At 68.3% G+C, this 57,182-nt stretch carries 49 protein-coding genes (2 of these 49 only partly in view); 31 read left to right on the forward strand and 18 right to left on the reverse strand.

Annotated features, from left to right (window positions below; genetic code table 11):
- The 11 genes from gspH to PSPA7_RS06785 all read right to left on the reverse strand — a co-directional run.
- Window positions 1-476: the 5' portion of a type II secretion system minor pseudopilin GspH gene (gene gspH / locus PSPA7_RS06735; protein WP_012074640.1), read on the reverse strand. 31 nt of this gene lie to the left of the window's left edge; only the first 476 of its 507 coding nucleotides appear in the window; its start codon is at window positions 474-476; its stop codon lies beyond the left edge, outside the window.
- Window position 477: 1 nt separating this feature from the next.
- Window positions 478-912, reverse strand: a complete 435-nt coding sequence (gspG, locus tag PSPA7_RS06740) for a type II secretion system major pseudopilin GspG (RefSeq protein WP_012074641.1) — start codon at window positions 910-912, stop codon at window positions 478-480.
- A 15-nt stretch (window positions 913-927) separates the two neighbouring features.
- Window positions 928-2,145, reverse strand: coding sequence for a type II secretion system inner membrane protein GspF (gspF, locus tag PSPA7_RS06745; protein ID WP_012074642.1), 1,218 nt, complete (start codon window positions 2,143-2,145; stop codon window positions 928-930).
- Window positions 2,146-2,150: 5 nt separating this feature from the next.
- The gene (gene gspE / locus PSPA7_RS06750) at window positions 2,151-3,623 is read right to left on the reverse strand and encodes a type II secretion system ATPase GspE (protein WP_012074643.1); all 1,473 of its coding nucleotides are present in this window, start codon (window positions 3,621-3,623) and stop codon (window positions 2,151-2,153) included.
- Window positions 3,620-5,524, reverse strand: a complete 1,905-nt coding sequence (gene gspD, locus PSPA7_RS06755; protein WP_012074644.1) for a type II secretion system secretin GspD — start codon at window positions 5,522-5,524, stop codon at window positions 3,620-3,622. Before gspD ends, gspE begins: the two co-directional genes overlap by 4 nt.
- Complete coding sequence (locus tag PSPA7_RS06760) at window positions 5,521-6,033, reverse strand: type II secretion system protein N (RefSeq protein WP_012074645.1); 513 nt, start codon at window positions 6,031-6,033, stop codon at window positions 5,521-5,523. Before PSPA7_RS06760 ends, gspD begins: the two co-directional genes overlap by 4 nt.
- Before the next feature lie 8 nt (window positions 6,034-6,041).
- Window positions 6,042-6,557, reverse strand: coding sequence for a cytochrome b (locus PSPA7_RS06765; protein WP_012074646.1), 516 nt, complete (start codon window positions 6,555-6,557; stop codon window positions 6,042-6,044).
- A 66-nt stretch (window positions 6,558-6,623) separates the two neighbouring features.
- Complete coding sequence (gene gbpA / locus PSPA7_RS06770; protein ID WP_012074647.1) at window positions 6,624-8,117, reverse strand: N-acetylglucosamine-binding protein GbpA; 1,494 nt, start codon at window positions 8,115-8,117, stop codon at window positions 6,624-6,626.
- Between the two features lie 180 nt (window positions 8,118-8,297).
- A complete protein-coding gene (gene ttsS, locus PSPA7_RS06775; protein WP_012074648.1) occupies window positions 8,298-11,897 on the reverse strand; it encodes a two-component system sensor histidine kinase TtsS in 3,600 nt (1,199 codons plus the stop codon).
- Complete coding sequence (gene ttsR / locus PSPA7_RS06780; protein ID WP_012074649.1) at window positions 11,894-12,535, reverse strand: two-component system response regulator TtsR; 642 nt, start codon at window positions 12,533-12,535, stop codon at window positions 11,894-11,896. The genes ttsS and ttsR overlap by 4 nt, the downstream gene beginning before the upstream one ends.
- Window positions 12,536-12,863: 328 nt before the next feature.
- A complete protein-coding gene (locus tag PSPA7_RS06785) occupies window positions 12,864-14,726 on the reverse strand; it encodes a flavin monoamine oxidase family protein (RefSeq protein WP_012074650.1) in 1,863 nt (620 codons plus the stop codon).
- Window positions 14,727-15,049: 323 nt separating this feature from the next.
- Between PSPA7_RS06785 and PSPA7_RS06790 the strand changes: the two genes are divergently transcribed.
- Window positions 15,050-15,745 carry a tellurite resistance TerB family protein gene (locus PSPA7_RS06790; protein WP_003156504.1) on the forward strand — a complete coding sequence of 232 codons (696 nt, stop codon included), beginning with the start codon at window positions 15,050-15,052 and terminating at the stop codon, window positions 15,743-15,745.
- 47 nt (window positions 15,746-15,792) lie between these two features.
- On the opposite strand, the gene PSPA7_RS06795 is transcribed toward PSPA7_RS06790, so the two are convergent.
- Window positions 15,793-16,698 carry a LysR family transcriptional regulator gene (locus PSPA7_RS06795; protein ID WP_012074652.1) on the reverse strand — a complete coding sequence of 302 codons (906 nt, stop codon included), beginning with the start codon at window positions 16,696-16,698 and terminating at the stop codon, window positions 15,793-15,795.
- Window positions 16,699-16,869: 171 nt separating this feature from the next.
- On the opposite strand from PSPA7_RS06795, the gene PSPA7_RS06800 reads away from it, so the two are divergent.
- The 18 genes from PSPA7_RS06800 (at window position 16,870) to PSPA7_RS06885 (ending at window position 37,385) form a co-directional block, all read left to right on the forward strand.
- Entirely contained in the window at window positions 16,870-18,543 is a 1,674-nt protein-coding gene (locus PSPA7_RS06800; RefSeq protein WP_012074653.1) for a GMC family oxidoreductase, read from the forward strand.
- 108 nt (window positions 18,544-18,651) lie between these two features.
- The gene (locus PSPA7_RS06805; protein WP_012074654.1) at window positions 18,652-20,271 is read left to right on the forward strand and encodes an MFS transporter; all 1,620 of its coding nucleotides are present in this window, start codon (window positions 18,652-18,654) and stop codon (window positions 20,269-20,271) included.
- Window positions 20,272-20,533: 262 nt separating this feature from the next.
- Window positions 20,534-22,162, forward strand: coding sequence for a Wsp signal transduction system chemoreceptor WspA (wspA, locus tag PSPA7_RS06810; RefSeq protein WP_003156495.1), 1,629 nt, complete (start codon window positions 20,534-20,536; stop codon window positions 22,160-22,162).
- A 4-nt stretch (window positions 22,163-22,166) separates the two neighbouring features.
- A complete protein-coding gene (locus PSPA7_RS06815; protein WP_012074656.1) occupies window positions 22,167-22,682 on the forward strand; it encodes a chemotaxis protein CheW in 516 nt (171 codons plus the stop codon).
- Complete coding sequence (locus PSPA7_RS06820) at window positions 22,679-23,944, forward strand: CheR family methyltransferase (protein WP_012074657.1); 1,266 nt, start codon at window positions 22,679-22,681, stop codon at window positions 23,942-23,944. The genes PSPA7_RS06815 and PSPA7_RS06820 overlap by 4 nt, the downstream gene beginning before the upstream one ends.
- A complete protein-coding gene (locus PSPA7_RS06825; RefSeq protein WP_012074658.1) occupies window positions 23,937-24,626 on the forward strand; it encodes a chemotaxis protein CheW in 690 nt (229 codons plus the stop codon). The genes PSPA7_RS06820 and PSPA7_RS06825 overlap by 8 nt, the downstream gene beginning before the upstream one ends.
- Window positions 24,623-26,917 (forward strand): Wsp signal transduction system sensor histidine kinase WspE, encoded by a 2,295-nt coding sequence (wspE, locus tag PSPA7_RS06830; protein ID WP_012074659.1) that lies wholly within the window; start codon window positions 24,623-24,625, stop codon window positions 26,915-26,917. The genes PSPA7_RS06825 and wspE overlap by 4 nt, the downstream gene beginning before the upstream one ends.
- Entirely contained in the window at window positions 26,914-27,921 is a 1,008-nt protein-coding gene (gene wspF, locus PSPA7_RS06835) for a Wsp signal transduction system protein-glutamate methylesterase WspF (protein ID WP_003152284.1), read from the forward strand. Before wspE ends, wspF begins: the two co-directional genes overlap by 4 nt.
- A gap of 107 nt (window positions 27,922-28,028) precedes the next feature.
- A complete protein-coding gene (gene wspR / locus PSPA7_RS06840) occupies window positions 28,029-29,069 on the forward strand; it encodes a Wsp signal transduction system regulator diguanylate cyclase WspR (protein WP_041025299.1) in 1,041 nt (346 codons plus the stop codon).
- A 115-nt stretch (window positions 29,070-29,184) separates the two neighbouring features.
- Window positions 29,185-30,280 (forward strand): peptide chain release factor 2 gene (gene prfB, locus PSPA7_RS06845; RefSeq protein WP_116803135.1). Its coding sequence is split into 2 segments (ribosomal slippage): window positions 29,185-29,256 and window positions 29,258-30,280, totalling 1,095 coding nucleotides; the frame shifts between segments, so codons are not numbered across the junction.
- A gap of 167 nt (window positions 30,281-30,447) precedes the next feature.
- Window positions 30,448-31,953 carry a lysine--tRNA ligase gene (gene lysS / locus PSPA7_RS06850; protein WP_012074663.1) on the forward strand — a complete coding sequence of 502 codons (1,506 nt, stop codon included), beginning with the start codon at window positions 30,448-30,450 and terminating at the stop codon, window positions 31,951-31,953.
- A gap of 209 nt (window positions 31,954-32,162) precedes the next feature.
- Window positions 32,163-32,876, forward strand: coding sequence for a TetR/AcrR family transcriptional regulator (locus tag PSPA7_RS06855; protein WP_012074664.1), 714 nt, complete (start codon window positions 32,163-32,165; stop codon window positions 32,874-32,876).
- A gap of 97 nt (window positions 32,877-32,973) precedes the next feature.
- Complete coding sequence (locus PSPA7_RS06860; protein ID WP_003154121.1) at window positions 32,974-33,525, forward strand: hypothetical protein; 552 nt, start codon at window positions 32,974-32,976, stop codon at window positions 33,523-33,525.
- 8 nt (window positions 33,526-33,533) lie between these two features.
- Complete coding sequence (locus tag PSPA7_RS06865) at window positions 33,534-34,829, forward strand: flavohemoglobin expression-modulating QEGLA motif protein (protein WP_003154120.1); 1,296 nt, start codon at window positions 33,534-33,536, stop codon at window positions 34,827-34,829.
- 69 nt (window positions 34,830-34,898) lie between these two features.
- The gene (locus PSPA7_RS06870; protein WP_003154118.1) at window positions 34,899-35,645 is read left to right on the forward strand and encodes a TIGR00266 family protein; all 747 of its coding nucleotides are present in this window, start codon (window positions 34,899-34,901) and stop codon (window positions 35,643-35,645) included.
- Window positions 35,642-36,547, forward strand: coding sequence for an alpha/beta hydrolase (locus PSPA7_RS06875; protein ID WP_012074665.1), 906 nt, complete (start codon window positions 35,642-35,644; stop codon window positions 36,545-36,547). Before PSPA7_RS06870 ends, PSPA7_RS06875 begins: the two co-directional genes overlap by 4 nt.
- Window positions 36,544-36,867, forward strand: a complete 324-nt coding sequence (locus PSPA7_RS06880; RefSeq protein ID WP_003154115.1) for a PA3694 family proteiin — start codon at window positions 36,544-36,546, stop codon at window positions 36,865-36,867. The genes PSPA7_RS06875 and PSPA7_RS06880 overlap by 4 nt, the downstream gene beginning before the upstream one ends.
- Window positions 36,864-37,385: an O-acetyl-ADP-ribose deacetylase gene (locus tag PSPA7_RS06885; RefSeq protein WP_003154114.1), complete on the forward strand. Its 522-nt coding sequence runs from the start codon at window positions 36,864-36,866 to the stop codon at window positions 37,383-37,385. The genes PSPA7_RS06880 and PSPA7_RS06885 overlap by 4 nt, the downstream gene beginning before the upstream one ends.
- 67 nt (window positions 37,386-37,452) lie before the next feature.
- Here PSPA7_RS06885 and lptF read toward each other — a convergent pair whose 3' ends face one another.
- The 3 genes from lptF to PSPA7_RS06900 form a co-directional block, all read right to left on the reverse strand.
- The gene (gene lptF / locus PSPA7_RS06890; protein ID WP_003154112.1) at window positions 37,453-38,238 is read right to left on the reverse strand and encodes a lipotoxin F family OmpA-related lipoprotein LptF; all 786 of its coding nucleotides are present in this window, start codon (window positions 38,236-38,238) and stop codon (window positions 37,453-37,455) included.
- Between the two features lie 48 nt (window positions 38,239-38,286).
- Window positions 38,287-38,691, reverse strand: coding sequence for a DUF4398 domain-containing protein (locus PSPA7_RS06895; RefSeq protein ID WP_012074666.1), 405 nt, complete (start codon window positions 38,689-38,691; stop codon window positions 38,287-38,289).
- A gap of 367 nt (window positions 38,692-39,058) precedes the next feature.
- Window positions 39,059-41,305, reverse strand: a complete 2,247-nt coding sequence (locus PSPA7_RS06900) for a heavy metal translocating P-type ATPase (RefSeq protein ID WP_012074667.1) — start codon at window positions 41,303-41,305, stop codon at window positions 39,059-39,061.
- Window positions 41,306-41,419: 114 nt separating this feature from the next.
- Between PSPA7_RS06900 and cadR the strand changes: the two genes are divergently transcribed.
- On the forward strand, window positions 41,420-41,890 hold the full coding sequence (cadR, locus tag PSPA7_RS06905) for a Cd(II)/Pb(II)-responsive transcriptional regulator (RefSeq protein ID WP_003154109.1): 471 nt from the start codon (window positions 41,420-41,422) through the stop codon (window positions 41,888-41,890).
- Window positions 41,891-41,900: 10 nt separating this feature from the next.
- Here cadR and PSPA7_RS06910 read toward each other — a convergent pair whose 3' ends face one another.
- Window positions 41,901-42,245 carry a hypothetical protein gene (locus PSPA7_RS06910; protein WP_003154107.1) on the reverse strand — a complete coding sequence of 115 codons (345 nt, stop codon included), beginning with the start codon at window positions 42,243-42,245 and terminating at the stop codon, window positions 41,901-41,903.
- 198 nt (window positions 42,246-42,443) lie between these two features.
- On the opposite strand from PSPA7_RS06910, the gene ppc reads away from it, so the two are divergent.
- The 9 genes from ppc to PSPA7_RS06955 all read left to right on the forward strand — a co-directional run bounded on the left by ppc (window position 42,444) and on the right by PSPA7_RS06955 (window position 51,722).
- Window positions 42,444-45,080 carry a phosphoenolpyruvate carboxylase gene (gene ppc / locus PSPA7_RS06915; RefSeq protein WP_012074668.1) on the forward strand — a complete coding sequence of 879 codons (2,637 nt, stop codon included), beginning with the start codon at window positions 42,444-42,446 and terminating at the stop codon, window positions 45,078-45,080.
- 160 nt (window positions 45,081-45,240) lie between these two features.
- A complete protein-coding gene (gene adk / locus PSPA7_RS06920; protein ID WP_012074669.1) occupies window positions 45,241-45,888 on the forward strand; it encodes an adenylate kinase in 648 nt (215 codons plus the stop codon).
- A 103-nt stretch (window positions 45,889-45,991) separates the two neighbouring features.
- Entirely contained in the window at window positions 45,992-46,672 is a 681-nt protein-coding gene (tsaB, locus tag PSPA7_RS06925; RefSeq protein WP_012074670.1) for a tRNA (adenosine(37)-N6)-threonylcarbamoyltransferase complex dimerization subunit type 1 TsaB, read from the forward strand.
- A 72-nt stretch (window positions 46,673-46,744) separates the two neighbouring features.
- Window positions 46,745-47,092, forward strand: coding sequence for a hypothetical protein (locus PSPA7_RS06930; protein WP_023443263.1), 348 nt, complete (start codon window positions 46,745-46,747; stop codon window positions 47,090-47,092).
- A 19-nt stretch (window positions 47,093-47,111) separates the two neighbouring features.
- Window positions 47,112-47,978: a DUF72 domain-containing protein gene (locus PSPA7_RS06935; protein ID WP_012074672.1), complete on the forward strand. Its 867-nt coding sequence runs from the start codon at window positions 47,112-47,114 to the stop codon at window positions 47,976-47,978.
- 72 nt (window positions 47,979-48,050) lie between these two features.
- On the forward strand, window positions 48,051-48,875 hold the full coding sequence (locus PSPA7_RS06940) for an isocitrate lyase/PEP mutase family protein (RefSeq protein ID WP_003156669.1): 825 nt from the start codon (window positions 48,051-48,053) through the stop codon (window positions 48,873-48,875).
- Between the two features lie 4 nt (window positions 48,876-48,879).
- Window positions 48,880-49,575, forward strand: coding sequence for an extensin-like domain-containing protein (locus PSPA7_RS06945; protein WP_012074673.1), 696 nt, complete (start codon window positions 48,880-48,882; stop codon window positions 49,573-49,575).
- Between the two features lie 56 nt (window positions 49,576-49,631).
- Complete coding sequence (locus PSPA7_RS06950) at window positions 49,632-50,417, forward strand: class I SAM-dependent methyltransferase (protein ID WP_012074675.1); 786 nt, start codon at window positions 49,632-49,634, stop codon at window positions 50,415-50,417.
- A 27-nt stretch (window positions 50,418-50,444) separates the two neighbouring features.
- Entirely contained in the window at window positions 50,445-51,722 is a 1,278-nt protein-coding gene (locus tag PSPA7_RS06955) for a cytochrome P450 (RefSeq protein WP_012074676.1), read from the forward strand.
- Window positions 51,723-51,728: 6 nt separating this feature from the next.
- Here PSPA7_RS06955 and mexL read toward each other — a convergent pair whose 3' ends face one another.
- Entirely contained in the window at window positions 51,729-52,367 is a 639-nt protein-coding gene (mexL, locus tag PSPA7_RS06960) for an efflux system transcriptional repressor MexL (RefSeq protein WP_012074677.1), read from the reverse strand.
- A gap of 95 nt (window positions 52,368-52,462) precedes the next feature.
- On the opposite strand from mexL, the gene mexJ reads away from it, so the two are divergent.
- Together mexJ and mexK are read left to right on the forward strand one after the other, a co-directional pair.
- Window positions 52,463-53,566 (forward strand): multidrug efflux RND transporter periplasmic adaptor subunit MexJ, encoded by a 1,104-nt coding sequence (gene mexJ / locus PSPA7_RS06965; RefSeq protein WP_012074678.1) that lies wholly within the window; start codon window positions 52,463-52,465, stop codon window positions 53,564-53,566.
- 4 nt (window positions 53,567-53,570) lie between these two features.
- Entirely contained in the window at window positions 53,571-56,648 is a 3,078-nt protein-coding gene (gene mexK / locus PSPA7_RS06970) for a multidrug efflux RND transporter permease subunit MexK (protein ID WP_012074679.1), read from the forward strand.
- A gap of 40 nt (window positions 56,649-56,688) precedes the next feature.
- On the opposite strand, the gene PSPA7_RS06975 is transcribed toward mexK, so the two are convergent.
- Window positions 56,689-57,182, reverse strand: partial view of a DUF4197 domain-containing protein gene (locus tag PSPA7_RS06975; RefSeq protein ID WP_003154351.1) — the 3' portion only. 187 nt of this gene lie beyond the right edge of the window; the window shows 494 of its 681 coding nt (coding positions 188-681); its start codon lies beyond the right edge, outside the window; it ends in the stop codon at window positions 56,689-56,691.

Raw genomic sequence — 57,182 nt, forward strand, 5'->3', positions numbered from 1 at the left:
CCGTCGCTGGACAGCGCGTACAGCGGCTGGCCGCGGTACTCCAGGCGCAGGCTGAAGGGCGTGATCTCGTCGCTGGACAGCACCAGCAACTGGGGGGCGCGGCTACGCCGCGAGCGTCCCGGCGTCGGTGCGTCCGCGCCGGCCTCCAGGTTCAGGCGCAGGCTCTCCGGCAATGTCTGCGGCCGGTAGCCGGGCGCCGGACGCCACTCGCCGTCGAGATCGAGTACCTGCACCGAGTAACCCCGGCGCTCGATGCGCAGGCCGTAGTCACGCTGGCTGAGCAGGGCGTCCTGGCGCAACAGGCCGAACAGGCTGCGCAGGCGTTCGGTCTCGCGCCGCGCCTGCTGGCCGCCGCTGTCGACCTGGGCCAGGCCGGCCAGGCCGGCGAGCAGGCCGACCAGCAGGACCACCACCAGCACTTCCAGCAGGGTGAAGCCGCGCTGGCCGGGCTGTCGCAGCATGCCGCGCACAGGCATGTCAGAGGTTCCAGCTGCCGATGTCGGCGTTCAGCCCCTCGCCGCCGCTGCGGCCGTCGGCGCCGTAGGAGAACAGGTCGTAGGCGTTGCCCTGGCTGCCGGGCACGATGTACTGGTAGGGATTGCCCCAGGGGTCGATCGGCAGGCGCTTGAGGTAGCCGTCGGGATTCCAGTTGCGCGCCGGCGGGCTTCCCGACGGCTTGCTCACCAGCGCCTCGAGGCCCTGCTGGGTGCTCGGGTAGCCATGGTTGTCGAGCTTGTAGATGTCCAGGGCCATGGCGATGGCCTTGATGTCGCTCTGTGCGGCGGTGACCTTGGCCTGGTCCGGACGGCTCATGATCTGCGGGACCACCAGCGCGGCGAGCACGCCGAGGATGACCACGACCACCATGATTTCGATCAGGGTGAAACCCCGTTGCTTGAAGTGCGTGCGCATGCGCGCTCCTGTCTTTCAGGTGATGAGTTGGTTGAGGCTGAGGATGGGCATCAGGATCGCCAGCACGATGAGCAGTACGCTGGCGCCCATGAACACCAGCATCGCCGGCTCGAACAGGCCGACCAGCATGGCGATGCGGTTCGCCAGCTGGGCTTCCTGCTGGCGCGCGGCGCGGTCGAGCATGGCGTCCAGCTCGCCGGAGCGTTCGCCGCTGGCGATCATGTAGAGCATCATCGGCGGGAAATGCCCGCTCCGTTCCAGCGCCCGGGTCAGGCCGCCACCTTCGCGCACGGAGCGGGCGACGTCTTTCAGACCGGTCCGAATCTGCTGGTTGGCGACCACCTCGGCGGCGATCTCCAGCGCGTCCACCAGCGGCACGCCGCTGCGCCCGAGGATCGCCAGGGTGCTGACGAAGCGGGTGCAGTTGCTGGCGCGGATCACCCGTCCGAGCAATGGCAGGCGCAACTGGAGACGGTGCCAGCGCAGGCGCGCGGCGGGCTTGCGCAGGGCCATTCGGGCGGCCCCGGAGAGGCCGCCGCCGATCACCAGCAGGAGCATCCCGTAGTCGCGCAGCAGGTTGCTCAGGGCGATCAGCCCGCGGGTCAGGACCGGCAGCTCCTGGCCGCTGTCGATGAACACCTTGACCACGTCCGGTACCACGAAACCGAGCAGGAAGCCGACGATGCCGAAGGCCGCCAGCAGGAGGATGCCCGGGTACAGCATCGCCAGCTGGATCTGCTGGCGCGCGGCCTGGCGCGCCTCGGTGTAGTCGGCCAGTTGCATGAGCACCTGGCCGAGGTGGCCGGCGCGTTCGCCGGCGGCCACGGTGGCCCGGTACAGCGCCGGGAAGGCGCGGGGGAACTCGCCCATGGCGCGGGCCAGGCCGTGTCCTTCGAGGACCCGCGAGCGGATCGCCAGGAGCATGCCCTGCCGGCTGCGCTTCTCGCATTGCGCGGCGACCGCCGAGAGGACTTCCTCCAGGGGCAGGGCGGCCTGTACCAGGGTGGCCAGCTGGCGGGTAAGCAGGGCCAGCTCGGCGGCGCCGAGGGCGCGGCTGGAGGGTGCTCCCGCGGCCTGGTCCGGAGCCCGGCTGCCCCGCGCCGGCCTGACCTGCAGGGGGACCAGGTTGCGTTCGCGCAGCAGCTGGCGCGCCTGGCGCAGGCTGTCGGCTTCCTGCACGCCGCGGCTGCGGCGTCCGGCGTTGCACATGGCGAGGTATTCATAGGCAGCCATGGCGTTCAGTCCTCCTGGGTCACGCGCAGCAGTTCCTCGACGCTGGTGATGCCCTGCAGCACCTTTTCGCGACCGTCGGCGAACAGGCTGTGGCCGTGCAGGCGGGCGTAGCGGGCCAGCTCGGCCTCGCCGGCGCCTGCGTGGACCCGCTGGCGCAGGCCCTCGTCGAACAGGACCAGTTCGTAGATACCCTGGCGGCCCCGGTAGCCGCTGTGCTGGCAGGCCGGGCAGCCCTGTGGGTGGAACAGCGTCGGTGGCGCCAGCGGGTCGAGGCCGAGGCGCTCGCAGGCGCCGCCATCGGCCGGCGCCGGTCGCTTGCACTGCGGGCAGAGCACGCGCACCAGACGCTGGGCGAGCACGCCGAGCAGCGAGGTACAGAGCAGGAACGGCTCGACGCCCATGTCCACCAGGCGGGTGACCGCGCCCACCGCGCTGTTGGTGTGCAGGGTGGAAAGCACCAGGTGGCCGGTCAGGGACGCCTGCACGGCGATCTCGGCGGTCTCGCGGTCACGGATCTCGCCGACCATCACCACGTCCGGATCCTGCCGGAGGATCGCGCGCAGGCCACGGGCGAAGGACATGTCGACCTTGGTGTTGACCTGGGTCTGGCCGATCCCGGGGAGGTGGTATTCCACCGGGTCCTCGATGGTGAGGATGTTGCGGGTCTGGCTGTTGAGGCTGGCCAGCCCGGCGTACAGGGTGGTGGTCTTGCCGGAGCCGGTGGGACCGGTGACCAGGAGGATGCCGTGGGGCCGGCGCAGGGCGCCTTCCAGGCGTCCGCGGGTGGCCTCGGCCATGCCCAGGCGCCCCAGGTCCAGGCGTCCGGCCTGCTTGTCGAGCAGGCGCATCACCACGCGCTCGCCGTGGGCCGAGGGCAGGGTCGAGACGCGCACGTCGACCTCGTGGCCGGCGATGCGCAGGGCGATGCGACCGTCCTGGGGGATGCGCTTCTCGGCGATGTCCAGCCTGGCCATCACCTTGATCCGCGAGACCAGCAGGCCGGCCAGTTCGCGGCGCGGACGAAGCACTTCGCGCAGCAGCCCGTCGACCCGCAGGCGCACCGACAGGTGTTGCTCGAAGGTCTCCAAGTGGATGTCCGAGGCCTTGGCCTTGACCGCCTCGCCGAGGATGGCGTTGATCAGGCGGATGATCGGCGCGTCGTCTTCCTGGTCGAGCAGGTCGGTGGTCCGTGGCAGTTGCTCGGCGAGGCTGGCCAGGTCGTCCTGCTCGGCGATCTGCTCGCCCAGGCCCTCGGCGACCTGCATGGCGTCGTCGCGCCCGTCGCGGTAGAGCTCGGCCAGGCGTCGGGCGAAGTCCTCCGCGCCGAGCACCTGGCAGCGCGGCGCGCCGGCATGGCGGCGGCGCACTTCGGCGAGGATCGCCAGCGCGGTGTCGGCGCGGCAGTACAGTCGCTCGGCGTCCAGCAGCACGCCGTGACGACGCGCGTAGCTGAACGGCAGACGGTCCACGGCGCTCACCGACGGGCTCCCTTGCGCATGTCGACCACCTTGTCCCCGGCGCCGTCGAACAGCCGGCGCGGATCCTCGGGCAGCAACAGGCCGTTGGCGCCGCCGGCGGCCGGGCGCAGCTGGCGCAGGCCGTCATACTTGCGCTGGCTGAGGCTGTCGGCGTTGGCGGTATTGCGCAGCAGGGTCGGACGCAGGAAGACCATCAGGTTGGTCTTCTCGTTGACGTCCTTGGTGCTGCGGAACAGCCGGCCGAGCAGCGGGATGCTGCCGAGCAGCGGGACCTTGCTGACCTGGGTCTTGACGTTGTCCTTGATCAGGCCGCCGATGACGATGATCTGCCCGTCGTCGGCGAGGATGGTGCTCTTCACCGAACGTTTGTTGGTGATCACGTCGCTGGTGGAGATGCCGGCCGGAGCGCTGGCCAGCTCGGAGCTCTCCTGTTCCACCTTCAGGCGCAGGGTGTCGCCCTCGTTGATGTGCGGGGTCACCTTGAGGGTGATGCCGACGTCCTTGCGCTCCACGGTGGTGAACGGGTTGCTGGCGCCGGCGCTGTCGGTGGTGTAGGAGCCGGTCTGGAACGGTACGTTCTGGCCGACCAGGATCTCCGCGGCCTCGTTGTCCAGCGTCAGCAGGCTCGGGGTCGACAGCAGGTTGTTGTTGGAGTCGCTGGACAGCGCCGTGACCAGCGCGCCGAAATTGCGACTGCCGATGCCGATGATCGCGCCGTCGGGCAGGTTCGGGCGCTTGCCGGCTTCCTGGTTGAGCAGGCTGCCGATGGTCAGGCCGCCGTTGCCGAAGCTGGTGCCGCCGGCGACGTCGCCGGCGCGGGCGGCCCACTGCACGCCGAGGGCTTCGTTGATGTCGCCGCTGACTTCGACGATCGCCGCCTCCACCAGCACCTGGGCGCGTGGCCGGTCGAGCTGGGCGATGACGTTGTCGAGCATCGCCAGTTGCGCCGGCTCGGCCATCAGCACCAGGGCGTTCTGGCTGGTATCGGCGCTGATCATGATCGGACTGCCCTGGGCGCCGCCGTCCTTGCCGCCGCGGGCGCCGTTCTCCATGCGCTTGCCGATGCCATTGAGCAGTTCTTCCAGTTGCTTGGCATCGCTATGGTGCAGACGCACCACGCGGGTGCTGGCGTTGGCGTCGCCGGGCACGTCGAGCGCGCGCGCCAGGCGTGCCATCTGCTCGCGCAGCGACGTCGGCCCGACCAGGATCAGCCGGTTGCTGCGGGCGTCGCCGATGGCCTTCGCGGCGTTGGGGCCGCCGCCGTTCTGGCTCACGCTTTCCGTGAGGGTCCTGGCCACTTCGGTGGCCCAGGCGTGCTCGAGCTTCAGCGTGGTGAAGGACTTGTGCCCGGCGCCGTCGAGTTCGCGCACCACCTGGCGGATGCGCTCGACATTGTTGGCGCTGTCGGTCACCACCAGGGCGTTGGAGCTGGCCGACGGTGCGACGTAGGCGTCGTTGGCCACCAGCGGGCGGACCACCGCGGACACCTCGCTGGCGGTGGCGTTGTCCAGTGCCAGGACCTCGGTGACGAAGGCCTCGCTGGCGTTGTCGCGGTGCCGGCTGGCCTTGGTCTTGGCCTCGGCGACCGGCACGATCAGCACCCGGTCGCCCTGGTCTAGGGCGGCGAAGCCCTGGCTGCGCAGGACGCTGAGGAACAGCGAGTAGATGCCTTCCTGGTCCATGGCGGAGGTCGACTGCACCGTCACCTTGCCGCTCAGGCGCGGGTCCAGGACCATGGTCTTGCCGGTGATTTCACCGACCTCGCTGACCAGGTCGCGCAGCTCCGCGTCCTTCATGTTGAGGGTCCACAGGCGGCCGTCCGGGTCGTTGGCCTGGGACGCCAGGGGGAAAGACAGGGTGCCGAGCATCAGCAGCGCCCGGGTGAGGCGGGTCAGTTTCATGGTGTGTTCTCTGCCTGGGCGAGGGGCGCGCCGGGGCTGGCGGACAGTGGCGCCAGCAGGCGGGTGGCGTGGCTGGGGAAGGTCAGGGTCTGTTCGCGTCCGCCCAGCAGGATCAGTACGCGATCGGTGGCGATCGCCTTGAGGATGGCGCCGCCCGGCAGGCGTGCGCCGAGACCATAGAACGCCGCGCCCTCGGGCGACTGGATCAGGGCGCGGGAACGTTCCGCGCGGGTGTCGGCGAGGCTGGCGAGCAGGCTCAGCGGCACCGCCTGCTGCCGTTCCGCCGGCATGGCGCCGAACAGCCGGGCGACGCCGCGGGTGTCCAGCGGCGCCGGGGCGGGGCGTGACGGCGCCGCGGGTGGCGTCGGCGCGCTGTCCGGAGCGGCAAGGGCGCGGCTGTATTGCCAGCTGTCCAGGGCGAGCCAGGCCATCCAGGCGCACAAGGCGACGCCGGTGGCGGGCAGGAGCAGGCGTTGCAGGAACGGCAGGGCGGGTATCCGGCTCGGCATCGCGGCGCTCAGGGCAGCATGCGGCGCAGCACCGGTTGGCCGCGCAGGTGATGGAAGGCGACCGCCGCGACGTGCCCGACCACCAGCAGGGCCAGGACCACGCAACTGTAGCGGTGGGCGCGGTTGAAGAATCCGGTCAGCAACGGTTCGTGCAGTGGCTGGGGGAACACCAGCAGGCCGAAGAAGTCGATGGGCCGCTCCATCATCAGCACTCCGGTCAGCAGGACCAGGCCGATCAGCACATAGAGCGCCAGGTGCCCGGCCTTGGCCAACAGTCGCAGCGCCTCGCCCTGTTGCCCGGGCTCCTCCGCCGCGGGGTGGGCCAGGGCGTAGTACACGCGCGCGCCCAGCAACGGGATCAGCAGGGTGGTCAGGGACACGTTGACGAACGCGATGGCGTCCGGAATCGGCGCGGGCAGCTCGAACAGCGCGTTGACGAAACCGCTGAGGCTGGCCCAGATGATGATGGCGGCGAAGCACCAGTGCAGCAGCCTGCGCGGCCGCGTGTATTTGTCGAAGGTCATGGCGGGGTTCCTGAAACGGGGGAACGTGGCGCCGGAGCGCCACGTCCGGTATTGCCGGGCGCTGGATTACCGGCGAATCCAGGCGTCCTTCCAGCTGGAGCCGACGCCGGGCTCGAACTGGTTGGAACCGGCGTTCCACTGCTTGCAGAAGCCGCTGTACGGGAACGGCTTGCACGCATAGGTATTGCCGTCCTTCGCCAGTACGGTGGTACCGGCGGTGTACCTGGACAGGCCGTCCGGGAACACGAAGTCGTACTTGCCGTTGCCGCCGTTGTCCTCGGCCTTCAGGCTGAAACGCTGGGTTTCCTGCAGCAGTTCGCCTTTCTCCGGCTTGGCTACCACGACCAGGTCATAGTCACCGGCGCTGGCATTGCGCAGCGGGATGCTGAAGTGCGGCGCGTTGTTGCCGGCTTCGGCCTGCTGGTGGGCGATGCTCTCGCCCTTGCCGTTGAACACGGTGGCGCCGATGGTGTAGGTGCCACCCTGGGCGATGGCGGTGAAGTGCAGGTCGGCGGCGCCGTCCTTCAGCGTGTAGCTCGGTTGCAGGCCGGACAGGCTCAGCTCGCCGGGAACGGTCGGCTGGTCCTTCTGGATCTCCACGCGGACGACATCGCTGCCGGCCTTGGTGTAGATGCTGTTGGCGCCATAGTTCGGGACTACCTCGCCGTCAGCGTTGAGCACGCCCATCCGGTAGCCGGCGTTGGCCTGGTTGGCCTTCTGCGCGAGCAGGAACGGCCAGGTGTTGGCCTGGGCTTCGGTGGCGCTGCCGATGTCCAGAACGGTCTGGCGGTTGGCCTGCTCGCCGGCATTGGTGAAGACCCGGGTCATCACCTTGTCGCCGATCTGCAGCGGTTCGGGCTGGACGGTGCCGATGCTGGTCCATTCGCTCGGCGGCACGGCGTTGTTGTCGATGTTCACGTCGATGGCCTGGTAGAAGGTCGCGGAAGTGTTGGCGATCCTCCAGGTGGCCAGGATCACGTGGTAGCCGCTGCGATCGCCGGGAATATTCACGTTGAAGGACTTGCTCGAGCCGGACTGCGGAGTCTCGCCGCCCGCATCCTGGTTCAGCAGCGGCTTGAGCTCGAACGAATCGCGGGTCAGCGGCTGGTTCGGGTTCCAGTCCTTCTTGGTGATGTAGAACTGGTAATAGGCCGAGGCGTGGCCGGCGGTGAAGCGCCAGCGGAATTCGTTCAGGCCCGGCTTGAGGGTGGTCTTCTGCCAGCGGGTGGCGGTCTGCTCGTTCAGCGGGGCGAAGTTGTTGAGGCCGCCGGCGGGAATGGTGCCATCGGCCGGGCCGCACTGGGTGAAGTCGCCGGGGCAGTAGGTGCTCGGGTAGTGATGGTTGGCGCCCTCCGCGTATTCGATGCTTTGTGGCTCGTAGGTGACCGCGCCGCAGTTCGCGTTCAGGTTGCCACCCTTGGCATTGCACATGTAGGCGCGGGACTTCGGGCTTTCCACGTAGCCGTGGGAAAACGCCTGCTGGGAGGACAGGGCGGCCAGGCCGATGGCCAGGGCGAGGGGAAGCTTGCTCATGCTGCGCGAGCGGTGGGAGTGGATCATCGTTCTACCTTGTTGTGAATGATTCATCGGGTCGCCTCGCGGCAGCCGGCCGAGCGGTTGTCGATGCCTGTCGGGAGGCCGCGGCGAAGCGGGGGAGAGGATGCCGTCGGTAGAACGGGGCTCACATTGGACGAGTCCGAATGTGGCTAGGAGTCTGTAGGAAAGGGCCTGGAGGTTTTGTCAGTCAGGCGAAGGCGTACCGTCCAACTGCCGTTCGACATCCGCCAGCAGGTCGCCGATGACCGCCAGCAGCTGCGCCTGTTGCCGTTGCAGGGCCGCCTCGCCGTGCTGGACGGCGCCTTCCAGGTTCAGGCAGGCGCGGATCAGGCCGGGAGCATCGATGGTACAGGCGAGCCCGCTGAGGCGATGGACCAATTGGTCCACCGCGGTGGCGGCCACGGGCTGGCGCAGGCTGCGCTGTTCCTCGCGCAGGTTGCCGCGCAGTTCGACCAGCAGGCGGTTGAGCAGGTCCGGGTCGGCGCCGGCCAGGTCTTGCACGTGGCCCAGATCGAAACCAGCGCCGGGAGCCTCGCGGCTCGCCTCGACGGCGCGTGCCGGCTGCACGCCGGCGAGCACTTCGCGCAGGCGGCCCAGCGTGACGGGCTTGATCATCAGTTCGTCCATCCCGGCGTCGCGACAACGCTCGGCCTCGCCGGCCAGGGCGCTGGCGCTGTAGCCGATCACCAGGCGACGCGGCAGGCCGCGTTGCCTGTCACGCTCGCGGATGCAGCGGGTCAGGTCGTAGCCGTCCATGCCGGGCATGTTGCAGTCACTGATGAGAAGGTCGTAGCGCTCGCGTTCCCAAGCGTCCAGGGCGTCTTCGCCGCTGCAGACGAAGGTGGCGTCGTGGCCGAGTTTCGCCAGTTGCTGGCGCAATACCAGGCCATTGGTGGAGACGTCGTCGACGATCAGCACCTTCAACGCCCCCGTCGCCTCGCTGCCGGCTGGTGCGGCGCTGAGCGGGGCGTCGCTGGCGACCAGCCACTCCAGCGACAGCTCGAAGCCGGCTGCGCAGCCCTGGCCAGGTTCGCTGTCGAGCCAGAGGCGTGCGCCCATCAGCTGTACCAGCTGGCTGCAGATGCTCAGGCCGAGGCCGGAGCCGCCATAGCGCAGGGCGGTGTCGGCATGCGCCTGGCGGTAGGGCTCCAGCAGGCGTGGCTGGAGTTCGCGGGGAATACCGATGCCGGTGTCGCTGACGCGGAACGCCAGCAGGCTGCGGCCGTCCTCCTGCGGACGCTCTGCCACGCTCAGGCGTACCCGGCCGGCCTCGGTGAACTTCAGGGCGTTGCTCAGCAGGTTGTACAGCACCTGGCGCAGGCGCAGCGGGTCGACCCGGTAGCGGCGCTGCGCCGGCAGCGAGCAGTCCAGCACCAGCGCCAGGTTGCGCTGGCGGGCCTGGGCGACGAACAGTTCGAGGCTGTCCGACAGCAGCGAACCCAGGTCGGTCGGTTGGGGCGCCAGTTGCATCTGGCCGGATTCGATCTTGTCCAGGTCGAGGATATTGCCGATCAGGTCGATCATCGAACTGGCCGAGCGCTGGGCGATGCGCAGGTTTTCCGAGGGCGCGCGCTGGCCTTCCAGTTCCAGCAGCCCGACCAGGGCATTGAGCGGCGTGCGCAGCTCATGGCTCATGCTGGCGAGGAACTGGCCCTTGGCGGCGCTGGCGGCCATGGCGGCCTGGCGCGCGTCGCGCAGCTGGGTTTCCAGATGCTTGCGTTCGCTGATATCGATCCAGCCGCCCAGCAGCCCCTGCAGCTTGCCGCGCGCGTTGTAGAAGGGCACCAGCCACTGGTAGATCTGGTGCGCCTCGCCAGCCACTTCGATGCAGCAGTCGAGGTAGCGCGGCTGGCGATGTTGCAGCAGTTCGCCATATTCGAACTCCAGGGTCCGCGCCAGGCTCGGCGGGCAGATGCCCTGTTCGGAGGGCGTGGTGCCGCGCATTTCTTCCAGCGAGCTGGCGAAGAACTGTTCGTAGGCGCGGTTGCAGGTGCTCAGGCGGCCTTCCAGGTCGCGCACGTACAGCGGCGTGGGCAGTCCGTTGAGCAGGGAGAACTGGAACGCCAGCTGGTCGCGCAACTGGTTCTGGGCGATCCGCCGCTGCTGCACCTGTTTCTTCAGCCGCCAGTTCCACAGCAGCGACAGCAGGATGATCACCGCTGCCAGCAGCAGGGCGTGCCAGAAGCCTTCGGGCAGGTGCTGCCAGAGGTTGTCGTCCTGCGCGCCGCTGGCCATCAGGCGCAGCCCGGAGCCGGCGTCGCCGTCCTGGGCCAGGTTGCCGAGCAGCTTGTCGAGGATCCCGAGCAGCTCGCCGTGGCCCGGGGCGAGGGCGAAGACCTGCGGCGTGGGCGTGGCCTCGATATGCTCGCCCTGGCGCAGGCCGTGCTCCTGGAGCCAGCGGGGATTGTTGTGGATGCTCTGCAGCGTGGCGTCCACTTCGCCACTTTCGACCAGGGAAAAGGATTCGTGGCCGCTGGCGGTGAGGACCAGGTCGATCCGCGGGTAGCGATTTTCCAGGTAGTCGCGCAGGGGATGGTTGCCGGCGATGGCCAGTCGACGCCCGGCCATGGCCTCCAGCGAACTAGGCGAACTGGCGTGGCGGCGGATGACGAAGGCCCAGTCCTGGACCCCGAACGGCATGCTGAAGGCCAGCCGGCGGCGGCGCTCCGGGGTGGGCGGAATGCTGCTGGCGAGCAGCGCCTCGCCCCGCTCCAGGCGCCGCTGGTCCTGCGCCGGCGACTGGGCGTCGAGGATTTCCAGCGGCAGCTCGTAGGCATCGGACAGGTAGCGCAGCACGTCCAGGCCGAGCCCGTCCCACTGGCCGTGGCTGTTGCGGAAGAAATAGGGCGGCGCCGACTGGGCGATCAGGCGCAGGGGCTGCTTTTTCTTCAACCATTCGCGCTCGCCGTGGCTGAGGGCGAAGGCGTCGGCGGGCGCGAACAGCTGGCGCGACGGTGTCCAGCGTTGCAGGAACTCGTGCTTGCGAGTGTCCGGGGTGGTTTCCAGGACATGGTCGACGAGGGTGACCAGGTCTCGGCGCGAGGCCAGGGCGGCGAAGGCGAAGCCCTCGCTGGGCAGGTTGGCGGCGAATTTGTTCTGCAGCTTGAGGTCGGGGCGCTGGAGCATGTAGCGGTTGGCCCGGGTCTTGTCGCCGAGGAAGGCGTCGGCCCCGCCTTCGGCTAGGCGCTGCAGACCGGCGGCGGTGCCCCGGACGCTTTCCAGGATGGCCCCGGGATAGGCCTGGCGGACCGTGTCCGGATGCAGGTAGTGGTTGAGCAGCAGCACGCGCTTGCCCTGAAGGTCGGGGGGCAGGCTCTGGTCGTCGCTGCGGCCGATGATGATCGGTGTGCTGTTCAGGTACGGATGGCTGAAGATCAGCCCCGGCAGGTGCCGCTCGAAGTCGCTGGCGCGTGGCAGCAGGTCGACCTCGCCGTTGCGCAGTCCGGCGAAGGAAGCCTCCACCGAAGGGTAGGTGATGCGCTCCAGCGGCAGGGCGAGGAAATCACCGATGAGCTGCAGGTAGTCGTCGCTGATGCCGTTGAGTATCCGGCTGCCGTTGCTTTCCTGCTGTCCGGGCGGATGAGCCACCTGGGCGACGCGCAGGGGGCGTTCTGGCAGGTTCTGGCGCATCCGCAGCAACTGCGCCAGGCTGGCCGGTTGCGCCTGCGCGGCAGCGCTGGCCTGCGGCGCCTGCCAGGGCAGCGATGCCAGGATGCACAGCGCCAGGCGGGCGAGAAGGCGAACGCCGCGACGCGCGCCTGGCAGGAGACGAGTGCCGTTCAAGCCAGCCCGTGCTCCTGGATGTACAGGTAGAGCCCGGCATTGGTATCCAGGCCGAGCTTGCGCATGGCGCTGCTCTTCTGCGCGCTGATGGTCTGCTTGCTGCGGCACAGGCGCAGGGCGATCTCGCCGATGGCCAGGCCGCTGCCATACAGGCGCAGGACCTCCACCTCGCGCGGGGTGAGCTCCTCCAGGCTGGCCAGCGGCTTGCCATGCTCGGCCGCGCCGACGTCCAGCAGGTGCCCGATGGAGTGCGAGAGGAACGGCCGGCGGCCGCCGTGGCGGATGGCCTTGGGCAGGTCGTTGAGCACCCCGCGCTTGCTCACCAGACCACGGATGCCGAGCTTGAGCAGGGACGAGATCAGCGCCGGGTTGTTGAGCATGGTGACGACGATGATCTGCAACTGCGGATAGCGCCGGCGGACCTTCTGCACCAGGCGCAGGCCATCGGCCTGCTGGCTGTCGGGCATCATCAGGTCGGTGATCAGCAGGTCGCAGGGATGGGTATCCAACTGCGTCAGCAGGCCGTCGGCATCCTGGGCCTGGCCGACGATCTGCAGGTCGTCGAAGGCACCCAGCAGGCAGCGCATGCCGATCAGCGTGAGCGCATGGTCATCGACGAGGAGGACACGTGTTTTCATGAAGTCGAACCCGAGTGAAGTGGAGTTTCCGCAGCTCCGGACCTGTACCGACGTCTGGCTGGTTCTCTGACGGGAATCTGCTCTGGACGGGCTCGAATTCTATAGATCGGTTCTGTCAGTTTAATCAGGACTTTTCCGATTGGAGGTAGGAAATTTCCTATGATTTTTCCGAGGTGAGCGCCTTGGGTTTGGCGTGAATAGTGGCTTCTGGCCATGTTGCGGCGCGGAACCTTGGAGTTCCGTTGGGTGCGGGACTGTCAGGGTTCCGCTGTCAGAGCTTTGCCGAGAGAGGATCGGGCGACAGCGCAGCCACGCTGTCGCCCCGGGTTCAGCCCAGCTCGCGTACCGCCCGCACCGCCTGGTCGATGGCGGCATGGGCGTAGGCGTCCCAGGCCGCGTCCGAATTGGCGATGGTGACGTTGCCGACCTTGCGCCGCGCCAGTTCCATCAGCGCTTCGCTTTGCGCCTCGTCGTCGTAGAGCGTGTTCATGAAGTACGAGTAGCCGTGCGACCAGCGGTTCACGGTGATGCCGGTGATGTCGCGGCGATGGTCGAAGCCGGCCGGGCCGAGCATGGCCTGGAGCTGGTCGCGGACATCCTTCTCCAGTTGCTCGAAGCTCATGGCGTAGAGTTTGCTGCGGCCGACGCGGGCCTGGGTGCGGGCGTCCATGCCGGCATTCGGAGTGGTCGGAACGTAGACCATGTGCACGCCGATCGGCTGCCGCGGGTCGCGCGGGTGCTCATAGCCGCCGAGGTCGACCGGGAAGTCCAGCTTGATCCGCGAGTAGGGCAGGGTCGGCGCGTAGATCTCGTGGATGCCGAGGGTCTTCCAGGCCAGCCAGTCGCGCAGCATGACCTTGGTGTACACCAGCGGGAACTTGACGTTCTGGCTCAGGGCGTGGGCCTGTTCCTCGGAGAGGTCGCGCAGCAGGTAGGGCACCATCATGTTGTAGCAGGCCATCACGCAGTGCCTGCCGCGCACCCGGTGCAGGCGCCCGGCGCGGCTGTAGCCGACGTCGACGCCGCCGGCGCGGTTGCGCACGCTGACCGCGGTGCTGTTCAGGCGCAGGCGCACCGGTTGCCCGGCGAGGTCCAGCTTGGCGTAGTCGAAGCGGGCCATGACGATGTCCTCCATGCCCCGGCCCGGCGCCACCGCGGGGATCAGGTCGCGCACCATGAGCCGCGCCAGCGAGGCGTTGCCGTCGGGGAAGTGGTAGATGTACGGCTCGTCCATTTCCGCCTGGGCCTCCTCGCTGGGTTGCGGCAGGCCGAGGGCGTCGAAGCCGGGGAAGCCGGCGGCGTATGCATCGGCCGCCGGCAGGGCGTCGGCGCCGAGGGCGGAGAAGTCGTTGCTGCGGCCCTGGAAGTACTTCACCGAGTTTTCCGAAAGGCCGACATCCTTGAGCAGGTAGTCGCGGTAGCTGGTCTTCGCCAGGTGGGTTTCCTTCTCCTCCAGGCTCTTGCCGGCCAGGTAGTCGCGAGGCGATTCGTACAGCGCGATGAGCGCCTCGCGGTCATCGCGGGGCAGCGGGAAGTCGCCGATGAAGGCGCGCCAGGAGCGGGCGTTGAGGCGGTCGCGAGGAACCTCGTCGGCCACCATCGGCGTCGGGTCGCCGCTGACCAGCTTGTCCACGCCGAAGCTGGCCTTGTCGAAGAACACTGCGCGGGACAGGCCCAGGCCGGGGTAGAAATCGGTGTCGAAGGCCGTCTCGAAGCGCTTCAGTTCGACGCCCAGGCGTTTCAGCAGGTACCTGGCGTCGTCGCTGTAGAGGGCGTTAGGCGATTGCAGCGACTCGCTGCCGCCGTAGCCGAGGATGGTCCGTCCGCCGGCCTGGAATTCGTTGCGCTTGGCGTGGCCGCCGAAGTCGTCGTGGTTCTCGACGACGAGGATGCGCGCCGCGGGGTGCCGCTCGCGATAGAACCAGGCGGCGGCGAGGCCGCTGATGCCGCCGCCGACCACCACCAGGTCGTATTCTTCCTCGATCGGCAGGTGTTCGACGTCGAAGGACTTCTTCTCCCAGCCCATCTGGTGCGCGACTTCGAAGGCGCCCGGATGGCTACCGCGCAGGCCGGTGAGCGCGGGCGGATAGTAGCGGCCGCCGGGCGCGGCGCGGAGGATCTCGGCGGGGGTCAGGCCTGCGGCGATGGTCAGGGCTACGCCGTTCAGGAAGTCGCGGCGGGAGATGGTCATGGGAAGTCCTTTGCGAGGCAGTGGGTGGCTCGGGCGAGCCATGTTCACAGATTGCTGTTGCGAATGCGCGCGGAGCGGCTGGCGTCGGTCGCCGGCCCGCTGTCGCGGGCGGGCGCGGAGTTTAGAGGTCCGTGCCGGTGCATCGAAGGGCTTTCTGCTGGCATTAGGCCTCTATCTGGAGAACTGTGACATGGATCGCGCTTTTCCAGGGCGTCCAGGGCGATCCGCAATATCTCGAAGCAAACTCCCGGCGGGCAGCGCGGATGCGAAGGGCTAGAGTCGGTCGAATCCGGTTGTCACCGAAACGTCCCTGGAGGTACCTCATGAATACCCGTGGTTTGCTCGACCAGTTGCTCAAGTCCGGGCAGGAAATGCTGCAGAACAAGACGGGCGGCAAGCCTGGCGCCAGTGGCGGCGGCCAGCTCGGCAGCCTGCTCTCCGGTGCCGGAGGCGGAGCCCTGGCGGCGGGCGCCATCGGCCTGCTGCTGGGCAACAAGAAGGCGCGCAAGTTCGGTGGCAAGGCGATCACCTACGGCGGTCTCGCCGCGCTCGGGGTGATCGCCTACAAGGCCTACAGCAACTGGCAGCAACAGCAGAATGGCGCCGTGCCGCAGGCGCAGCCGCAGACCGTCGACCGCCTGCCGGAGGCCCAGGCCGAAGTGCACAGCCACGCGATCCTCCAGGCCATCGTCGGCGCGGCCAAGGCCGATGGCCACATCGACGAGCGCGAGCGGCAGATGATCGAGGGCGAGGTGGCCAAGCTGACCAGCGACCGCGAGGTGCAGGGCTGGCTGGAGCGCGAGCTGAACAAGCCGCTGGACCCGGCCGAGATCGCCCGCGCCGCGAGCACCCCGGAAATCGCCGCGGAGATGTACCTGGCCAGCCTGCTGATGGTCGACGAGGAAAGCTTCATGGAGCGCTCCTACCTCGAGGAACTGGCGCGCCAGCTGCGCCTGGAGCCCTCGTTCAAGCTGGAGCTGGAGAACCAGGCCAGGCAGGCGTTGCAGCGCCTGGCCTGAGGTATCCTCCCCGGTCCGGCGGATAACGCCCCTGGCGGTATCCGCCGTTACAGCGGCGGCGCCGCCGATGCGCCCAGCAGGACCTCCCGCTCGCGCTGGCACAGCTCCAGCAGGAAGTCCCAGACCACCCGCAAGCGCACCGAGCGGTGCAGTTCCCGACGGGTGCTCATCCAGTACTCGCGCTGGATGCTTTCCTCCGGCAGCACCGGCACCAGCAGCGGATCGCGGCTGCCCATGAAGTGCGGCAGGATCGCCAGGCCGATGCCGGCCTGCGCCGCCTGCTGCTGGGCGACCACGCTGGTGCTGCGGAACACCACCTGCGGGTGGCGGCAGAAACTATGGTGGAACATCAGTTCCTGGCTGAACAGCAGGTCGTCCACGTAGCCGATCCACTGGTGCCGGCCCAGGTCGTCGCGGTCGCGCAGCGGCGGCGCCTGTTCCAGGTAGGCGGGGCTGGCGAACAGGGCCAGGCGGTAGCGGGTCAGCAGGCGGGTGATCACCAGGTCGGCCCCCGGCCGGTCGAGGGAGATGGCGATGTCCGCCTCGCGGTTGGTGATGCTGACGAAGCGCGGCACCGAGACCAGCTCGACCTCCAGGCCCGGGTATTGGCGCATCAGCTGCGCCAGGCGCGGAGCGAGGAACACGCTGCCGAGGCCTTCGGTGACGCCGATGCGGATCTGCCCCAGCGGCGAGATGCTCTGGCTCATCTCCTCCTGGGCGAGGAGCGCGGTGTTCTCCATCGCCTCGGCGTGCTTGAGCAGCGCCTGGCCGGCCGGGGTCAGCTGGTAGCCGCCGGTGTGCTGGGCGAACAGCTGGGTGCCGAGGTCGCGTTCGATGTTTTCGATGTGCCGGGCCACCGTGGCGTGGGTGGTGCCGAGGCGCTTGGCGGCGGTCAGCAAGCGCCCGCTGCGCTGCAACTCGAGGAAGAAACGCAGGTCATTCCAGTCGAACATGAGGAGGCGCCTTCTGCCGGGCCGAGGGGCGTTGTTAGAAAACGAACAATAGCTGCCCCGAAACGTTTGTTTTTTTATCGCGAATGAACGACTAGCCTCAAGCCGTTCGAGACTTGCCGGTCATCCGCAGGTCCGACGGCCCACGACAAGAACGACAAGACGAGGCTCGCCATGCCCGAGGTACTGGATACCTACGACTACCTCATCGTCGGCGCCGGCCCCGCCGGCTGCCTGCTGGCCAACCGGCTTTCCGCCGACCCGGCCAACCGCGTGCTGCTGCTGGAGGCCGGCGGCCCGGACAACTACCCCTGGATCCACATTCCCGTCGGCTACCTCTACTGCATCGGCAACCCGCGCACCGACTGGTGCTTCGACACCGACGCGGTGCCCGGTCTGGACGGCCGCTCCCTGAAATACCCGCGTGGCAAGGTGCTCGGCGGCTGCTCCTCGATCAACGGCATGATCTACATGCGTGGCCAGGCCCGCGACTACGACCAGTGGACGGCCGAAGGCAACCCCGGCTGGAGCTGGAAGGACCTGCTGCCGCTGTTCCGCAGGATGGAGGATCATTTCGCCGGCACCAGCGAGTTGCACGGCGCCGGCGGCGAATGGCGGGTGGAGCGCCAGCGCCTGTCCTGGACGCTGCTCGACGCCTTCCAGCGGGCGGCGGCACAGACCGGCATCGCCAGCGTCGAGGATTTCAACGGCGGCGACAACGAAGGCTGCGGCTACTTCCAGGTCAACCAGCGCGGCGGGGTGCGCTGGAATGCCGCGAAAGGCTTCCTGCGCGGCATCGCCCAGCGCGCCAACCTCACCGTCCTGACCCACGCCGAGGTGCAGCGGGTAGTGCTCGAGGACGGTCGCGCCAAGGCCCTGCTGGTCCGCTGGGAAGGCCGCGAGCGACGCTTCGAGGCGCGGCGCGAGATTGTCCTGAGCGCCGGCGCGATCGGCTCGCCCTGCCTGCTGCAACGATCCGGCATCGGCCCGCGCGAGCTGCTGGAGCGGCTTGGCGCCGGCGTCGTCCACGAACTGCCGGGCGTCGGCGGCAACCTCCAGGACCACCTGCAACTGCGCCTGATCTACAAGGTCGAGGGCGTCCCGACCCTCAACCAGATCGCCGGCAGCGCCTGGGGCAAGCTGGGCATGGGCCTGCGCTACCTGCTCAACCGCAGCGGCCCGCTGTCGATGGCACCGAGCCAGCTGGGCGCCTTCGCCCGTTCCGACCCGCAACAGCCGTCGGCCAACCTCGAATACCACGTCCAGCCGCTTTCGCTGGACCGCTTCGGCGAGCCGCTGCACGCCTTCCCGGCGTTCACCGCGTCGGTCTGCGACCTGCGCCCGCACAGCCGCGGGACGGTGCGCATCCGCTCGCTGGAAGCGGACGCGGCGCCGTCGATCCAGCCCAACTATTTGAGCGATCCGCGTGACCTCGAGGTCGCCGCCGACGCGATCCGCCTGACCCGCCGGATCGTCGCCGCTCCGGCCCTGGCCGCCTTCCGCCCGGAGGAGTACAAGCCTGGCCCGGAGTACCGCAGCGAAGAAGACCTGCGACGCGCCGCGGCCCAGATCGGCACCACCATCTTCCATCCGGCCGGCACCTGCCGCATGGGACAGGGGCCGCTGGCGGTGGTCGACGCGCAGTTGCGCGTGCACGGGATTCCCGGCCTGCGCATCGCCGACGCCTCGATCATGCCCAGCCTGACCTCGGGCAACACTTGTTCGCCGGTGCTGGTGATCGCCGAGAAGGCGGCGCAGATGATCCTCGCCGAGCGTCGTCGCGACGCCGCGCCGCAGGTCGTCGAGAGCGCCATGGCGGCCGGCGGCAAGGAAGCGGTGGAGGCCTGAGGATCGCTACACCCCGTATCGCGTGGCGCCCGGCGCCGCAGCGGTCGACGCTGAAAACGGAAATGGCAGACAACAATAAGAGCCCCCACAAGGGGCGGGAGAGCCGCAATGACCGAGTACGCAACGACCCCTTCCTACACAGTGCCTGCGACCACGCCCCAGGAGGAGCGCAAGGTGATCTTCGCCTCCTCGCTTGGCACGGTCTTCGAGTGGTACGACTTCTTCCTCTACGGTGCCCTGGCGGCGGTGATCAGCAAGCAGTTCTTCGCCGGCGTCAACGACACCACGGCCTTCATCTTCGCCCTGATGGCCTTCGCCGCCGGCTTCCTGGTGCGGCCCTTCGGCGCCCTGGTGTTCGGCCGCCTGGGCGACATGATCGGGCGCAAGTACACCTTCCTGGTGACCATCCTGCTGATGGGGCTGTCGACCTTCGCCGTCGGCCTGTTGCCCACCTATGCCTCGATCGGGGTCGCCGCGCCGATCATCCTGGTCACCCTGCGCATGCTCCAGGGCCTGGCCCTGGGCGGCGAGTACGGCGGCGCGGCGATCTACGTCGCCGAGCACGCCCCGGCGAACAAGCGCGGCAGCTACACCAGCTGGATCCAGTCCACCGCGACCCTCGGCCTGCTGCTCTCGCTGCTGGTGATCCTGGCCTGCCGCCAGTTGACCGGCGACGAGTTCGAGACCTGGGGCTGGCGCCTGCCATTCCTGCTGTCCATCGTCCTGCTGGGCATCTCCACCTGGATCCGCCTGTCGATGCGCGAGTCGCCGGCATTCCTCAAGATGAAGGCCGAGGGCAAGGTCAGCAAGGCGCCGTTGCGCGAGTCCTTCACCAACTGGGGCAACCTCAAGGTGGTGCTGACCGCGTTGTTCAGCATCAACGCGGGGCAGGCGGTGACCTTCTACACCGCACAGTTCTACGTGCTGTTCTTCCTCACCCAGGTGCTCAAGGTCGATGGCGGCACCGCCAACGGCCTGCTGATCGTCGCCCTGGTGCTGGGCGCGCCATTCTTCATCGTCGCCGGCTGGCTGTCCGACCGCATCGGCCGCAAGCCGGTGCTGCTGGCCGGGCTGCTGCTCGCCACGCTGTTCTATTTCCCTCTGTTCAAGGCCCTGACGCACTACGCCAACCCGGCCATCGACCAGGCCAGCCGGCAATCGCCGATCAGCGTGATGGCCGACCCGGCGACCTGTACCTTCCAGTTCGACCCGGTGGGCAAGGCGACCTTCGACAGTCCCTGCGACAAGGTCAAGACCTTTCTGGTCAAGAGCGGCCTACCGTATTCCACCTCGGCCGCGCCCGCCGGCAGCGAGGTGCGGGTGAGGATCGGCAGTACCGAGATCGCCGGCTTCGACGCGACGGCCATGGCCGCCGCGGTGAAGGCCGCGGGCTATCCGCAGCAGGCCGACAGCAGCCAGGTCGACAAGCCGATGGTGGTCGCCATCATCTTCGCCCTGGTGCTGATCTCGACCCTCTGCTACGGCCCGCTGGCGGCGCTGATGGTCGAACTGTTCCCGACCCGCATCCGCTACTCCTCGCTGTCCCTGCCGTACCACATCGGCAACGGCTGGTTCGGCGGTTTCCTGCCCACGGTCTCGTTCGCCCTGGTGGTGTACACCGGCGACATCTTCTACGGCCTCTGGTACCCGGTGCTGATCACCGGCGGCAGCCTGGTCTGCGCCCTGCTGTTCCTCCGCGAGACCCGCCACGCCGACATCCACCGCTGAAAACCCGCCCCGTTCCCGGGCAGGGAGCGGGGCACGCGTTCCATCCGGGATGTGCCTGCCTTCTCAGAAAAGTCTGGCTTGCCAGTTTTCTTTCTTTCTCTTTCTGCCACACTTCTGGCGTCAAAAAACGCCTTTCCAGCGCCTACAATTGCTTGAAAACCCTATGGCGCTGCTTGCCGGTGCCGGGGACGGCCTATACAGTCCGCGCGATTGACGGGCCGTTGTGGCAGAGCGATTCCGGACTCGAGTCTTGGGGAAAAATGTGAAGAACTGGACTGTTCGCCAGCGAATCCTGGCAAGTTTCGCCGTGATCATCGCCATCATGCTGCTGATGGCCGCTACTTCGTACGTGAAGATGCTGACGGTGGAGAAGGGCGCCTACCGCGTCCAGGACGACGCCATGCCGGGCATGTACTTCATCACGCTGGTACGCAGCTCGTGGACCGACAATTACCTGCAGACCCAGGAGCTGTTCGGCATCACCGACGACCACGCACTGAGCAAGGCCGAGGCCGACAGCATCCTCGCCAGCGAGGAGCGGCTCGACCAGCAGATCGCCTCCTACCAGAAGACCATGAACCCGGACGAAGCCCGCGACCACGAACTGCTCGCCGGCTTCCTGGGCGTGCGCAAGGCCTACCTGGAGCAGCACGACAAGGTCCTGGAACTGTATCGCGAGAAGCGCTTCGAAGAGGCCGGCAAGCTCCTCGCCGGCCCGCTGACCCAGCACTGGCGCGACGGACGCAAGTACCTCAACGAGATGATCGAGCTGAACAAGGACATCGCCGACCGCGCCTCGGACAACATCGTCAACGCGGTCGACGATGCCGAGTTGAGCATGCTGATCACCCTGCTGCTGGCGGTGGCGGTGGCCGGCGTCTGCGGCTTCCTGCTGCTGCGCGCGATCACCCAGCCGATCCAGAAGATCGTCCGCAGCCTCGACCTGATGGCCGGCGGTGATCTCACCGCGCGCCTGGACCTTGGCCGTCGCGACGAGTTCGGCGCCATCGAGACCGGTTTCAACGGCATGGCCGAGGAGCTCAAGGGCCTGGTGTCGCAGGCGCAGCGCTCGTCGGTGCAGGTGACCACCTCGGTCACCGAGATCGCCGCGACCTCCAAGCAGCAGCAGGCCACCGCCACCGAAACCGCCGCCACCACCACCGAGATCGGCGCTACCTCCCGGGAGATTGCCGCCACGTCGCGCGACCTGGTGCGGACCATGAGCGAGGTTTCCGGCGCCGCCGAGCAGACCTCGACCCTGGCCGGCTCCGGCCAGTTGGGCCTGGCGCGCATGGAGGAGACCATGCACCACGTGATGGGCGCGGCCGACCTGGTCAACGCCAAGCTGGCGATCCTCAACGAGAAGGCCGGCAACATCAACCAGGTGGTGACCACCATCGTCAAGGTCGCCGACCAGACCAACCTGCTCTCGCTGAACGCCGCCATCGAGGCGGAGAAGGCCGGCGAGTATGGCCGCGGCTTCGCCGTGGTGGCCACCGAGGTGCGCCGGCTGGCGGACCAGACGGCGGTCGCCACCTACGACATCGAGCAGATGGTGCGCGAGATCCAGTCCGCCGTATCGGCTGGGGTGATGGGCATGGACAAGTTCTCCGAGGAGGTTCGCCGCGGCATCGCCGAGGTCGGCCAGGTCGGCGAGCAGCTGTCGCAGATCATCCAGCAGGTCCAGGCGCTCGCGCCGCGGGTGCAGATGGTCAACGAGGGCATGCAGGCGCAGGCCACCGGCGCCGAGCAGATCAACCAGGCGCTGGTGCAACTGGGCGAGGCCACCGGACAGACCGTGGAATCGCTGCGCCAGGCCAGTTTCGCCATCGACGAGCTGAACCTGGTGGCGAACGGGCTGCGCAACGGCGTATCCCGCTTCAAAGTCTGAGGCCGTGACCGTGTCCCACTCGACCGGCGACCCCCGGCGCACCAGCAAGCTGTTCCTGCTGTTCCGCATGGAGGGTGACCGCTATGCGCTGGATGCCCGCGAGGTGGTCGAGGTATTGCCGCTGCTGCGCCTGAAACGTATTCCGGAGGCGCCGGAATGGGTCGCCGGGGTGTTTTCCCATCGCGGCGCGCTGGTGCCGGTGCTCGATCTCTGCGCGATGGCCTTCGGCCGTCCGGCCCTGGCACGCACCAGTACGCGGATCGTGCTGGTCGAGTACCGCGCCCGGGCGGAGGCGGAGGCGGTCTGGCTCGGGCTGATTCTCGAACAGGCCACCGACACGCTGCGCTGTGAACCCTCGGCGTTCCGCGAATACGGCCTGGACAACGGTGCCGCCCGCTACCTCGGCCCGGTCTACGAGGGGCCGCAGGGGCTGGTGCAGTGGGTGCGGGTCGAGGCGTTGCTGCCCGAAGCGGTGCGCAGCCTGCTGTTCCCGCCGGCGGCCGGCGAGGGGGTTGCATGAACGAGCGCTTCGAGCGCCTGCTCAAGAGCAGGATCGGCCTGGACGCCAGTTCGGTGGGCAGCGCGGTGATCGAGCGCGCGGTGCGCCAGCGCATGAGCAGCAACGCGCTGCACGACGAGGACGAATACTGGATGCGCCTGAACGGCTCGCCCGGCGAGGTGCAGGCGCTGATCGAGGCGGTGGTGGTGCCGGAGACCTGGTTCTTCCGCTACCCGGAATCCTTCACCACCCTCGCCAGGCTGGCCTTCGAGCGCCTGCCGAGCCTGGGCGGCGGACGCGCGCTGCGGATCCTCAGCCTGCCCTGCTCGACGGGCGAGGAACCCTATTCCATCGTCATGGCGCTGCTCGATGCCGGCCTTTCCGAGTACCTGTTCGAGGTCGACGCGCTGGACGTCAGCGCCCGGGTGATCGAGCGCGCCAGACTCGGCGTGTACGGCAGGAACTCGTTCCGCGGCGACCAACTGGGTTTCCGCGACCGCCATTTCAGCGAGGTCGCCGACGGCTATCAGTTGGCCGAGCAGGTCCGGCGCAAGGTGCGCTTCCGTTGCGGCAACCTGCTCGAGCCCGGTCTGCTGGCGGGCGAGGCGCCCTACGATTTCGTGTTCTGCCGCAACCTGTTGATCTATTTCGACCGACCCACCCAGAGCGAGGTGGTCGAGGTGCTCAAGCGCCTGTTGCGGCCGGACGGGGCGATGTTCATCGGGCCCGCCGAAGCCAGCCTGCTCAGCCAGCACGGCATGCAGGCGATCGGCGTGCCGCTGTCCTTCGTCTTCCGCCGGGCCGCCGAGGCGCCTCGCGGCGCCCGGCCCAAGCCGGTGGCCACGGCGCCACGCGCCGCCGCGCCCGTCGTCGCCGCGGAGCGGACGGGTAGCCGCCCGTCGCCGCCGGCGAAACCGCGCCAGCGCCTGTCCAGCCTGGTTCCGCCCGCCAGTGGCCAGCCGGCCGCTGGCGCTGGCGGCGAGTTCGACGAGATAGCCCGCCTGGCCGATGCCGGCCGGCACGACGAGGCGCGCGTCGCCTGCGAACGCCAACTGGCCGCGCACGGTCCCTCGGCCGCGGCGTTCTACTGGCTCGGCTTGCTCAGCGACGTCGCCGGGCAGGTTCGCGAAGCCCAGGATTTCTATCGCAAGGCCCTGTATCTGCAGCCGCAGCACGCCGAGGCCCTGGCGCAACTGGCGGCGCTGCTTGCCGCCAGCGGCGACCACGCCGGCGCCCGGCGCCTGCAGCAGCGCGCGGCCCGTGGAGTGAACAAAGATGGTTGAGGCGAGCCTGACCTTGCTCGATACCCAACAGGTGGACGACTGCTGGAACCGGATCGGCGTGCATGGCGATAAGTCCTGCGAGCGCCTGCACGGTCATATCCACTGCCGCAACTGCGAAGTCTATGCCGCCGCGGCGACCCACCTGCTCGACCGCATCGCCTTGCGCCAGGACCAGCTCGACAGCGCGGAGGCGCTGGGCGGCCAGTCCGAAGAGGCGGACCTGGGCGAGACGCGCTCGGTTCTGGTGTTCCGCCTGGGCGAGGAGTGGTTCGGCCTGGCCACCGGCAGCCTGGTGGAGGTGGCGCCGATGAATCCCATCCACTCCCTGCCGCATCAGCGTTCGCGCGCCCTGCAGGGGGTGACCAACGTGCGCGGCGCATTGGTCGCCTGCCTGTCGCTGAGCGAGCTGCTCGACCTGGAGCCTGGCACCGCCACGGTTGGCGAGCGCCGGGTGGTGCCGCGCATGCTGATCATTTCCGCCGTCGGCGGGCCGGTGGTGGCGCCGGTGGAGGAAGTCGACGGCATCCATGCGCTGCCGCTGGCGCGGGTGCTGCCGCCCAACCACGCCGACGGCCAGGCCTCGCGCCGGCACGTGGCCGGGGTGCTGCAATGGCGTGAACGGAGCATCACCCTGCTCGACGAAGGCCCTCTCCTGCAAGCCGTCGCGCGGAGCCTGGCATGACTCCGGACCAGATGAGGGACGCATCGCTGCTCGAGCTGTTCCGGCTCGAGGCGGAGGCCCAGACCCAGGTGCTCAATGCCGGCCTGATGGCGCTGGAACGCAGCCCGACCCAGGCCGACCAGCTGGAAGCCTGCATGCGCGCGGCGCATTCGCTGAAGGGGGCGGCGCGGATCGTCGGGCTGGACGCCGGCGTGCGCGTGGCGCATGTCATGGAGGACTGCCTGGTGGAGGCGCAGGATGGACGCCTGCTGCTGCAATCGGAACATATCGACGCGCTGTTGCAGGGCTGCGACCTGCTGCTGCGCATCGGCACGCCGCCCGCCGGCGACGCCGGCTGGGCCGACGGGGCCGGCCGGGAAGAGATCGATGGCCTGGTGGAGCGCCTGGAGACCCTGGTGCGCAGCGGCCTGCCGCTGGCCCGCGCGGAACTGCCGGTGGCGAACCCCGTGCTGCCCGAGGTGGACGCCGAAGCGCCGTCGGCCGTCCCCGCGCCCGCCAGCGAAGAGAGCGACGACGAGCCGGCGAGCCAGGCCGACGAGCGCCGCAGCCGCGTGCTGCGGGTCACCGCCGAACGCCTGGACCGGCTGCTGGACATTTCCAGCAAGTCGCTGGTGGAGTTCCAGCGCATCAAGCCGCTGGCCGACTCCCTGCAGCGCCTGCGTCGCCTGCAGTCCAGCGCCAGCCGGGCGCTCGACGTGGTGCGCGAGACGGTCCAGGAAACCAGTCTCGACCCGCAGGCCCAGGCCATGCTCAGCGAGGCGCGGCAACTGATCGGCGAGTGCCAGCAGATGCTGGTGCAGCACATCGCCGACCTCGACGAGTTCGCCTGGCAAGGGGGGCAGCGCGCCCAGGTGCTCTACGACGCGGCCCTGGCCTCGCGGATGCGGCCGTTCGCCGATGTGCTCAGCGGGCAGGCACGGATGGTCCGCGACCTCGGGCGCTCGCTGGGCAAGCAGGTGCGCCTGCTGGTCGAGGGGGAAACCACCCAGGTCGATCGCGATGTCCTGGAGAAACTCGAGGCGCCGCTCACCCATCTGCTGCGCAACGCGGTCGACCACGGTATCGAGGCGGCGGAAACCCGCCTCGCCGCCGGCAAGCCGGCCGAGGGACGGATCACCATCCGTGCCCGTCATCACGCCGGCATGCTGGTGCTGGAACTGAGCGACGACGGCGGCGGCATCGACCTGGAGCGCTTGCGCGAGACCGTGCTCAACCGCCAGTTCGCCACCGCCGAGACCGCGGCGCAACTCAGCGAGGAGGAACTCCTGGCGTTCCTGTTCCTGCCCGGCTTCAGCATGCGCGAGCAGGTCACCGAGGTCTCGGGGCGCGGCGTCGGCCTGGATGCCGTGCAACACATGGTCCGCCAGTTGCGTGGTGGGGTGCGTATGGAGCAGCGCCAGGGGCGGGGCACGCTGTTCCATATCGAGGTGCCGCTGACCCTGTCGGTGGTGCGCAGCCTGGTGGTGGAGATCGGCGAGGAGGCCTACGCCTTCCCGCTGGCGCACATCGAGCGGATGTGCGAGTTGCAGGCCGAGGAGATCGTCCAGCTCGAGGGCCGCCAGCATTTCTGGTACGAGGGCCGCCACGTCGGCCTGGTGTCCGCCGCGCAACTGCTGCAGCGCCCGGAAGGCGGCCGTGGCGAGGGGGCGATCCCGGTGGTGGTGGTGCGCGACCGCGACGCGGTCTACGGCATCGCCGTGGAGCGTTTCGTCGGTGAGCGCACGCTGGTGGTGATGCCGCTCGACCCACGCCTGGGCAAGGTTCGTGACGTCTCCGCCGGAGCCTTGCTGGACGACGGTTCGCCGGTGCTGATCCTGGATGTGGAGGACCTCCTGCATTCGGTCGGCAAGCTGCTCAGCAGCGGCCGCCTGGAGCGCATCGATCGCAGCCGCCGGCAAGCCGGCGGGGCGCAGCGCAAGCGGATCCTGGTGGTCGACGACTCGCTCACCGTGCGCGAACTGGAGCGCAAGCTGCTGCTCGGTCGCGGCTACGACGTGGCGGTGGCGGTGGATGGCATGGACGGCTGGAACGCCTTGCGCTCGGAGCATTTCGACCTGCTCATCACCGACATCGACATGCCGCGCATGGATGGCATCGAGCTGGTCACTCTGGTGCGCCGCGACAGCCGCCTGCAATCGCTGCCGGTGATGGTGGTGTCCTACAAGGATCGTGAGGAAGACCGTCGGCGCGGCCTCGACGCCGGCGCCGACTATTATCTGGCGAAGGCCAGTTTCCACGATGAGGCCTTGCTGGATGCCGTCGTCGTCCTGATCGGAGAGGCACAGGGGTGAGGATCGGAATCGTCAATGACATGCCGCTGGCCGTGGAGGCCCTGCGTCGCGCCCTGGCCTTCGAGCCGGAGCATCAGATCGTCTGGGTCGCCGCCAATGGCGCCGAGGCGGTGACCCAATGCGCCGCCGATACCCCCGACGTGGTGCTGATGGACCTGCTGATGCCGGTGATGGACGGGGTCGAGGCAACTCGTCGGATCATGGCGGAAAGTCCTTGCGCGATCGTGATAGTCACCGTCGATATCGAGCAGAATGTGCATCGAGTCTTCGAAGCGATGGGGTATGGTGCGCTCGATGCGGTGAACACGCCGGCGCTGGGCATCGGCAATCCGCAGACGGCAGCGGCGCCGCTGCTGCGCAAGATCCAGAACGTCGGCTGGCTGATCGGCCAGCGCGACAGCCGCGGCAAGGTCCAGGTGGTTCCGCCGAAGAGCGGCGGGGCGCGCCAGCGCCTGGTGGCGATCGGCGCCTCGGCCGGCGGCCCGGCGTCGCTCGCGGTATTGCTCAAGCAACTGCCGGCCAGTTTCAATGCCGCCGTGGTGCTGGTGCAGCATGTCGACGAGGTGTTCGCCGCCGGCATGGCCGAATGGCTGGCCAGCGAATCGAAGCTGCCGGTTCGCCTGGCGCGCGATGGCGAGCCGCCGATGCCGGGGCAGATCCTGCTGGCGGGTACCAACAACCACATCCGCCTGTTGCGCAACGGTTCGCTGGTGTACACCGCCGAACCGCGTTCTTTCGTCTACCGGCCGTCCATCGACGTGTTTTTCGAGAGCGTGGCGAACTTCTGGCGTGGCGACGCCGTGGGCGTTCTGCTCACCGGCATGGGCCGCGATGGCGCCCAGGGGCTCAAGCAGATGCGCGAGCGCGGCTTCCTCACCATCGCCCAGGACCAGGCCAGTTGCGCGGTCTACGGGATGCCGAAGGCCGCGGCGGCGATCGATGCCGCGGTGCAGATCCTGTCCCTGGAGAAGATCGCCCCGCGCCTGGCCGAGGTATTCGACTAGCCGGGCGCGAGCCCGGCCAGGCGCCAGGATAGGCGCCGGCACCCGTCCGCGCGGTGGGTGGAACAGCATTCAATTTGATACGAGGGGCCCCGGTCCCGGAGAGAAACATGCACAACCCTCATGAGAGCAAGACAGACCTGAGCGCCCCCGTGGATGGCGCGGTCATGGTATTGCTTGTCGATGATCAGGCCATGATCGGAGAGGCTGTGCGTCGCTCGCTGGCGAGCGAGGCGGGCATCGATTTCCATTTCTGTTCCGATCCGCAGCAGGCGGTGGCGGTGGCCAACCAGATCAAGCCGACGGTGATCCTCCAGGACCTGGTGATGCCCGGCGTCGACGGCCTGACGCTGCTCGCCGCCTACCGTGGCAACCCGGCTACCCGGGACATCCCGATCATCGTCCTGTCGACCAAGGAGGAACCGACGGTGAAGAGCGCGGCGTTCGCCGCCGGCGCCAACGACTATCTGGTCAAGCTGCCGGATGCCATCGAACTGGTGGCACGGATCCGCTACCACTCGCGCTCGTACATCGCCCTGCAGCAGCGCGACGAGGCCTACCGGGCGCTGCGCGAGAGCCAGCAGCAACTGCTGGAGACCAACCTGGTGCTGCAGCGGCTGATGAACTCCGACGGCCTGACCGGACTGTCCAATCACCGCCACTTCGACGAATACTTGGAGATGGAGTGGCGCCGCTCGCTGCGCGAGCAGTCGCAGCTGTCGCTGCTGATGATCGACGTGGACTATTTCAAGAGCTACAACGACACCTTCGGCCACGTCGCCGGCGACGAGGCTCTGCGCCAGGTCGCCGGGGCCATCCGCGAAGGCTGCAGCCGTTCGTCGGACCTGGCGGCGCGCTATGGCGGCGAGGAGTTCGCCATGGTTCTGCCGGGCACCTCGCCAGGCGGTGCGCGATTGCTCGCGGAGAAGGTCCGGCGCACGGTGGAGAGCCTGCAGATCAGCCACGACCAGCCGCGCCCCGGCTCGCACCTGACCGTCAGCATCGGCGTCAGCACCCTGGTGCCGGGCGGTGGCGGGCAGACCTTCCGGGTCCTCATCGAGATGGCCGACCAGGCGCTCTACCAGGCCAAGAACAACGGCCGCAACCAGGTCGGCCTGCTGGAGCAACCGACGCCGCCGGCGGCCGGCTGAGCGACGGCCATGCGTCGCCGGTAGCGTTAAATCGCGCTCGGCGTACTGCCTGCGCGGCGCAAGTGCAGTATACTTCGCAGCTTTTCGACGTTTTCCCCGCGAGTGACCGCCAGCCATGGAAATCAACCCGATCCTCAACAGCATCAAGGACCTCTCCGAGCGCACCCAGACCATTCGGGGGTATCTTTGACTACGATCAGAAGCATGATCGCCTGGTCGAAGTAAACCGCGAGCTCGAAGACCCCAACGTCTGGAACAACCCCGAATACGCCCAGAACCTCGGCCGTGAGCGCGCCCAGCTGGCGCAGGTGGTGGAAACCCTGGACGACCTGACCAGCGGCCTGGCCGATTCCCGCGACCTGCTGGACATGGCCGTCGAGGAAGGCGACGAGGGCGCCGTCGGCGACGTCGCCGGCGAAGTCGAGCGCCTGCGCGAGATCCTCGAGAAGCTGGAGTTCCGCCGCATGTTCAGCGGCGAGATGGACCCGAACAACGCCTACCTGGACATCCAGGCCGGTTCCGGCGGCACCGAGGCCCAGGACTGGGCCAACATGCTGCTGCGCATGTACCTGCGCTGGGCCGACAAGCACGGCTTCGACGCCACCATCATCGAGCTGTCCGAGGGCGAGGTCGCCGGTATCAAGGGCGCCACCGTGCACGTCAAGGGCGAGTACGCCTTCGGCTGGCTGCGCACCGAGATCGGCGTGCACCGCCTGGTGCGCAAGAGCCCGTTCGATTCCGGCAACCGTCGCCATACCTCGTTCACCGCGGTGTTCGTGTCGCCCGAGATCGACGACAACATCGAGATCGAGATCAACCCGGCCGACCTGCGCATCGACACCTACCGCTCCTCCGGCGCGGGCGGTCAGCACGTGAACACCACCGATTCGGCGGTGCGGATCACCCACGTGCCGACCAACACCGTGGTGGCGTGCCAGAACGAACGCTCCCAGCACGCCAACAAGGACACCGCGATGAAGATGCTGCGGGCCAAGTTGTACGAGCAGGAGATGCAGAAGCGCACCGCCGCCTCGCAGGCGCTGGAGGACACCAAGTCGGACATCGGCTGGGGTCACCAGATCCGCTCTTACGTGCTCGACCAGTCGCGGATCAAGGACCTGCGCACCGGCATCGAGCGCAGCGACTGCGACAAGGTGCTCGACGGCGACCTAGACGAATACCTCGAAGCCAGCCTCAAACAGGGGCTGTAAAGCCGCTGCGCTTGGCCATGCCGCGTTGGAAAATGGCTCGGACCGCGCGTTTACCGGCGTAAACTCCGCGTCCTCGCCATTTTCCGCCTTGCCAGGCCCCGCGCTCGCCCCCTGTTGCGCAATCCGTTTCCACAGGCAAGAGAGCCTAACCAGGAACCACCAAGACCATGAGCGACCAACAACTCGACCAGCACGAACTGCAACAGGAAGAAAACAAGCTGATCGCCCAGCGCAAGGAAAAGCTTGCCGCCGTGCGCGAAGCGCGGGCCATCGCCTTCCCCAACGACTTCCGCCGCGACGCCTATTTCGCGGACCTGCAGAAACAGTACGCGGACAAGACCAAGGAAGAGCTGGAAGCCGCAGCCATCCCGGTCAAGGTCGCCGGTCGGATCATGCTCAACCGCGGTTCCTTCATCGTCCTCCAGGACAGCAGCGAGCGCCTGCAGGTCTACGTCAACCGCAAGACCCTGCCGGAAGAGACCCTGGCCGAGATCAAGACCTGGGACCTGGGCGACATCATCGGCGCCGAAGGCGTGCTGGCGCGCTCGGGCAAGGGCGACCTGTACGTCGACATGACCAGCGTGCGCCTGCTGACCAAGTCGCTGCGCCCGCTACCGGACAAGCACCATGGCCTGACCGACACCGAGCAGCGCTACCGCCAGCGCTACGTCGACCTGATGGTCAACGAGGAAACCCGCCACACCTTCCGCGTGCGCTCCCAGGTCATCGCCCACATCCGCCGCTTCCTCAGCGAGCGCGGTTTCCTCGAAGTGGAGACCCCGATGCTGCAGACCATCCCCGGCGGCGCCGCGGCCAAGCCGTTCGAGACCCATCACAATGCGCTGGACATGGCCATGTTCCTGCGCATCGCCCCGGAGCTGTACCTCAAGCGCCTGGTGGTCGGCGGTTTCGAGAAGGTCTTCGAGATCAACCGCAACTTCCGCAACGAAGGCGTCTCGACCCGGCACAACCCCGAGTTCACCATGCTCGAGTTCTACCAGGCCTACGCCGACTACGAAGACAACATGGACCTGACCGAGGAACTGTTCCGAGAGCTGGCCCAGGCGGTTCTCGGCAGCACCGACGTGCCGTACGGCGACAAGGTCTTCCACTTCGGCGAGCCGTTCGTGCGCCTGTCGGTGTACGACTCGATCCTCAAGTACAACCCGCAGATCACCCCCGCCGACCTCAACGACGTCGAGAAGGCCCGGGCCATCGCCAGGAAGGCCGGCGCCAAGGTCCTCGGCCACGAAGGCCTGGGCAAGCTGCAGGTGATGATTTTCGAAGAGCTGGTGGAGCACAAGCTGGAGCAGCCGCACTTCATCACCCGCTACCCCTTCGAGGTTTCGCCGCTGGCCCGCCGTAACGACGAGGACCCGAGCGTCACCGACCGCTTCGAGCTGTTCATCGGCGGCCGCGAGATCGCCAACGCCTATTCCGAGCTGAACGATGCCGAGGACCAGGCCGAGCGCTTCATGTTGCAGGTCAAGGAGAAGGACGCCGGCGACGACGAGGCGATGCACTACGACGCCGACTTCATCAACGCCCTGGAATACGGCATGCCGCCGACCGCCGGCGAAGGCATCGGCATCGACCGCCTGGTGATGCTGCTGACCAACTCGCCGTCGATCCGCGACGTGATCCTGTTCCCGCACATGCGCCCGCAGGCCTGAGCGCCGCAACAGTCCATGGAAAAGCCGCCTTCGGGCGGTTTTTTCATGGCCGCGCGGTATCCCGGCTGCCTGGCCTGGGGCCTATAGCCGCCGATCCGCCGGCTGACCACGGGAGGTGCGGGCGGGATCGGAGATCCCGATAGCGGCCGATTGATTCCACGCGAAAAAGCCCGAACAATGCCCCATCGTCCGCGAGCGGAGGAAACACCGTGCCCCGAGTAGCTCCCAGAGACAGCGCCGCCCAGGCCGCCAGCGCGGTGGCCGAGAGCGTCAGGTACCAGGGCCGCAAGGCCAGCCGCCAGGGCAGCGAGCAGCGCCGCCAGGCGATCCTCGACGCCGCCATGCGCCTGATCGTCCGCGATGGCGTGCGCGCCGTGCGCCACCGCGCGGTGGCCGCCGAGGCCCAGGTGCCGTTGTCGGCCACCACCTACTATTTCAAGGACATCGACGACCTCATCACCGACACCTTCACCCTCTTCGTCGAGCGCAACGCCGAGGCGCTGTCGGCATTCTGGCGCAGTGTGGAGGGCGACCTCCAGGAGATGGCCGCGGTCCTGGCCGGCGACCCCGGCGCCCGTGGCTCGCTGGTGGAGCAGATCGTCGAGCTGGCCGTGCAGTACGTCCAGGTCCAGCTCACCGAGCGCCGCGAACACCTGTTGGCCGAGCAGGCCTTTCGCCAGGAGGTGCTGCTCAACCCGCGCCTGCGCGAACTGGCCGACGCCCACCAGCGGATCCTCTCCCTCGGCGCGGTGCATTTTTTCCAGGTGCTCGGCTCCAGCGAGCCCGAACAGGACGCCAAGGTGTTGACGTCGATTATTCTGCAGATGGAATATCAGGGCCTCGTGGATGGGGTGGAGCAACTGGCCGTGGACGAAATGCGCGCCATACTCAGACGGTACCTGAACCTGGTCATGGGCCTCTGACCCGAGCGTCCAACCCCGCCATGGCGGGGTTTTTCATAGCCGAACCTTGCCTCGGCCAACGGGTCGCAGGGGCTGGAGGGTTCCTAAGGAGCGTGTGATGAAAGCCTGGCGTTGCCTGGTGGTCCTGAGTTTCCTGCTGCTGGGCGGATGCCTGGTCACCTTCAAGGAGCCGATTCCGCCGCGGGAGGCGGCGCCCAGCCACCTGCTCGGCACCTGGAGCCGGGAAAACGAGTGGAAGGAGGAACAGTTCCTCGAGATCACCCGTTCCGGCAGCAATGTTTACCGCGCGGTCAGCTACGTGGACAGCAAGGACAATACCGAGAGCCTGGAGGACTATGGCTTCACCGTGTCCCACCAGGGCAAGCGCTGGTACCTGTCGGCCGGCCTGCCGAAGAGCCTGGGCGGCAACTTCGCGATCGCCGGCTTCGAGATCACCGACGGCGACGAACTGGTGATCTACAACCTCGATGTCGAGCGCATCGTCGAGGACCTCGGCAAAGGCCAGCTCGACGGCGAGACCGTCGACAGCGAGCAGGGCAAGGGCGCGCTGGTGCGCAGCCCGCTGGAAAAGGTCTTCGCCTACCTGAACGATCCCGCCAATTCCGACGTGTTCGTCGAGGCCGCCCGCTTCCAGCGGGTCACCCAATGAGATTGCCGATGAGCCAGCGCAAGGCGCAGAACGACTACCAGAAGATCATCCGCTCCCTGTCCGACCGCATCGTCGAGGCGCAGACGCCGATCCGCGTGCTGGACGCGATCAAGTGGGACGACGGGATCCGCCAGGACTTCCTCAAGGGCCGTGGAAAGCACGCGCCGAAGGTCGATCGCGGCTACTACGACAGCCGCCCGCTGGCCTTCGACGCCAGCGCCAAGAAGCAGGAATTCCAGAACATCGAGCGCGACATCACCCGCCAGCTCGGCCAGTTCAACCCGGTCGGGCAGATCATGCGGCGGATGTGCAAGGAATACCGGATGGTCATCCGCATGCTCGAGGCGCGCGGCACCCCGGACCTCGGGCTGATCTCCCAGGAACTCTACGGCTCGGCCTCGGATGCCTTCCACGCCGGCGATCCGACCCTGGCCGACCTCGGCCTGATGCTCTCCGACTACCTGAACAACATCGCCGACCGCGGCGACCTCAAGGACGAACCCAAGACCCTGACCGCCAAGGAGGTCGTGCCGATCCTGCAGGCGCGGCTGAACACCGTGTTCGGCGAGGAGGAGGGCACCATCCGCGTCTTCGAGTCCGACGGCATCGTCGCCGACGCGGCGGCCGGCGCCGACTACATCAAGGTGCGCGCCGATGCCCTGTTCAACGAGCGCGACGTGCGCGCGCTGGAGGTCCACGAAGGTCTGGTGCATGTCGGCACCACCCTCAACGGCCTGAACCAGCCGATCTGCACCTTCCTCGCCAAGGGCCCGCCGTCCTCCACGGTGACCCAGGAAGGCCTGGCGATCCTGATGGAGGTGATCGCCTTCGCCTCCTACCCGACCCGCCTGCGCAAGCTGACCAACCGCACCCGGGCGATCCACATGGCCGAGGAGGGCGCCGACTTCCTCGACGTGTTCCATTTCTACCGCGAGCAGGGCTACAGCCTGGAAGACAGCTACCAGAACGCCAGCCGGGTGTTCCGCGGCTCGACACCGGACGGCCTGCCGTTCACCAAGGACCTGTCGTACCTGAAGGGCTTCATCCTCATCTACAACTACATCCAGCTGGCGGTGCGCAAGGGCAAGCTCGAGCAGATTCCCCTGCTGTTCTGCGGCAAGACCACCCTGGAAGACATGCGTACCCTGCGCCAACTGGTCGACGAGGGCCTGGTGGCGCCGCCGAAGTACCTGCCGCCGCAGTTCCGCGACCTCAACGCGCTGTCGGCCTGGATGTGTTTCTCGAACTTCCTCAATCACCTCAGCCTGGACCGCATCGAAGCGGACTACGCGAACATCCTCTGACCGTTCCCGCCGTACCGGTCCTTCCCGGTGCGCGCGCGGGCGGTCGGCCGGCAAGCAAGGAGAACGGCGATGGCCAGCCACGAACTCGACTACCGCATCCTCGGCGAGTCCATGCAGACCGTGGAGATCGAACTCGACCCCGGGGAAACCGTGATCGCCGAGGCGGGGGCGATGAACTACATGACCGGCGACATCCGCTTCACCGCGCGGATGGGCGACGGCTCCGACGGCAGCCTGCTGGGCAAGCTGTGGAGCGCCGGCAAGCGCAAGCTCGGCGGCGAATCGGTGTTCATGACCCACTTCACCAACGAGGGCCAGGGCAAGCAGCACGTGGCCTTCGCCGCGCCCTATCCGGGCAGCGTGCTGCCGGTGGACCTGGACGATGTCGGCGGGCGCCTGTTCTGCCAGAAGGACTCCTTCCTCTGCGCGGCCTACGGCACCAGGGTCGGCATCGCCTTCGCCAAGCGCCTGGGCGCGGGCTTCTTCGGTGGCGAAGGCTTCATCCTGCAGAAGCTCGAGGGCGATGGCCTGGTCTTCGTGCATGCCGGCGGCACGCTGATCCGCCGCCAGTTGCACGACGAGACGCTGCGGGTCGACACCGGTTGCCTGGTGGCCTTCACCGACGGCATCGACTATGACGTGCAACTGGCCGGCGGTCTGAAGAGCATGCTGTTCGGCGGCGAAGGATTGCTGCTGACCACCCTAAAGGGCAGCGGCACCGTCTGGCTGCAGAGCCTGCCATTCTCGCGCCTGGCCGGACGCATCTACGACGCCACCTTTCGTGCTCGCGAAGAGGTGAGGACCAACAACGGATGAAGCGCCTGCTGATCCCCCTGCTGGCGCTGGCCGGCCTGCTGCTGGGCGGCTGCAGCTCGCTGCTGTTCTATCCCGAGCCGGTGGTGCAGATCACTCCGGCGCGCGCCGGCCTGGAGTATCGCGACGTCAGCCTGACCACCGCCGACGGCGTGCGCCTGCGCGCCTGGTGGCTGCCGGCGAAGAAAGGCGTGCCGGTGAAAGGCACAGTGCTCTACCTGCATGGCAACGGTGGCAACCTCTCCTGGCACCTCGGCGGCACCTGGTGGCTGCCCGCCGAGGGCTACCAGGTGCTGATGCTCGACTACCGCGGCTATGGCCAGTCGGAGGGCGAGCCGGGACTGCCGGAGGTCTACCGCGACATCGACGCGGCCTTCGCCTGGCTCGACCAGGCGCCGGAGGTGAAAGGCACCGAGCGCGTGCTGCTCGGGCAGAGCCTCGGCGGCGCGCTGGCGATCCACTACCTGGCCGGGCATCCCGAACGCCAGGCGCAGTTCAAGGCGCTGGTGTTCGACGGCGTGCCGGCGAGCTACCGCGGCATCGCCCGGCACATGCTGGACGGCGCCTGGCTGACCTGGCCGCTGCAGGTGCCGTTGTCCTGGCTGGTGCCCGACGGCGACAGCGCGATCCATTCGGTGGCGCGGCTTTCTGGCGCACCCATGCTGTTCTTTCACAGCATCGACGATACCATTGTGCCCCTCGAGAACGGCATCGCCCTGTATCGCCAGGCGCGGCCGCCGAAGGTCCTGCAACTGACCCGTGGTGGCCACGTGCAGACCTTCGCCGAAGCGACCTGGCAGGAAGTGATGCTGCGCTTTCTCGACGACCCCCATGGCTTCACCGGCCTGCGCCGGCTGGCCGAAATCCCGAACCGCGAATCCGCGCAACCCGAAGGCAATCCATGAGCGAGCGTAACGTACTCCCCTGCATCCTGACCGGCATCGGTACCATCTTCGTCACCGTCGGCGTGCTCTGGTACTACGGCTACCTGCATTTCGCCAAGCCGCAGGACGCCCTGTTGCTGGCCGACTTCACCATGCTCAAGAGCCTCCCCGGCGAGGATGTGAAGCTGTCCCTGCAGCCGGCCAAGCAGGTCGCGCAGTGCATCGACGGCGTGCTGGTGCTGTTCGACACCGAGCAGAAAGGCCTTTCCGGCGTGCTGGTGGACAACCGGAAGCACGCCGTGCGCTGCGCCGGACAGGAAGTCCCGCAGGAAGTGAAATGACCGAGGTCCGCGTCTGGCAGGGGGACATCACCCGTCTTGCGGTGGATGCCATCGTCAACGCGGCGAATTCCTCGCTGCTCGGTGGCGGCGGGGTCGACGGCGCGATCCACCGCGCCGCCGGTCCCGAGCTGGCGGCAGCGTGCCGCCTGCTGCACGGTTGCAAGACCGGCGCGGCGAAGATCACCCCTGGTTTCCGCCTGTCGGCGGCGCATGTGATCCATACCGTCGGCCCGGTCTGGCGCGGTGGCGACAACGGCGAGGCGGAACTGCTCGCCAGTTGCTATCGACACAGCCTGGCCCTGGCCGAACAGGCCGAGGCGGCCAGCGTCGCCTTTCCCGCGATCAGTTGCGGCATCTACGGCTATCCGTTGGAACTGGCCGCGACGATCGCCATCGAGGAAGTCTGCCGGCCACGCCCGGAGGGCGGAAGCCTGGAGGAGATCGTCCTGGTCGCCTTCGATGCGTCGATGGCCGAGCGCTACCGGCGTTTGCTGGACGAACGGCGCGGCCCCCGCTGAGGCGCTTCGCGGGTGCCAATGCAAAAGCCCCGCCGGGCGGCGGGGCTTTTGCGTATCGCGACGGTGGTCAGCCGCTGACGGAAGAGCGCGGCGCGACCGGCTTGGCGTCGTTGGAGATGGTCACTTCCACGCGACGGTTCATGGCGCGGCCGGAGCTGGTGCCGTTGCTGGCGACCGGATACTCCTTGCCGTAGCCACGGGTGGCCACGCGTTCCGGGCTGATGCCGCGGCTGAGCAGGGCCATGCGCACGGAGTCGGCGCGGCGCTCGGACAGGCGCTGGTTGTAGTTGGCCGAACCGGTGCTGTCGGTGTAGCCCTCGACGATCACCTGGCGCTCGGGGTTCTGCTGGAGGAACTCGGCCAGCTGCTGGATGTTGCGCATGGCGCCGGGCTTGAGGTCGGACTTGTCGAGGTCGAACAGCACGTCGCCGAAGGTCACCATGGTGCCGCGCGAGGTCTGCTTGGCGTTCAGCTGGCTGCGCAGCTTGTCCAGTTGCGCGGTGCGCGCGTCGAGGCGGGCCTGGGCGCGCTGGGCGGAAGCGTTCTGCAGTTGCGACTCGGCATTGCGCAGGACGATGGTCTGCTTGGCCAGTTCGATGCGCTGGTTGGTGAGGTAGGCCAGCTGGTCGACGTCGCGCTGGTCTTCGCCATCCTGGTAGGCCTTGTCGGCCTTGGCCAGCCAGTCGCCGGCATCTTTGGTTTCCAGGGCCGCGACCTTGGTCGCGTCGGGCTGCGACTGCAGCGCGGAGAAGTTGCTGCGGGCCTGTTCCAGGTTGGCATTCGGTGGCGTCGAGCAGGCGGCCAACGCCAGGGCCAGCAGGGAAACGGCGGGGAGGGCAATGTACTTACGCATAGGAGTCATCCTTAATCACGAATCGACGAAAGAAGGGCGGGGACGGGCTTAAGGCTGCGTATCGCGCATGCCTTCCTCGCGCAGTTCCATGACGCCCTGCTGGGCATCCTTCACGGCTTTCTGCGCCTTGGCGGCCTGGGTCTTGCGCTCGGCGACCCGGGCATCCCACTCGGCCTGCTGGGCCAGGCGCTTGGCCTGGTCGTATTCCTTGTCGTTCATGGCGATGCGCGCCTGGCTCAGCTTGTCCTGGGCGGACTTCATCTCGACCGGGGCGTATTCCGGGCCGCCGGCGCTCACCGCGTTGTTCACCGCGGACTCGGTCACGGCGAACTGCTCGGTCGGCGGGTTGCCGGCGCAGCCGGCCAGGACCAGGCTGCTGCCTACGGCCAGCAGGGCCAGCTTGAGGCCACGCAGGGAACCGGTGTGTTGCTTGCTCATCGCTTTTTGCTCCATGGGAAATTTCCTCTGACAGGGATGCTGATTCCTTGGCTTTTTCACTTCTGGCCATTGCCGGGGACCCGTTTCCGAATTTCCCTGGCGATTTTTCCTGCTCACTGAGCAAGCCTGCGCGAACCCCTGATCAGGGGGTTGGCGATTGGCCATGTACGTTTAGTGACTCCCCCGTTTGTTCAGGGGTTCAAAAAAAAATCTGAATTTTTCTGACCGAACGGTCGGCTCCCGAGGTGGTCGCGGCAGCTCATTCGCAACGACGGCGGCCCGCTGCACGTGGGTTGCGGCGGCAGCGCAGCGCAGAGCCCCGGGTTCCCACGGACAGAAAAAAGCCCCACCGGAGTGGGGCTCGTCGAAGCGCAGGCGGCTGTCAGAAACGCTTGCGCAACAGGCGCAGGCCGTTGAACACCACCAGCAGGCTAGCGCCCATGTCGGCGAACACCGCCATCCACAGGGTGCCTTCGCCGGCCAGGGTGAGGGCGAGGAACACCGCCTTGATACCCAGGGCGAGGCTGATGTTCTGGATCAGGATCGCGTGGGTGGTACGCGACAGGCGGATGAACTGCGGCAGCTTGCGCAGGTCGTCGTCCATCAGCGCCACGCCGGCGGTCTCGATGGCGGTGTCGGTGCCCGCCGCGCCCATGGCGAAGCCGATGTCGGCGCGCGCCAGCGCGGGTGCGTCGTTGATCCCGTCGCCGACCATGCCGACCCGCGAACCGTCGGCCTGGCGCGCTTCCACTTCGCGCAGCTTGTCTTCCGGCAGCAGGTTGCCGCGCGCCGCGTCGATACCCACCTGGCTGGCGATGGCGGCGGCGGTGTGCGGGTTGTCGCCGGTCAGCATCAGGGTCTTCACATCCAGTTGGTGCAGCTCGCGGATCGCCTCGCGGCTGCTGTCCTTGACCCCGTCGGCGACCGCGAACAGGGCCCGCACCCGCTGCGGGTCGCACAGCGCGATGACGGTCTTGCCCTGGCGCTCCAGGGCGTCCAGGCGCTCTTCCAGGGCTGGCGAGCAGAGCCCCAGTTCTTCCACCAGGCGATGGTTGCCGAGGTGGTAGAGCACGCCATCGATGCGTCCGCTGACACCGCGTCCCGGCAGCGCGGTGAGGTCCTCGACCACGCCCAGGGCGAGGCCGTCCTCTTCCGCTGCGTTGGCCACGGCGCGCGATACCGGGTGGTCGGAACGCGCGGCCAGGCTGGCGGCGAGCAGGCGCGCATCCGTCCCTTCATCTTCCGCGATCGGCAGGTAATCGGTCTGCTGCGGCTTGCCGTGGGTGATGGTGCCGGTCTTGTCGAGGGCGACCCAGGACAGCTTGCGGCCGAGTTCGAGGAACACCCCGCCCTTGATCAGGATGCCCAGGCGCGCCGCGGCGGACAGGCCGCTGACGATGGTCACCGGGGTCGAGATCACCAGGGCGCAGGGACAGGCGATCACCAGCAGCACCAGCGCCCGGTAGATCCAGTCCAGCCAGGCGCCGCCGAGCAGCAATGGCGGCAGCACCGCGGTGGCCAGGGCGATGAGGAACACCACCGGGGTGTAGACGCGGGCGAAGCTGTCGACGAAGCGCTGGGTCGGCGCGCGGGAGCCCTGGGCTTCCTCCACCGCGTGGATGATCCGTGCCAGGGTGCTGTCGTCGGCGCGGCGGGTGACGCGGTATTCCAGCGCGCCCTCGCCGTTGATGCTGCCGGCGAACAGCGGCTCGCCGACCTCCTTCTCCACCGGCAGGCTTTCGCCGGTGATCGGCGCCTGGTTGACGCTGGAGCGGCCGCTGATCACCTCGCCATCGAGGGCGATGCGTTCGCCGGGCTTCACGCGCACGGTGGCTTCCAGCTCCACTTGCTTGGCCGGCAACTCCTTCCATTCGCCGCCGACCAGCACCGTGGCCTGTTCCGGAGCCAGTTGCAGCAGACCGCGGATGGCGTTGCGCGCGCGATCCAGGGACTTCGCCTCGATCAGTTCGGCGATGGCGAACAGCACGCTGACCATCGCCGCTTCCGGCCACTGGCCGATCAGCACGGCACCGGTCACGGCGATGCTCATCAGCGCGTTGATGTTCAGGTTGCGGTTCTTCAGGGCAATCCAGCCCTTGCGGTAGGTCGGCAGGCCGGCGCCGAGGATCGCCAGCAGGGCGAGGCCCGCGACCACCCAGTCCGGCGCCAGGCCGAACCAGTGGACGACTTCCGAGGCCAGCGCCATGACGCCGGCCAGGGCCAATGGCCACCAGGGTTTCGTCGGCGCTTCCGAGGGCCCGTCGAGCCCTTCGCCAGCGTCCAGCGGCACCGCCTGCATGCCGAGGCCGGCGATCAGCTTCTGCAGCGGCTCGACGCTGTCGAAGCGATGCTGGACCCGCAGCAGGCGCTGCATCAGGTTGAACTCCAGCGACTCCACCGCCGGCTGGCGGCCGAGGGCATCGCGGATCAGGCGCTCTTCGGTGGGGCAGTCCATCGCTTCGATGCGCAGGTCGCTCCAGCGCAGCTCGGCGTTGCCGGCCAGGGTTCCGATGGCAGCCAGCGCGGGACGGGGCGCGTGGCGATGCCCATGATCATGTCCGTGACCGTGACCGTGACCGTGACCGTGACCGTGACCGTGACAGCAGGTGTCGGCGTGTTCGTGGCTCATGGAAACAATTCCCGTTTGACGTGTTGGATGCGATTGCACACCCTGTAGCAACTACAGAGTCAAGCGGTACTGGCAATTCCCATAGCCGGAGGCTGGCCGCGGCGAGGAGGGACGATGAAGATCGGTGAACTGGCGAAACGCACCGGCTGCCCGGTGGAAACCATCCGCTACTACGAGCGCGAGGGACTGTTGCCCGAGCCGGGGCGCAGCGAAGGCAACTACCGGCAGTACACGCTGGCGCACGTCGAACGCCTGTCGTTCATCCGCCATTGCCGTTCGCTGGACATGACCCAGGAGGAAATCCGCACCCTGCTGGCCTTGCGCGACCGCCCCGAGGCGGACTGCGGTACCGCCAACCGGCTGATCGACGAGCACCTGCACCATGTCGAGGTGCGCATCGCCGAACTCCAGGCGCTGCGCGAGCAACTGCAGGACCTCGGCTCGCGCTGCACGGTCGCCGGCAACAGCGAGGCCTGCGGCATCCTCCGCGAACTGGAGCAGCCGGCGCCGCTATCGCCGATCGCCGATGACTGCGCCGGCGCCGGACACCTGCACGTGCCCGGGGTGCACAAGCGCCACGGCTGAGGCAGGCGCCTCAGTGGCTGGAAGTGTCCTGCTGGGCGGTGAGTTCCTGCAGGTACTTGCGCGACAGCGAGAGGAAACGCGGGGTCGGGCCGACGTCCTCGTAGAGCGGGTCGCCCTGTTCGTCGGTGGCCACCACCTGATTTCCCTTCACATAGGGGAAGCTCGCCTCGAGTTCCTCGAGGGCGGCGCCGACCAGTTCGCCGAGCAGTTCCTCGACGCTGCGCCTGGGGTACATCTCGTGCAGGGCGGCGAGGCGCGCGGCGCTCTCGACATCCAGCGGTACGCTGTAGCGGCTGCGGGCCATGCGGCCCCTGGCGGTGTGTTCCCAATGGCGGACAAGCTCACGGATCTTCATGCTGACCTCTTCTGCCCGGTCGTGGCGGGCGCGGCGGGTATGCCCTCGTGGGGCCGTGCCTCGGTGCGGGCACTTCCTACAGGTTAGTCCTCCGGCGTTCCGTTCGCCGCCCGGTGGGGCGTGCTGGCACGCTGCGGGCTTGTAAGCGCGGGGGCGCCTGAGCCAAGCTGGCTTTCCCACCCGCAGTGGAGACAGGTCATGCCGGAAATCGACGCGCGCCTGCGCGAGGACGTCCACCAGCTGGGCGAACTGCTTGGCGATACCATCCGCGAACAATACGGACCCGCGTTCCTCGACAAGATCGAACGCATCCGCAAGGGCGCCAAGGCCGCCCGCCGCGGTTCCGCGGAGGGCGCCCAGCAGCTCACCGCGACCCTCGACGGCCTCGAGGAAAGCGAACTGCTGCCGGTGGCGCGGGCCTTCAACCAGTTCCTCAACCTGGCCAACATCGCCGAGCAGTACCATCGCATCCGCCGGCGCCGGCCGAACGAGCCGGAACCGTTCGAGAACCTGGCGCTGGAAGAACTGCTGGGGCGTCTCAAGGACGCCGGGCATGCCCCGGGGCAACTGGCCCGCCAGCTCGCCGGGCTGGAGATCGAACTGGTGCTCACCGCCCATCCCACCGAGGTGGCGCGGCGCACGTTGATCCAGAAGTACGACGCGATCACCGCGCAACTGGCGACCAAGGACCATGCCGATCTGCTGCCGGAGGAGCGCAGCCGCATCCAGCGGCGCTTGCAGCGGCTGGTGGCCGAGGTCTGGCACACCGACGAGATCCGCAAGGTCCGGCCGACCCCGGTGGACGAGGCGAAATGGGGCTTCGCGGTGATCGAGCATTCCCTCTGGGAGGCCTTGCCGAATGTCCTCCGGCATGTCGACGAGGTGCTCCTGCGCAGCACCGGCGAGCGCCTGCCGCTGAGCGCCGCGCCGCTGCGCTTCGCCTCCTGGATGGGCGGCGACCGCGACGGCAATCCCAACGTCACCGCCGGCGTGACCCGTGAGGTCCTGCTGCTGGCGCGCTGGATGGCCGCCGACCTCTACCTGCGCGATATCGACCGGCTGGCCGCCGAGCTGTCCATGCAGGAGGCTTCGCCGGCACTGCTGGCGCGGGTCGGCGATAGCGCCGAACCCTACCGCGCGCTGCTCAAGCAATTGCGCGAACGCCTGCGGCTGACCCGTAGCTGGACCCACCAGGCCCTGGCTGGCGAAGTGCCGGCCGCGGAGGGTGTCCTGGAGCACAACCGCGACCTGGTCGAGCCGCTGCAACTGTGCCACGAGTCGCTGCACGCCTGCGGCATGGGCGTGATCGCCGATGGCGCGCTGCTCGACTGCCTGCGCCGCGCCGCCACTTTCGGCCTGTTCCTGGTGCGCCTGGACGTGCGCCAGGACGCCGGCCGGCACGCCGCCGCGCTCAGCGAGATCACCGAGTACCTGGAGCTGGGCAGCTACGCCGAGTGGGACGAAAAGACCCGCCTGGAATTCCTCCTCGAGGAACTGAACAGCCGCCGCCCCCTCCTGCCGGCGCACTACCAGCCCTCGGCGGAGACTGCCGAGGTGCTCGCCACCTGCCGGGCGATCGCCGCCGCGCCGCCGGCCTCGCTGGGCTCCTACGTGATCTCGATGGCCGGCCAGCCTTCCGATGTGCTGGCGGTGCAGTTGCTTCTGAAGGAGAGCGGCGTCGACTGGCCGATGCGCGTGGTACCGCTGTTCGAGACCCTCGACGATCTCGATAACGCCGGCCCCTGCATGGAGCGCCTGCTGACCCTGCCGGGCTATCGCTCGCGGCTTTCCGGGGTGCAGGAAGTGATGATCGGCTACTCCGACTCGGCCAAGGATGCCGGCACCCTGACGGCCGCCTGGGCGCAGTACCGGGCGCAGGAAAAACTGGTGGAGATCTGCCGCCACCACGAGGTCGAGCTGCTGCTCTTCCACGGTCGCGGCGGCACCGTCGGCCGCGGCGGCGGGCCGGCCCACGCGGCGATCCTGTCGCAGCCGCCGGGCTCGGTGGCCGGGCGTTTCCGGGTCACCGAGCAGGGCGAGATGATCCGCTTCAAGTTCGGCCTGCCGGACATCGCCGAACAGAACCTCAACCTCTACCTGGCCGCGGTGCTGGAGGCGACCCTGATGCCGCCGCCGGCGCCCGAGCCGGCCTGGCGCGCGCAGATGGACCGCCTGGCGAAGGATGCGCTGCACGCCTATCGCCGGGTGGTGCGCGACGATCCGCAGTTCGTCGAGTATTTCCGCCTGGCCACGCCCGAGCAGGAACTGGGCCGCCTGCCGCTGGGCAGCCGCCCGGCCAAGCGCCGCGAGGGCGGGGTGGAGAGCCTGCGGGCGATTCCGTGGATCTTCGCCTGGACCCAGACGCGCCTGATGCTGCCGGCCTGGCTCGGCTGGGAGACCGCCCTGCTGAACGCCATCGAGCGCGGCGAGGGCGCGCTGCTCGGGCAGATGCGCGAGCGATGGCCGTTCTTCACCACCCGTATCGACATGCTGGAGATGGTCCTGGCCAAGGCCGACGCGGATATCGCGCGGCTCTACGACGAACGTCTAGTGCCGCTCGAACTGCGTCCGCTGGGGCGCCGTTTACGCGACCTATTGTCGCAGGCGGTGCGCGTGGTGCTGGGCCTCACCGGGCAGTCGCTGCTGCTCGCCCATGCCAGCGAGACCCGCGAGTCGATCAGCGTGCGCAACAGCTATCTAGACCCGCTGCACCTGCTCCAGGCCGAGCTTCTGGCCCGCTCGCGGCGCTGCCGGGGCGATGCCTGCGGCGGCCTGGAGCAGGCGCTGCTGGTGACGGTGGCGGGGATCGCCGCCGGGCTGCGCAACACCGGATGAGGGAGGGTGGGGGCCAACTTTCGGTGTCTTGTGCGGTGGGGGGGCGCTGTGTATCTTGGACAGCCTTTTCGGCGCCATACAGTGCCGTTTCCCGCAAATACGAGATTGGCCCCACGAGGCGGATCCAGACTTTCGCTTACCAATTCTAAGGAGCATATCGATGCGTGTGATTCTGCTCGGGGCACCCGGTGCCGGCAAAGGCACCCAGGCACGGTTCATCACCGAGAAGTTCGGCATTCCGCAGATCTCCACCGGCGACATGCTGCGCGCCGCGGTCAAGGCCGGCAGCCCGCTGGGCCAGCAGGTGAAAGGCGTGATGGACAGCGGCGGCCTGGTTTCCGACGACATCATCATCGCCCTGATCAAGGAACGCATCACCGAGGCCGATTGCGCCAAGGGCTTCCTGTTCGACGGCTTCCCGCGCACCATCCCGCAGGCCGAAGCGCTGAAGGACGCCGGCGTGACCATCGACCACGTGGTCGAGATCGCCGTCGACGACGAGGAGATCGTTTCGCGCATCGCCGGTCGGCGCGTGCATCCGGCTTCCGGTCGCGTGTATCACACCGAACACAACCCGCCGAAGGTCGCCGGCAAGGACGACGTCACCGGCGAGGACCTGATCCAGCGCGAGGACGACAAGGAAGAGACCGTGCGTCACCGCCTGTCGGTCTACCATTCGCAGACCAAGCCGCTGGTCGACTTCTACCAGAAGCTCTCGGCCGCCGAAGGCACCCCGAAATACCACAGCATCGCCGGCGTCGGCTCGGTCGAGCAGATCACCGCGAAAGTGCTCTCGGCCCTGAGCTGATCCGCAGCGCTGTAGCACCGACGGCCCGCTAGCGGGCCGTCGGCGTTTGCGGGGCGGCGAAGGCTGGTACAATCGGCGTCCTTTTCACCATGCGGAATCGTCGATGTCCACTCTGTTGGCCCTGGATACCTCCACCGAAGCCTGCTCCGTCGCCCTGCTCCACGAGGGGCGGGTGCTCAGTCACTACGAGGTGATCCCGCGCCTGCACGCCCAGCGCCTGCTACCGATGGTCCGCGACCTGCTCGACGAGGCCGGCGTCGCCCTTTCCGCGGTGGACGCCATCGCCTTCGGGCGCGGCCCGGGCGCCTTCACCGGCGTGCGCATCGCCATCGGCGTGGTCCAGGGCCTGGCCTTCGCCCTGCAGCGCCCGGTGCTGGCGGTTTCCGACCTGGCGATCCTGGCCCAGCGCGCTCATCGCGAGCAGGGCGTGGAACGGGTCGCGGCGGCCATCGACGCGCGCATGGACGAGGTCTACTGGGGTTGCTACCGGTTGCAGCAGGGCGAGATGCGCCTGGCCGGCGTCGAGGCGGTATTGCCGCCGGAGCAGGTTGCCTTGCCAGGGGAGGCCGCCGACGCGGACTGGTTCGGCGCCGGCACCGGCTGGGGCTACGCCGGGCGCATGCCGGTGCAGCCGGCCGCGTTCGACGCCAGCCTGCTGCCGCACGCCGAGGACCTGCTGGGCCTGGCCGGTTTCGCCTGGGCGCGCGGCGAGGGCGTCGACGCCGAGCAGGCCCTGCCGGTGTACCTGCGCGATAACGTGGCGACGCCGAAAAAGGCGCCCTGAAACGGCGCGCAGCGGTAATTGCCAAGCCTTTCGGGGCTGGCTAGAGTGTGATGACTTCCCCGGGTTTTGATCATGCGTATCGACGGACTTTCTTCCTCATCGTTGCCGCTGGAGCGCAGCGCCCGACCGGGCTCCGCGGTCACGCCGTATCGCGACGTGCAGCGCGAGGTCGAGGCGCGTCGCGAGCAGCCGGCGCCGGTTTCCGGCAGCCAGGGCTTCGAGCAGGCGCCGCAGGCGCGCAAGGTCCAGGCCGGTTCGGCCAGCGGCGACAGCCTGCCGGTGAGCGCCCGCGACGTGCTGGCGTTCCAGCGTCCGGTGAGCAGCCACGCGGCGATGGCCCTGGCCAGCTACAACGCCACCGCCAGCCTGAACATCGACGCCGGCGCCGAGGACGTCCTCGGCCTCGACCTCTACGCCTGAGCGGCTCAGCGCGTTCCTCGTGGTTTCCCTTCCTTATTACCTCGGCTGCCCTTCCTGGAACGAGGCGGCCTGGCGCGGCAGCTTCTATCCCCGCGAACTGCGTTCCGCGGACTACCTCGCACACTACGGCGGCATCTTCAACGCGGTCGAGGGCAACACCACCTTCTATGCCCGGCCGTCGGCGGAAACCGTGCAGCGCTGGGCCGAGACGATGCCGCCGGGGTTCCGCTTCTGCGCCAAGTTTCCCCGCGACATCAGCCACGAAGGCGACCTGCGCGAACGGCTCGACGCCGCCGGTGACTTCCTCGAACTGCTGGCGCCGCTTGGCGAAAGGGTCAGCCCGGCGTGGCTGCAACTGTCCGCGGCATTCACCCCGCAGCGCCTGGGCGAACTGCTGTATTTCCTCGATGAGCTGAGTCCGCGGCGGATCGCCGTGGAAGTGCGCCACCCGGCGTTCTTCGACAAGGGCGAGGACGAGCGGCTGCTCAACCGCCACCTGCGCGAGCGTGGCGTGGAGCGTATCTGCCTGGATTCGCGGGCATTGTTCAGTTGCCGTTCGGACGATCCGGCGGTCCTCCACGCCCAGTCGAAGAAGCCGCGCCTGCCGGTTCGTCCGGCAGCCTTCGGCGATTCGCCGCAGGTGCGTTTCATCGGCGGTCCCGACCTGCCGGCCAACGAGGTGTTCCTCCTGCCCTGGGTGGACAAGGTGGTCGACTGGATCGAGGCTGGCCTGACTCCCTACGTGTTCCTGCATACCCCTGACAATCATCTGGCGGCCCAGCAGGCCCAGCGTTTCCACGCGCTGCTCGGCGAGCGCCTGCCGGGCTTGCCGGCGCTGCCCGAGCCGATTCCGGCCCCCGAAGTGGAGCAGCTGGGCCTGCTCTGAACGCTGCCTCGCTCGACGCTCCGCCGACATGCGCCTACGCTGGGAAATCCTTTGCCTGCCACGGAGCCCGCCATGACCAGCCAACGCCAGCGCGCCGAACGTTTCCGCGACCTGCACCAGGGGCCCGGCCTGCTGGTGCTGCCCAACCCCTGGGATGCCGGTTCGGCGAAAATGCTCGCCAGCCTCGGCTTCGACGCCCTTGCCACCACCAGCGCCGGCCTGGCGTTCTCCCTGGGCCGGCGCGATGGGGAAGGCGCGGTGAGCCGGGCCGAGGCGTTGGAGAACGCCCGGGCGATCGTCGCCGCCACCGATCTGCCGGTCGCCGCCGACCTGGAAAACGGTTATGGCGATGCTCCGCAAGACTGCGCCACGACCATCCGCCTGGCCGCCGAGGCCGGCCTGGTCGGTGGTTCCATCGAGGATGCCAGCGGGCGTGCCGGACAGCCCATCTATGAGTTTTCCGCCGCGCTGGAGCGGGTCGAGGCGGCGGTCGAGGCGGCCCGTGCGCTGCCATTCCCGTTCACCCTCTGCGCCCGCGCGGAGAACTTCCTGCACGGCCGCGAGGATCTCGACGACACCCTGCGGCGCCTGCGCGCCTACGCCGAGGCCGGCGCCGATGTGCTCTACGCGCCCGGGTTGAGCCGCCGCGAACAGATCGTCGCGGTGCTCGAGGCGGTGGCGCCGAAGCCGGTCAACGTGCTGGTCGGCTCGCCGCGCCTGGAACTGTCGCTGGACGAACTGGAGGCCCTCGGCGTCAAGCGCGTGAGCCTGGGCTCGAACCTTGCCCGGGTGGCCTTCGGCGCATTCCACGACGCCGCGCAGGCGCTGGCGCGGCGCGACCTGGATGCGACCCGTGCGGCGATGCCGTTCGACCGCATCAACGACCTGTTCCGCTGAACCCGTGCGCCGGCTGGCCTGGTTGCTGCCATTCCTGCTGCTGGCGGCGTTCGGCGCCGCGCTGCGCTACCAGTGGCTCGGCCTGCCGGCGCGCTGGAATCCCTGGCTGCCGCTGGACGTGCGCGAACCGCCGAACCTGCTGACCCGCTACAAACTGTGGCGGCTGGCCGACGACCGGGCTCTTTGCGACGCCGCCCTGGCCACCTCGCAACTGCGCTACCAGCGGGTCGCCGACGACCCGCCAGCGGCTACCTGCCCCTTGAGCAACAGCCTGCGCGTGCGAGGGGCGGCGCTCGAGTTGAGCAGCAGCTTCCTCGCCAGTTGTCCGCTGGCGGTGAGCTATGCGCTGTTCGAGCGACACGTGCTGCGGCCGGCAGCCGTGGACATCTATGGCCAGCCGCTGGCGCGGGTCGAGCATGTCGGCAGCTTCGCCTGCCGCAACGTCTACAACCGCGAGAGTGGCCGGCGCAGCCAGCATGCTTCGGCCAATGCCCTGGACATCAGTGGCTTCCGCCTGGCCGACGGCAGGCGAATCCGCCTGGCCACGGACTGGGCCGACGACGGTGCCGACGGACGCTTCCTGCGCCGCGTGCGGGATGGCGCCTGCGCCAGTTTCAATGCGGTGCTGGGGCCTGACTACAACGCCGCCCACCGCGATCACTTCCACCTCGACATGGGTCTGTGGAAGGTCTGCCGCTGAGCGCACGCCGACCAACTCTGGCAAAATCGGCGTTTTCTCCGACGATTGCCCGACCCATGACCGATTCCGCCGCTCCCCGCCTGCATGTCCAAGCCCTTTCCGCCGACTGGGCCGAGGCCGCGCGGCACTGGGCGGAACGGCTCGGCCTGCCGCTGGCGGCGGACGACCAGGCGGATTTCGCCGTGCAGGTCGGCGAGCAGGGCCTGCAGGTCCTGCAACTGGGGCCGGATTCGCCCGGTCCGGTGCGGGTCGACTTCGTCGAGGGCGCCAGCGCTCACCGGCGCAAGTTCGGCGGCGGCAGCGGGCAGATGATCGCCAAGGCGGTCGGCATCCAGCCGGGCGTTCGCCCGCGCGTCCTCGATGCCACCGCCGGCCTGGGCCGGGATGGGTTCGTCCTCGCCAGCCTGGGCTGCGAGGTGACCCTGGTCGAGCGCCAGCCGCTGATCGCAGCCCTCCTCGAGGATGGCCTGGAGCGCGCCCGGCGCGATCCCGACGTGGCGCCGATTGCCGCGCGGATGCGCCTGCTCGGCGGCAACGCGGCGGACCTGATGCGCGCCTGGGAGGGCGAGGCGCCGCAGGTGGTCTACCTCGACCCGATGTTTCCCCATCGCGACAAGAGCGCATTGGTGAAGAAGGAAATGCGCCTGTTCCGGCCGCTGGTGGGCGACGATCTCGACGCCCCGGCGCTGCTGGAGGCGGCCCTGGCCCTGGCCAGCCATCGGGTGGTGGTGAAGCGCCCGCGCAAGGCGCCGGTCATCGACGGCGCCAAGCCCGGCTACAGCCTGGACGGCAAGTCCAGCCGCTACGACATCTATCCGAAGAAGGCCCTGAACAAGGCCTGAGTCTCGACCCGCAGGGAGGCGGCGAGCATGCAGCAGAGCAGCGATTGTCCGATCCGCCGGCGCCTGGCCCATCTGCCCTGGGCCAACGATGGTCGAGCCGGCGCCCGCCACTGGCTGGAGATGCAACGCGATCCGCTGGCCTGGTTGCAGAAGATGCACGTCGCGCAGCCGGACGTCGCGGTCGCCCGCATGGGGCCGCAGCGCCTCTGGTGCCTGTTCCATCCGCAGGCGGTGCAGGAATTGATGGTCGACCGCCGCGACGACCTGCAACGCTGGCAGCCGGCGCTGTGCATGCTGAAACAGTGGAACGGGCGCAGCTTCATGATGCGCGAGGGCGCTCCGGCCCAGGCCCGGCGCAAGGAGGTACGACCGCATCTGGCGCCGCCGCCGGCCAGCGAGGTGCGCCGCCTGGCTGCGCAGTGGGGCGAGCGGGTGGAGGAGGGGCGCGAATACGACCTTGACCTGGAAATGGCTGCGTTCAGCGTCACCCTCAGCGGCCACGCGCTGTTCGACGTCGACCTGCAACCTTCGGCCTATCGGATCGCCAAGGCGGTGCGCCTGCTGTCGCGGGTGGCGTTGCTGGAGATGAGCACCGGCCTGCCGCTGGGCCACTGGTTCCCGAGCAAACTGTGCCCGCGCAAGCGCTGGGCGCTGGGCCAGTTGCGCGAGGCGGTGGGCGAGGTGGCGGAGCGCTCGCCGCGGCCGCTGGCGGACCTGCGCGATGAACTCTGCACCCTGCTCATGGCGTCCCACCAGTCCACCGGCGTGACCCTGACCTGGAGCCTGCTGCTGCTGGCCCAGCGTCCCGAGTTGCTCGCGCGGCTACGCGCCGAGCTGGCGGGAGTGGATTGGACGGCGATCCGCTCGGTCGCCGATCTGCGCGATTGCGCGCTGCTCCGGGCGGTGCTGCAGGAGTGCCTGCGCCTGTACCCGCCAGCCTACGGCCTGGCGCCGAGGCAGGTGACGGCAGACATCGAGGTGTTCGGCCAGCGGCTGAAGCGCGGCGACGTGACCATGGTCTCGAGCTGGATCACCCAGCGCGATCCCCGTTGGTTCGAGGCGCCGCTGGAGTTCCGGCCCGAACGCTTCCTCGAACCGGCGCGCTGGCCACGTGGGGCCTACTTCCCGTTCGGCCTCGGCGACCGTGCCTGTCCCGGCACCGCGATGGCGATGATCGACCTGGCGGCGGCGCTGGCCTACTGGGTCGAGCACTGGGACATCGTCCACGACGGCGACCTGGCGCCGCGCGGCTGGTTCTCCCTGCGCCCGCGACGGGCGCGGGCGCGTTTGTTCCGTCGCGCCTGAGCCGCGTCAGTCGCGCACGGCGAAGGCGCGCAGGAACAGCGCCACCACCTCTTCCACGTGCCGCTCGCCTTCGGCCTCGTCCAGCGGCTCGGCGCAGCCGATCAACAGGCGGTAATTGGCGCAGCCCTTGACCAGCATGAAAAAGTGCTCGGCGGCGTGGCGCGGGTCGGGAAAAGCCAGTTGGCCTCTGTTCCGCGCTTGCTCGAGGAGACGCTCCATCTCGTCTAGCACCTGCTTCGGCCCGGCCTCGAAGAACAGCTCGGACAGCTTCGGGTTCTGCCCGGCCTGGGCCGCCATCAGGCGGGTCAGGGCGATCGCCTCGTGGCTGTTGATCAGCCGGTGGAAGCCGCGGGCGATGTTCAGCAGCACGGCCTGCAGCGGCGCGCCTTCGGCCAGCTGGAAGTACAGGGCGGGCAACTGCTCGGCGCACTTGGCCTTCACCGCTTCGCTGAACAGGGTTTCCTTGTCGGTGAAGTGGCTGTAGACGGTGAGCTTGGAAACGCCGGCTTCCGAGGCGATGGCTTCCATGCTGCTGCCGTCGTAGCCGTTGCAGAGGAACAGGCGCTTGGCCGCTTCGAGAATGGCTTCCCGCTTGGCCGGGTCCTTGGGCCGGCCGGGACCGACGGAGGAGGTGGGTTCTGACATGCGCTTATACAATTGAAATACTGGACTGATGGGTTCTGTATTTTTACTATACCGCCCAGTATAAGAACTCGAACGCAGTTTGCGGAAGGTGTCACATGTACCGCCATATCCCGCTCGTCGCCGTCTCCCTGTTTTCCTCCCTGTTCCTCCTCGCCTGCGGCAATGGCACGCCGCCGCCCGCGGCGGCGCGTCCGGCGATCGTCGTCCAGCCCCAGCCGGCGGGGGAGGTGAGCCAGGCCTTTCCCGGCGAGATCCGCGCCCGCCACGAGCCGGAGCTGGCCTTCCGCATCGGCGGCAAGGTCATCCGCCGGCTGGTGGAAGTCGGCGAGCGGGTAAAGAAGGACCAGCCCCTGGCCGAACTCGATCCCCAGGACGTGCGCCTGCAACTGGAGGCGGCGCGGGCCCAGGTCAGTGCCGCCGAGGCCAACTTGCAGACCGTGCGCGCCGAGTACCGGCGCTACCGCACCTTGCTCGACCGCAACCTGGTCAGCCATTCCCAGTTCGAGAACATCCAGAACAGCTACCGCGCCGGCGAGGCGCGGCTGAAGCAGATCCGCGCCGAATTCAACGTCGCCGACAACCAGGCCGGCTACGCCGTGCTGCGCTCGCCCCAGGATGGCGTGATCGCCAGCCGGCGCGTCGAGGTGGGCCAGGTGGTGGCGGCCGGACAGACGGTCTTCAGCCTGGCCGCCGACGGCGAACGCGAGGTGCTGATCGGCCTGCCGGAACACAGCTTCGAACGTTTCCGCATCGGCCAGCCGGTGTCGGTCGAACTCTGGTCGCAACGCGACAGACGCTTCGCCGGGCATATCCGCGAGCTCTCGCCCGCGGCCGATCCGCAATCGCGTACCTTCGCCGCCCGGGTGGCCTTCGACGACCGCGCGACTCCGGCCGAACTGGGCCAGAGCGCGCGGGTCTACGTCGCCGCCGCCGAGGCGGTGCCGTTATCGGTTCCCTTGTCGGCGCTGACCGCAGAGGCCGGCCAGGCGTTCGTCTGGGTGGTCGAGCCGGGCAGCTCGACCCTGCGCCGGCAGGCGGTGCGCACCGGTCCCTATGCCGAGGACCGGGTGCCGGTGCTCGAAGGCCTGCGGGCCGGCGATTGGGTGGTAGCCAGCGGGGTCCAGGTGCTCCGCGAAGGGCAGCAGGTGCGTCCGATCGACCGGGCCAACCGCACGGTGAAACTGGCGGCCAAGGAGTAGTCGCATGTCCTTCAATCTTTCCGCCTGGGCTTTGCAGAACCGCCAGATCGTCCTGTACCTGATGATCCTGCTCGGCGCGGTCGGCGCGCTGTCCTACAGCAAGCTGGGGCAGAGCGAAGACCCGCCGTTCACCTTCAAGGCCATGGTGGTGCAGACCAACTGGCCGGGCGCCAGCGCCGAGGAGGTGGCGCGGCAGGTCACCGAGCGCATCGAAAAGAAGCTGATGGAAACCGGCGACTACGATCGCATCGTGTCCTTCTCACGCCCCGGCGTCTCGCAGGTGACCTTCATGGCCCGCGAGGACATCCATTCCAGCGAGATCCCCGAGCTCTGGTACCAGATCCGCAAGAAGATCGGCGACATTCGCGCCACCTTGCCGCAGAGCATCCAGGGCCCGTTCTTCAACGACGAGTTCGGCACCACCTACGGCAACATCTATGCGCTCACCGGCAAGGGCTTCGACTACGCGGTGATGAAGGACTACGCCGACCGCCTGCAACTGCAATTGCAGCGGATCAGGAACGTCGGCAAGGTCGAGCTGATCGGCCTGCAGGACGAGAAGATCTGGATCGACCTGTCCAACACCAAGCTGGCCACCCTCGGCCTGCCCCTGGCGGCGGTGCAGAAGGCGCTGGAGGAGCAGAATGCGGTGGCCTCCTCGGGGTTCTTCGAAACCGCCAGCGACCGCGTGCAGTTGCGCGTTTCCGGGCGTTTCGATTCGGTGGAGGAGATCCGCGACTTCCCCATCCGCGTCGGCGACCGCACCTTCCGCATCGGCGACGTGGCCGAGGTGCGCCGCGGCTTCAACGATCCGCCGGCGCCGCGCATGCGCTTCATGGGCGAGGACGCCATCGGCCTGGCGGTGTCGATGAAGCCGGGCGGCGACATCCTGGTGCTGGGCAAGGCCCTGGAAGCCGAGTTCGCCCGCCTGCAGCAGTCGCTGCCGGCCGGACTGGAACTGCGCAAGGTATCCGACCAGCCGGCGGCGGTGCGCACCGGGGTCGGCGAATTCATCCGGGTGCTGGCCGAGGCGCTGGTGATCGTCCTGCTGGTGAGCTTCTTCTCCCTCGGCCTGCGCACCGGCCTGGTGGTGGCGCTGTCGATCCCGCTGGTGCTGGCGATGACCTTCGCCGCCATGCATTACTTCGGCATCGGCCTGCACAAGATCTCCCTCGGCGCCCTGGTTCTGGCGCTGGGGTTGCTGGTGGACGACGCGATCATCGCGGTGGAGATGATGGCGGTGAAGATGGAGCAGGGCTACGACCGTCTCAAGGCGGCCAGCTTCGCCTGGACCAGCACAGCCTTCCCGATGCTCACCGGCACCCTGATCACCGCCGCCGGCTTCCTGCCGATCGCCACCGCGCAGTCCGGTACCGGCGAATACACCCGCTCGCTGTTCCAGGTGGTGACCATCGCGCTGGTGGTCTCCTGGTTCGCCGCAGTGGTCTTCGTTCCCTACCTGGGGGCCAAGCTGCTGCCGGACCTGGCCAGGCTGCATGCGCAGAAGCACGGCGGCAGCGCCGACGGCTACGATCCCTACGCAACGGCCTTCTACCAGCGCTTCCGGCGCCTGGTGGAATGGTGCGTACGCTACCGCAAGACGGTGATCGTCCTGACCCTCGCCGCTTTCGTCGGCGCGTTGCTGCTGTTCCGTCTGGTGCCGCAGCAGTTCTTCCCGCCCTCGGCGCGCCTGGAACTGCTGCTGGACATCAAGCTGGCCGAGGGCGCCTCGCTGCGTGCCACCACCGAGGAAGTGCAGCGCCTGGAAAAGATGCTGCAAGGCCATGACGGCATCGACAACTACGTGGCCTATGTCGGCACCGGTTCGCCGCGCTTCTACCTGCCGCTGGATCAGCAATTGCCGGCGGCCAGCTTCGCCCAGGTGGTGGTGCTGGCCAAGGACCTGGAGAGCCGCGAGACGCTGCGCAAGTGGCTGATCGAGCGGATGAACGAGGACTTCCCGCACCTGCGCAGCCGCATCAGTCGCCTGGAGAACGGCCCTCCGGTGGGCTATCCGGTGCAGTTCCGGGTTTCCGGCGAGGATATTCCGCAGGTCCGCGAACTGGCGCGCAAGGTCGCCGACAGGATGCGCGAGAACCCGCACGTGGTGAACGTGCACCTGGATTGGGAAGAGCCGAGCAAGGTGGTCTACCTGAGCATCGACCAGGAGCGCGCCCGCGCCCTGGGAGTGAGCACCGCCAGCCTGTCGCAGTTCCTGCAGAGCGCGCTGACCGGTTCGCACGTCAGCTTCTACCGCGAGGACAACGAACTGATCGAGATCCTCCTGCGCGGCACCGAGCGCGAGCGCCGCGACCTGTCGCTGCTGCCGAGCCTGGCGGTGCCGACCGGGAATGGCCGCAGCGTGGCGCTGTCGCAGATCGCCACGCTCGAATACGGCTTCGAAGAGGGCATCATCTGGCACCGCAACCGCCTGCCGACGGTCACGGTACGCGCCGACATCTACGACGATTCGCTGCCGGCGACCCTGGTCGCGCAGATCGCCCCGACCCTGGAGCCGATCCGCGCCGAGCTACCGGACGGCTACCTGCTGGAGGTGGGCGGTACGGTGGAGGACGCGGCGAAGGGCCAGAGTTCGGTGAACGCCGGCGTGCCGCTGTTCATCGTGGTGGTGTTGAGCCTGCTGATGCTGCAGTTGCGCAGCTTCTCGCGGATGGCGATGGTATTCCTCACCGCACCGCTGGGCCTGATCGGCGTGACCCTGTTCCTGCTGCTGTTCCGCCAGCCGTTCGGCTTCGTGGCGATGCTCGGGACCATCGCCCTGGCCGGCATGATCATGCGCAACTCGGTGATCCTGGTGGACCAGATCGAACAGGACATCAGCCACGGACTGGATCGCTGGCACGCGATCATCGAGGCTACCGTGCGGCGTTTCCGGCCCATCGTGCTGACCGCGCTGGCGGCGGTGCTGGCGATGATCCCGCTGTCGCGCAGCGTGTTCTTCGGGCCGATGGCGGTGGCGATCATGGGCGGGCTGATCGTCGCCACCGTGCTCACCCTGCTGTTCCTGCCGGCGCTCTATGCCGCCTGGTTCCGCGTGAGGAAGGACGAGGCGCGGGCCTGACGGAAGAAGGGGACGGGGCGATCGCGCCCCGTCCGCCGGCTCACTTCGCCGCGCCGAAGACCTTCTTGGCCAGGCCGGTGGCGGCCGCCGCCGGGTTCTGGCGGATGCTCTTCTCCTGTCTGGCGATCATCTCGAAGAGCCCGTCGAGGGCCTGTTCGGTGACATAACCCTCGACGTTGGCGCTCTTCGCATCGACCACCCCAAGGGTCGCCGCCTGGCTGGCGAAGGCGTTGTACTGCTTGACCAGGCCGACCTCGTCGGTGGCCTGCTTGACGATCGGCAGGAACTTCGCGCGCAGCTGTTCGCGGCTGGACTTGTCCAGGTATTCGGTGGCGGCGTCGTCGCCGCCCTTGAGGATGCCCTTGGCGTCGGCCACCGTCATCTTCTTCACCGCCTCCACCAGCAGGCCCTGGGCCTGCGGCACGGCGGCCTCGGCGGCGCGGTTCATGCTCGCCTCGAGCTGGTCGACCTGGGCGCCCATGCCGAACTGCTTCATCAGCTTCGCCGCCTTGCCCAGCTTGCCGGGCAGTTCGA

This window comes from Pseudomonas paraeruginosa PA7, from assembly GCF_000017205.1.
Classification (GTDB): domain Bacteria; phylum Pseudomonadota; class Gammaproteobacteria; order Pseudomonadales; family Pseudomonadaceae; genus Pseudomonas; species Pseudomonas paraeruginosa.

What these genes read in the sequence shown, in the direction of transcription:
- gspG (WP_012074641.1), bottom strand. Translation starts at nt 912, where the DNA reads ATGCGCACGCACTTCAAGCAACGGGGTTTCACCCTGATCGAAATCATG.
- gspF (WP_012074642.1), bottom strand. Translation starts at nt 2,145, where the DNA reads ATGGCTGCCTATGAATACCTCGCCATGTGCAACGCCGGACGCCGCAGC.
- gspD (WP_012074644.1), bottom strand. Translation starts at nt 5,524, where the DNA reads ATGAAACTGACCCGCCTCACCCGGGCGCTGCTGATGCTCGGCACCCTG.
- PSPA7_RS06760 (WP_012074645.1), bottom strand. Translation starts at nt 6,033, where the DNA reads ATGCCGAGCCGGATACCCGCCCTGCCGTTCCTGCAACGCCTGCTCCTG.
- PSPA7_RS06765 (WP_012074646.1), bottom strand. Translation starts at nt 6,557, where the DNA reads ATGACCTTCGACAAATACACGCGGCCGCGCAGGCTGCTGCACTGGTGC.
- gbpA (WP_012074647.1), bottom strand. Translation starts at nt 8,117, where the DNA reads ATGATCCACTCCCACCGCTCGCGCAGCATGAGCAAGCTTCCCCTCGCC.
- ttsR (WP_012074649.1), bottom strand. Translation starts at nt 12,535, where the DNA reads ATGAAAACACGTGTCCTCCTCGTCGATGACCATGCGCTCACGCTGATC.
- PSPA7_RS06785 (WP_012074650.1), bottom strand. Translation starts at nt 14,726, where the DNA reads ATGACCATCTCCCGCCGCGACTTCCTGAACGGCGTAGCCCTGACCATC.
- PSPA7_RS06790 (WP_003156504.1), top strand. Translation starts at nt 15,050, where the DNA reads ATGAATACCCGTGGTTTGCTCGACCAGTTGCTCAAGTCCGGGCAGGAA.
- PSPA7_RS06795 (WP_012074652.1), bottom strand. Translation starts at nt 16,698, where the DNA reads ATGTTCGACTGGAATGACCTGCGTTTCTTCCTCGAGTTGCAGCGCAGC.
- PSPA7_RS06800 (WP_012074653.1), top strand. Translation starts at nt 16,870, where the DNA reads ATGCCCGAGGTACTGGATACCTACGACTACCTCATCGTCGGCGCCGGC.
- PSPA7_RS06805 (WP_012074654.1), top strand. Translation starts at nt 18,652, where the DNA reads ATGACCGAGTACGCAACGACCCCTTCCTACACAGTGCCTGCGACCACG.
- PSPA7_RS06820 (WP_012074657.1), top strand. Translation starts at nt 22,679, where the DNA reads ATGAACGAGCGCTTCGAGCGCCTGCTCAAGAGCAGGATCGGCCTGGAC.
- PSPA7_RS06825 (WP_012074658.1), top strand. Translation starts at nt 23,937, where the DNA reads ATGGTTGAGGCGAGCCTGACCTTGCTCGATACCCAACAGGTGGACGAC.
- wspE (WP_012074659.1), top strand. Translation starts at nt 24,623, where the DNA reads ATGACTCCGGACCAGATGAGGGACGCATCGCTGCTCGAGCTGTTCCGG.
- wspR (WP_041025299.1), top strand. Translation starts at nt 28,029, where the DNA reads ATGCACAACCCTCATGAGAGCAAGACAGACCTGAGCGCCCCCGTGGAT.
- lysS (WP_012074663.1), top strand. Translation starts at nt 30,448, where the DNA reads ATGAGCGACCAACAACTCGACCAGCACGAACTGCAACAGGAAGAAAAC.
- PSPA7_RS06860 (WP_003154121.1), top strand. Translation starts at nt 32,974, where the DNA reads ATGAAAGCCTGGCGTTGCCTGGTGGTCCTGAGTTTCCTGCTGCTGGGC.
- PSPA7_RS06865 (WP_003154120.1), top strand. Translation starts at nt 33,534, where the DNA reads ATGAGCCAGCGCAAGGCGCAGAACGACTACCAGAAGATCATCCGCTCC.
- PSPA7_RS06870 (WP_003154118.1), top strand. Translation starts at nt 34,899, where the DNA reads ATGGCCAGCCACGAACTCGACTACCGCATCCTCGGCGAGTCCATGCAG.
- PSPA7_RS06875 (WP_012074665.1), top strand. Translation starts at nt 35,642, where the DNA reads ATGAAGCGCCTGCTGATCCCCCTGCTGGCGCTGGCCGGCCTGCTGCTG.
- PSPA7_RS06880 (WP_003154115.1), top strand. Translation starts at nt 36,544, where the DNA reads ATGAGCGAGCGTAACGTACTCCCCTGCATCCTGACCGGCATCGGTACC.
- PSPA7_RS06885 (WP_003154114.1), top strand. Translation starts at nt 36,864, where the DNA reads ATGACCGAGGTCCGCGTCTGGCAGGGGGACATCACCCGTCTTGCGGTG.
- lptF (WP_003154112.1), bottom strand. Translation starts at nt 38,238, where the DNA reads ATGCGTAAGTACATTGCCCTCCCCGCCGTTTCCCTGCTGGCCCTGGCG.
- PSPA7_RS06895 (WP_012074666.1), bottom strand. Translation starts at nt 38,691, where the DNA reads ATGGAGCAAAAAGCGATGAGCAAGCAACACACCGGTTCCCTGCGTGGC.
- PSPA7_RS06900 (WP_012074667.1), bottom strand. Translation starts at nt 41,305, where the DNA reads ATGAGCCACGAACACGCCGACACCTGCTGTCACGGTCACGGTCACGGT.
- cadR (WP_003154109.1), top strand. Translation starts at nt 41,420, where the DNA reads ATGAAGATCGGTGAACTGGCGAAACGCACCGGCTGCCCGGTGGAAACC.
- PSPA7_RS06910 (WP_003154107.1), bottom strand. Translation starts at nt 42,245, where the DNA reads ATGAAGATCCGTGAGCTTGTCCGCCATTGGGAACACACCGCCAGGGGC.
- ppc (WP_012074668.1), top strand. Translation starts at nt 42,444, where the DNA reads ATGCCGGAAATCGACGCGCGCCTGCGCGAGGACGTCCACCAGCTGGGC.
- adk (WP_012074669.1), top strand. Translation starts at nt 45,241, where the DNA reads ATGCGTGTGATTCTGCTCGGGGCACCCGGTGCCGGCAAAGGCACCCAG.
- tsaB (WP_012074670.1), top strand. Translation starts at nt 45,992, where the DNA reads ATGTCCACTCTGTTGGCCCTGGATACCTCCACCGAAGCCTGCTCCGTC.
- PSPA7_RS06930 (WP_023443263.1), top strand. Translation starts at nt 46,745, where the DNA reads ATGCGTATCGACGGACTTTCTTCCTCATCGTTGCCGCTGGAGCGCAGC.
- PSPA7_RS06940 (WP_003156669.1), top strand. Translation starts at nt 48,051, where the DNA reads ATGACCAGCCAACGCCAGCGCGCCGAACGTTTCCGCGACCTGCACCAG.
- PSPA7_RS06950 (WP_012074675.1), top strand. Translation starts at nt 49,632, where the DNA reads ATGACCGATTCCGCCGCTCCCCGCCTGCATGTCCAAGCCCTTTCCGCC.
- PSPA7_RS06955 (WP_012074676.1), top strand. Translation starts at nt 50,445, where the DNA reads ATGCAGCAGAGCAGCGATTGTCCGATCCGCCGGCGCCTGGCCCATCTG.
- mexL (WP_012074677.1), bottom strand. Translation starts at nt 52,367, where the DNA reads ATGTCAGAACCCACCTCCTCCGTCGGTCCCGGCCGGCCCAAGGACCCG.
- mexJ (WP_012074678.1), top strand. Translation starts at nt 52,463, where the DNA reads ATGTACCGCCATATCCCGCTCGTCGCCGTCTCCCTGTTTTCCTCCCTG.
- mexK (WP_012074679.1), top strand. Translation starts at nt 53,571, where the DNA reads ATGTCCTTCAATCTTTCCGCCTGGGCTTTGCAGAACCGCCAGATCGTC.